Annotated in this window: 36 protein-coding genes and 1 rRNA gene (1 of these 37 cut by a window edge); 18 read left to right on the top strand and 19 right to left on the bottom strand. The window is 35.7% G+C overall.

The window, feature by feature from the left end:
* The first annotated feature begins 164 nt into the window (after positions 1-164).
* The 4 genes from rrf to EDF66_RS19340 all read left to right on the top strand — a co-directional run bounded on the left by rrf (position 165) and on the right by EDF66_RS19340 (position 5,942).
* Positions 165-276 (top strand): 5S ribosomal RNA (rrf, locus tag EDF66_RS19355).
* 214 nt (positions 277-490) lie between these two features.
* Positions 491-1,549 (top strand): efflux RND transporter periplasmic adaptor subunit, encoded by a 1,059-nt coding sequence (locus tag EDF66_RS19350; protein ID WP_132844416.1) that lies wholly within the window; start codon positions 491-493, stop codon positions 1,547-1,549.
* Between the two features lie 9 nt (positions 1,550-1,558).
* Positions 1,559-4,636 carry an efflux RND transporter permease subunit gene (locus EDF66_RS19345; RefSeq protein ID WP_132770033.1) on the top strand — a complete coding sequence of 1,026 codons (3,078 nt, stop codon included), beginning with the start codon at positions 1,559-1,561 and terminating at the stop codon, positions 4,634-4,636.
* A 1-nt stretch (position 4,637) separates the two neighbouring features.
* Entirely contained in the window at positions 4,638-5,942 is a 1,305-nt protein-coding gene (locus EDF66_RS19340; RefSeq protein WP_207898688.1) for a TolC family protein, read from the top strand.
* Between the two features lie 37 nt (positions 5,943-5,979).
* Here EDF66_RS19340 and EDF66_RS19335 read toward each other — a convergent pair whose 3' ends face one another.
* From EDF66_RS19335 to EDF66_RS19320, 4 genes are all read right to left on the bottom strand, one after another.
* Entirely contained in the window at positions 5,980-6,369 is a 390-nt protein-coding gene (locus EDF66_RS19335) for an SRPBCC domain-containing protein (protein WP_021190742.1), read from the bottom strand.
* A gap of 223 nt (positions 6,370-6,592) precedes the next feature.
* Positions 6,593-7,804 carry a bifunctional phosphopantothenoylcysteine decarboxylase/phosphopantothenate--cysteine ligase CoaBC gene (gene coaBC, locus EDF66_RS19330; RefSeq protein WP_132844414.1) on the bottom strand — a complete coding sequence of 404 codons (1,212 nt, stop codon included), beginning with the start codon at positions 7,802-7,804 and terminating at the stop codon, positions 6,593-6,595.
* A gap of 20 nt (positions 7,805-7,824) precedes the next feature.
* The gene (locus tag EDF66_RS19325; protein ID WP_132770029.1) at positions 7,825-8,154 is read right to left on the bottom strand and encodes a DNA-directed RNA polymerase subunit omega; all 330 of its coding nucleotides are present in this window, start codon (positions 8,152-8,154) and stop codon (positions 7,825-7,827) included.
* Entirely contained in the window at positions 8,138-9,079 is a 942-nt protein-coding gene (locus EDF66_RS19320) for an outer membrane protein assembly factor BamD (protein ID WP_132770027.1), read from the bottom strand. The genes EDF66_RS19325 and EDF66_RS19320 overlap by 17 nt, the downstream gene beginning before the upstream one ends.
* A 229-nt stretch (positions 9,080-9,308) precedes the next feature.
* On the opposite strand from EDF66_RS19320, the gene EDF66_RS19315 reads away from it, so the two are divergent.
* Both EDF66_RS19315 and EDF66_RS19310 read left to right on the top strand, forming a co-directional pair.
* On the top strand, positions 9,309-9,590 hold the full coding sequence (locus EDF66_RS19315; RefSeq protein ID WP_021190738.1) for a NifU family protein: 282 nt from the start codon (positions 9,309-9,311) through the stop codon (positions 9,588-9,590).
* A 62-nt stretch (positions 9,591-9,652) separates the two neighbouring features.
* Positions 9,653-10,285, top strand: coding sequence for a hypothetical protein (locus EDF66_RS19310; protein ID WP_132844412.1), 633 nt, complete (start codon positions 9,653-9,655; stop codon positions 10,283-10,285).
* A 7-nt stretch (positions 10,286-10,292) separates the two neighbouring features.
* Here EDF66_RS19310 and EDF66_RS19305 read toward each other — a convergent pair whose 3' ends face one another.
* The 11 genes from EDF66_RS19305 to polA form a co-directional block, all read right to left on the bottom strand.
* Positions 10,293-11,522 (bottom strand): FtsX-like permease family protein, encoded by a 1,230-nt coding sequence (locus EDF66_RS19305; protein WP_132844410.1) that lies wholly within the window; start codon positions 11,520-11,522, stop codon positions 10,293-10,295.
* 5 nt (positions 11,523-11,527) lie between these two features.
* A complete protein-coding gene (locus EDF66_RS19300) occupies positions 11,528-12,169 on the bottom strand; it encodes an MBL fold metallo-hydrolase (RefSeq protein ID WP_132844408.1) in 642 nt (213 codons plus the stop codon).
* Positions 12,170-12,251: 82 nt separating this feature from the next.
* On the bottom strand, positions 12,252-12,995 hold the full coding sequence (locus EDF66_RS19295; protein WP_132844406.1) for a shikimate dehydrogenase family protein: 744 nt from the start codon (positions 12,993-12,995) through the stop codon (positions 12,252-12,254).
* Positions 12,996-14,402 carry a tetratricopeptide repeat protein gene (locus EDF66_RS19290; protein ID WP_132844442.1) on the bottom strand — a complete coding sequence of 469 codons (1,407 nt, stop codon included), beginning with the start codon at positions 14,400-14,402 and terminating at the stop codon, positions 12,996-12,998.
* 178 nt (positions 14,403-14,580) lie between these two features.
* The gene (locus EDF66_RS19285; RefSeq protein WP_132844404.1) at positions 14,581-15,960 is read right to left on the bottom strand and encodes an OmpA family protein; all 1,380 of its coding nucleotides are present in this window, start codon (positions 15,958-15,960) and stop codon (positions 14,581-14,583) included.
* 248 nt (positions 15,961-16,208) lie between these two features.
* The gene (locus EDF66_RS19280; protein WP_132770020.1) at positions 16,209-17,219 is read right to left on the bottom strand and encodes an inorganic phosphate transporter; all 1,011 of its coding nucleotides are present in this window, start codon (positions 17,217-17,219) and stop codon (positions 16,209-16,211) included.
* Positions 17,220-17,251: 32 nt separating this feature from the next.
* Positions 17,252-17,899, bottom strand: a complete 648-nt coding sequence (locus EDF66_RS19275) for a DUF47 domain-containing protein (protein WP_021190730.1) — start codon at positions 17,897-17,899, stop codon at positions 17,252-17,254.
* Between the two features lie 89 nt (positions 17,900-17,988).
* A complete protein-coding gene (locus EDF66_RS19270; RefSeq protein ID WP_132844402.1) occupies positions 17,989-19,023 on the bottom strand; it encodes a sensor histidine kinase in 1,035 nt (344 codons plus the stop codon).
* 69 nt (positions 19,024-19,092) lie between these two features.
* Positions 19,093-19,746, bottom strand: coding sequence for a phosphatidylserine decarboxylase family protein (locus EDF66_RS19265; RefSeq protein ID WP_132844400.1), 654 nt, complete (start codon positions 19,744-19,746; stop codon positions 19,093-19,095).
* A gap of 35 nt (positions 19,747-19,781) precedes the next feature.
* Positions 19,782-20,885 carry a toxin-antitoxin system YwqK family antitoxin gene (locus tag EDF66_RS19260; protein WP_132844398.1) on the bottom strand — a complete coding sequence of 368 codons (1,104 nt, stop codon included), beginning with the start codon at positions 20,883-20,885 and terminating at the stop codon, positions 19,782-19,784.
* A gap of 22 nt (positions 20,886-20,907) precedes the next feature.
* Positions 20,908-23,694, bottom strand: a complete 2,787-nt coding sequence (polA, locus tag EDF66_RS19255; RefSeq protein ID WP_132844396.1) for a DNA polymerase I — start codon at positions 23,692-23,694, stop codon at positions 20,908-20,910.
* Positions 23,695-23,803: 109 nt separating this feature from the next.
* Here polA and rsgA point away from each other — a divergent pair, with 109 nt between their 5' ends.
* A complete protein-coding gene (rsgA, locus tag EDF66_RS19250) occupies positions 23,804-24,724 on the top strand; it encodes a ribosome small subunit-dependent GTPase A (RefSeq protein WP_132844394.1) in 921 nt (306 codons plus the stop codon).
* Between the two features lie 5 nt (positions 24,725-24,729).
* On the opposite strand, the gene EDF66_RS19245 is transcribed toward rsgA, so the two are convergent.
* Together EDF66_RS19245 and EDF66_RS19240 are read right to left on the bottom strand one after the other, a co-directional pair.
* Positions 24,730-27,141, bottom strand: a complete 2,412-nt coding sequence (locus EDF66_RS19245; RefSeq protein WP_132844392.1) for a hypothetical protein — start codon at positions 27,139-27,141, stop codon at positions 24,730-24,732.
* Positions 27,107-28,006, bottom strand: a complete 900-nt coding sequence (locus EDF66_RS19240; protein ID WP_243656093.1) for a hypothetical protein — start codon at positions 28,004-28,006, stop codon at positions 27,107-27,109. Before EDF66_RS19240 ends, EDF66_RS19245 begins: the two co-directional genes overlap by 35 nt.
* 268 nt (positions 28,007-28,274) lie before the next feature.
* On the opposite strand from EDF66_RS19240, the gene EDF66_RS19235 reads away from it, so the two are divergent.
* The 4 genes from EDF66_RS19235 (at position 28,275) to EDF66_RS19220 (ending at position 35,215) form a co-directional block, all read left to right on the top strand.
* Entirely contained in the window at positions 28,275-30,080 is a 1,806-nt protein-coding gene (locus EDF66_RS19235) for a hypothetical protein (RefSeq protein WP_132844389.1), read from the top strand.
* A gap of 79 nt (positions 30,081-30,159) precedes the next feature.
* Positions 30,160-31,947, top strand: coding sequence for a TrkH family potassium uptake protein (locus tag EDF66_RS19230; protein ID WP_243656092.1), 1,788 nt, complete (start codon positions 30,160-30,162; stop codon positions 31,945-31,947).
* Between the two features lie 10 nt (positions 31,948-31,957).
* Positions 31,958-32,644, top strand: coding sequence for a potassium channel family protein (locus tag EDF66_RS19225; protein ID WP_132770008.1), 687 nt, complete (start codon positions 31,958-31,960; stop codon positions 32,642-32,644).
* Between the two features lie 93 nt (positions 32,645-32,737).
* A complete protein-coding gene (locus tag EDF66_RS19220; RefSeq protein WP_132844387.1) occupies positions 32,738-35,215 on the top strand; it encodes a YfhO family protein in 2,478 nt (825 codons plus the stop codon).
* Positions 35,216-35,249: 34 nt separating this feature from the next.
* Here EDF66_RS19220 and EDF66_RS19215 read toward each other — a convergent pair whose 3' ends face one another.
* Entirely contained in the window at positions 35,250-35,846 is a 597-nt protein-coding gene (locus EDF66_RS19215) for a ribonuclease HII (RefSeq protein WP_132844385.1), read from the bottom strand.
* Between the two features lie 432 nt (positions 35,847-36,278).
* On the opposite strand from EDF66_RS19215, the gene EDF66_RS19210 reads away from it, so the two are divergent.
* The 4 genes from EDF66_RS19210 to fabD all read left to right on the top strand — a co-directional run bounded on the left by EDF66_RS19210 (position 36,279) and on the right by fabD (position 42,023).
* On the top strand, positions 36,279-39,083 hold the full coding sequence (locus EDF66_RS19210; RefSeq protein ID WP_243656091.1) for an outer membrane beta-barrel protein: 2,805 nt from the start codon (positions 36,279-36,281) through the stop codon (positions 39,081-39,083).
* Between the two features lie 161 nt (positions 39,084-39,244).
* Positions 39,245-39,697, top strand: a complete 453-nt coding sequence (locus EDF66_RS19205; RefSeq protein ID WP_132844382.1) for a GNAT family N-acetyltransferase — start codon at positions 39,245-39,247, stop codon at positions 39,695-39,697.
* 21 nt (positions 39,698-39,718) lie between these two features.
* Entirely contained in the window at positions 39,719-40,948 is a 1,230-nt protein-coding gene (locus EDF66_RS19200; protein ID WP_132844380.1) for a M16 family metallopeptidase, read from the top strand.
* 184 nt (positions 40,949-41,132) lie between these two features.
* Positions 41,133-42,023: an ACP S-malonyltransferase gene (gene fabD / locus EDF66_RS19195; protein ID WP_132770002.1), complete on the top strand. Its 891-nt coding sequence runs from the start codon at positions 41,133-41,135 to the stop codon at positions 42,021-42,023.
* A 45-nt stretch (positions 42,024-42,068) separates the two neighbouring features.
* On the opposite strand, the gene EDF66_RS19190 is transcribed toward fabD, so the two are convergent.
* Positions 42,069-42,794, bottom strand: coding sequence for an RDD family protein (locus EDF66_RS19190; RefSeq protein WP_132844378.1), 726 nt, complete (start codon positions 42,792-42,794; stop codon positions 42,069-42,071).
* Positions 42,795-42,827: 33 nt separating this feature from the next.
* Between EDF66_RS19190 and EDF66_RS19185 the strand changes: the two genes are divergently transcribed.
* The 3 genes in view from EDF66_RS19185 to EDF66_RS19175 are tightly spaced (each overlapping or abutting the next) and all read left to right on the top strand, a layout consistent with a single transcriptional unit that may run on beyond the window.
* The gene (locus EDF66_RS19185; protein WP_132844376.1) at positions 42,828-43,790 is read left to right on the top strand and encodes a stage II sporulation protein M; all 963 of its coding nucleotides are present in this window, start codon (positions 42,828-42,830) and stop codon (positions 43,788-43,790) included.
* Positions 43,781-44,695: an ABC transporter permease gene (locus EDF66_RS19180; RefSeq protein ID WP_132844375.1), complete on the top strand. Its 915-nt coding sequence runs from the start codon at positions 43,781-43,783 to the stop codon at positions 44,693-44,695. Before EDF66_RS19185 ends, EDF66_RS19180 begins: the two co-directional genes overlap by 10 nt.
* Positions 44,685-44,957, top strand: the 5' end (the start) of a protein-coding gene (locus EDF66_RS19175; RefSeq protein ID WP_132844373.1) for a DUF4129 domain-containing protein. The gene runs 522 nt beyond the window's last position; the window shows 273 of its 795 coding nt (coding positions 1-273); the start codon lies at positions 44,685-44,687; the stop codon falls past the right edge of the window. The genes EDF66_RS19180 and EDF66_RS19175 overlap by 11 nt, the downstream gene beginning before the upstream one ends.

Raw genomic sequence — 44,957 nt, 5'->3', positions numbered from 1 at the left:
TCTTCCCATTCCGAACAGAGAAGTCAAGCCCGCCAGAGCCGATGGTATTGCCGTAACAGGTGGGAGAGTAGGTCGGTGCCTTTTTTTATACAGAATAGCCTTTTAACAAGGCTATTTTGCTTTAATCTGATTTGTTTACATCAACATTGTTGATTCAAAATATTTTAGGTGTCTATATCGGCGGTGTCTACCTCTTCCCATTCCGAACAGAGAAGTCAAGCCCGCCAGAGCCGATGGTATTGCCGTAACAGGTGGGAGAGTAGGTCGATGCCTTTTTTTATACAAAGCCTCTAGAATTATATTCTAGAGGCTTTTTGCTGTATAATGCTTTTTTATAGATCTGTAATTGTACAATTGGAATTTATAATGGTATTATTTATTCTTTTATTATCATAACAATATTACGAAGTTCTACTTATTTAGTCGTTAAATTTTTATAAACTTGAATATTGAAATGTATTTTACGCATTTCTATATGTTATACTGGATTATGAAAATTAAATATATTGTCATTGCGCTACTAATTCTTGTATTTGGATACTTGATCTGGCAAAGAATAACGACAAATAAAGAGAAGAATGAAGTTCCGACAGCCGGAAAAGGAAAAGCGGCTACCATGTCTGTATATGGTGCTGTTATTTTTGCTGAATCGTTCGCTGATAACCTTAATCTGACAGGTACCATTGAACCAGATGAACAAGTGGAAATTCGTTCTGAGGTTTCTGGATTAATAGATCAATTAAATTTTTCTGAAGGAAGTCGCGTAAACAAAGGTGCTATACTTGTGAAAATCGTTGCCTCAGATTTATTAGCACAATTAGAGCAAGCTAAAACAAGAACGCAATTGACTTCGGAAAATGAACGAAGAGCAAAACTGCTACTGGAGAAAGAGGCGATTAGTCAAGAGGAGTATGATATTGCAAGTGCTGATTATAGAACGGCGAAATCGCAAATCGCATATATCGAAGCACAATTATCTAAAACATACATACGGGCACCATTTTCTGGAATAATTGGTTTGCGATCTGTATCTAAAGGCGCATATATCACTCCTACTACCCCTATTGCGAAACTTGTAAAGTCAGATCGTGTTAAATTATCATTTGCGATCCCAGAAAAGTATGTAAGCAGAGTGTCGGTGGGTAAAAAGATTTCATTTACAATTCCTGAATCTAAGGAGGTTTTTGCAGCAGAAATTTTTGCTATTGATCCTGCTGTTGATTTGACAACTCGAACTTTACTAATAAAAGCTCGTGCTGATAATTCAAATAATAAATTTGTTCCTGGTGTCTTTGTGAATGTGATCTTACCACTGGAGAGCATTGATGATGCTTTAATGGTTCCTTCCGAAGCACTAATTCCTATACAGAATGGAAAGAAAGTATTTGTTGTAAAAGACGGGAAAGCAAGAGAGGTGATTGTAGAAACAGGAGGAAGAACTAAGGATAAGGTGAATGTATTGTCTGGTTTAATGAACGGTGATACTGTTTTGACTACAGGAGTAATGTCGCTGAAGAATGATGTTAAAGTGAAGGTTACATTACGTTAATCGTGTTATATGAGTTTATCTACAACAAGTATTAAACGCCCAGTATTAACTATTGTACTGAATTTGATGTTGATCTTATTTGGTATCATTGGTTATTCCTACTTGGGTGTACGAGAATTCCCTTCTATTGACCCGGCTCAAATATCGGTTAGGACAAGTTACGCTGGTGCTAATGCCGATATTATCGAGTCTCAGATTACGGAACCTTTGGAGAAGGCTATTAATTCCATCGATGGGATCCGAAATATTTCCTCATCGAGTAATCAAGGTACTAGTAATATAACGGTGGAATTTAATCTAGGTAAAAACCTAGAGGAAGCGGCAAATGATGTGCGCGATAAGGTGTCACAGGCTGTTCGAAGTCTACCTCAGGATATTGATGCAGCACCTGTGGTATCAAAAGCTGATGCAGACTCTGAACCTATTATTACCATGACAGTGCAAAGTTCTGAAAAGAATATTTTGGAATTGTCTGATTATGCTGAAAATACGATTTCACAGCGTCTTCAAACAATTCCAGGGGTTAGTTCGGTACAAATCTGGGGGCAGAAGAAATATGCTATGCGACTTTGGCTAGATCCAGTCAAATTGAATTCTTATGGTGTTACTGTTCTGGATGTGCGATCTGCTTTAAACCTACAGAATGTTGAATTACCTTCTGGTAAATTAACGGGTTCTAACACGGAGCTGACAGTAAAAACCATCGGTAACTTGGCTTCGGAAGAAGAGTTTAATAATATTATTATTAAATCGACAGGAAATAGTATTATCCGTCTGAGTGATGTTGGGAAAGCTGCGCTAGAGGCTGAAAATTTCGAAACTAAAATGTCTGACTCAGGATTACCCATGTTGAGTATGGCTGTGATCCCACAGCCCGGCACGAATTATCTGGAAATTGCAAAAAGTTTCTACAAGGAATTTGATCAGTTGAAAAAGGACCTCCCTGATGATATTGTCATGAAAATAGCACTTGATAATACGCTTTTTGTTAAGCGTGCTGTTCTAGAAGTCGCGGAAACATTATTGATTTCTGTTGTACTGGTGGTCCTCATCATTTTCCTATTCTTTCGGGATTGGTCGATTGCATTTCGACCTTTAATTGATATACCTGTTTCATTAATTGCTACATTTTTTGTGATGTATCTCTGTGGGTTCTCGATTAATGTGTTAACGTTATTAGCGATCGTTCTTGCCACAGGACTTGTTGTTGATGATGGTATCGTCGTCACAGAAAATATATTTAAGAAAGTGGAAGAAGGTATGTCTCCTATTCAGGCGGCTATTAAAGGTTCTAATGAAATTTTCTTTGCTGTTATATCGATTTCTATTACACTTGCCGCTGTATTCTTACCTGTGGTTTTTTTAGAGGGATTCGTAGGTCGGCTTTTTAGGGAGTTCGGAATCGTTATTGGAGCTGCTGTACTTATCTCAGCATTTGTCTCCTTAACATTGACTCCGATGTTGAATGCTTATTTAATGAAGGGCGGAGAACAGAAGAAAACTAAATTTTATGATCGGACAGAACCTTATTTTGTGGCGCTAACAGATGGATATGCAAGTTCTCTGATAAAATTTTTGAAAAAGAAATGGATCAGTTATCCAATTGTTTTAGCTTGTTTTGGTCTTATTTATCTTTTCTTTAGCTTATTACCAAAGGAAACGGCTCCCTATGATGATAGAAGCTATCTGACAGTGCGAGTCACTGCTCCTGAGGGTGTATCTTATGATTATATGGATCGTTTTATGACTGAATTAACAACTCTTGTCAATGATTCAGTTCCTGAAAAAGATGTCAGTTTGGTGATTACTTCTCCCGGATTTGGGTCAGCCGCGGCTAATAGTGGTATGATTCGTCTTGGTCTTGTACAGCAGGAGGACCGAGAGCGTACGCAGGCGGAAATAGCACGTGATTTGTCTCGTTTAACGCGATCTTCTTCTGAAGCTAAGGTTTCAGTTATGGAACAACCGACTATCTCTGTGAATAGACGAGGGGGGCTACCTGTTCAATATATTATACAGGCTCCTAATTTTCAGAAGTTGGAAGAGAAAATACCTGAATTTATGGACGCGGTGAATGATGATCCAACTTTTTCAATCTCTGATGTTAATTTGAAATTCAATAAACCTGAGCTTTATGTCAATATTGACCGTGAAAAGGCCTTAAGTTTAGGTGTTTCTATATTAGATGTTGCTCAAACATTACAAATGTCTCTTTCTGGACAGCGATTTGGGTATTTTATGATGAATGGGCGTCAGTACCAAGTTATTGGTCAGTTTGATAAAAAAGATACGAGTACGCCACTCGACCTTGCCTCGATCTTTGTTAAGAACAAGGATGGACAATTGATTCAGCTGGATAATATTGTAAAGATTGAGGAACGGAGCAGCCCTCCTCAGCTCTATCATAATAATCGCTACATGTCTGCTACTGTTTCTGCTGGTTTAGCCCCAGGAAAGAGTTTAGGAGAAGGAATAGAAGCAATGGACCGGATTAAAGCCAAGGTACTGGATGAGACTTTTACGACAGATTTAGGTGGTGAGTCGAGAGATTTTAAAGAGAGTGGATCCAATACAATGTTTGCCTTTGGTTTGGCTTTACTTTTAATTTATTTGATTTTAGCAGCGCAATTCGAAAGTTTTATTGATCCTTTCGTCATTATTATTACAGTACCACTAGCCGTTGCGGGAGCATTATTTTCACTTTGGTTATTTGGTCAGTCTTGGAATATATTTAGTCAGATTGGAACGATTATGTTGATTGGACTGGTAACGAAAAATGGTATTCTAATTGTAGAATTTGCCAATCAGTTAAGAGAAGAGGGGAAATCTAAATATGATGCAATTGTTGAGGCTTCTGCTGGGAGATTACGCCCGATTTTAATGACGTCTTTAGCAATCGCGCTTGGAGCCTTGCCGATTGCCTTGTCATTGGGAGCAGCCTCTACAAGTCGTATAGGAATGGGCGTTGTTATCGTAGGAGGAACTATGTTTTCACTCGTATTGACTTTATTTGTGATTCCTGCAATCTATTTAATGTGGTCTAGAATAAAGAAACACAATCCTGAACTGACGAATATTGAAGATTAATATGAATAAGATTTTTTATCTACTAGCCTTGCTTTTTATTCCTGTAGGCAGTGCTTTCTCACAAAATGTACTTACTGCTCACGATGCAGTTGCTATAGCTATGGAAAATAACTTTGATGTATTGCTGACAAAGAAGGATGTGATCATCGCTAAGGAAAATGCAACATATGGGAATGCTGGAATCTTACCAAATATTACTGCAAATTTTAGCCAGAGCAACAGTAATCAGAATTCCAAGCAAACACAAAGTACAGGTGAGGTGAGAGAGTTGGAAAACGCAAAAAATAACAGCATGAATTATGGTGTTAGTTTAGGCTGGACCATTTTTGATGGCTTTGGTATGTTTGCGCGGTACGAGAAATTGAATCAACTGAAAGCAAGGGGTGACCTCGAGTTGAAATCGATCATTTTAACAACTGTTGGCGATGTGCTGAATATGTATTATACAATTGTTCTGGAAGAGAATCTTTTGCACACCATAGATTCTTCAATAGTTATTTCCACTGATCGTTTAAAAACGGCAGAAAATCGTTTTCAAATTGGAAAAGCTTCTAAATTGGAAGTTCTCAATGTACAGGTGAACTTAAATGCGGACCAATCCTTGCGATTAAAAAAATTGGAAACTATTGCCAATTTGAAAACGGAGTTAAATAGATTGATGGCTCGGGATTTAACGATAGATTTTGAGGTTCAATATGAGTTTCAATTCAATGAGAATTTGGAAATTAATGCTTTATTAGAACAGGCTACTAATCAAAACATCGAGCTTCAATTAATCAAATTGGATAAACGTTTGGCCGAGCTGGAGCAAAAGGATGTCCGCTCGAAACGCTTACCTGTTGTTCGTCTTAATTCTGGCTATAACTTTTCGTCATCAGAATCTAGTTTGGGATTTGTTTCTCAATCTAATGCAAGAGGTTTGACTTATGGTGTAACGGCATCGATGAATATTTTTGATGGTTTTAATCAACGGAGGAGTGAGCGAGTGGCTAAACAAATGGTGGAAAAAGCCTCGATTCAAATTGAGAGATCCAAAGAACTCATTAATGCCACTATTTTGAAAGCATATCAAAGCTATGTGACAAATATCAGCTTAGCTAAACTGGAAGAGCGAAATGAAAAAATCGCAAAGCAAAATTTAAATATAACTTTAGACAAGTATAAGATAGGTACGATAAGTGCAGTTGAATTTAGAGATGCTCAAGAAAACTATGTAAATGCTATGAGCAGGCTTAAAGAGGCTAGCTATCAGGCTAAGCTGTCTGAGATAGGTTTAAAAGAATTAGTCGGTAACTTAGACCTCTAACTCTTTTATAAATAAGCTAAGAGCCTTAAAAGGGCTCTTAACGTCCATCTTCTGTATAGAAGTCTAATAAAGAGCTCATGTATGGATCATCCCATCCATCAACAATATCATCATAAGCTTCATCAGGTATATTGACGTGGTTTATCTCGACTGAAGTTCCTTTTTTGTGTTCATGTAGTTTGATGGTAACAATGGAATCAGCCTCTTCTTCTCCAAAATACCATTGCTGAACAATCGTTTTATTGGGAACCAAATCGATAAATTTTCCTGTGATAGCACCATCCCACATCGAGAACTCACCACCGATAACAGGATCGATTTCTACTAAATCACCTGTCCAAAGACGTATGGTAATGTCCGTCGTCAGTGCTAGGTATATTTCTTCTGGCTCTGCAGGTATTATATAATATTTTTTGAAATCTTTCATAGCACAAAAATACGTTAATTATGAAAGAGTGCCTTCATCTATTTTAATCTTTTCTTGAATGAAAAAGGCTCTTGGAAAATATTTAGAAAACTGTTATTTGTTTTATGATGGGGTGATCTAACAGGGAACAGCTTGGTAAGAGATCGTGCAATATCTGATCAGTTTTAATTATGATGGAATAGTATCTTGTTCAGCTTTTGAGGAGAAGCTATAGTTAATAGTACTATTTTTGAGTTAAAATAGGGTGTTGTACGATCAGTTGACAAATATCTTTTGCAACATCTTCTTTTGATTTTAATGTAAATTCTTGAATATGCTGAAAACGGTCAATTACAGTTACTTTATTGGTATCTGTTGCAAAACCTGCTCCTTTATCCTGCATTGAATTTAAGACAATGAAATCCAGGTTTTTACGCATTAATTTATCTTTTGCATGCTCAACTTCGTTATTTGTTTCTAAAGCAAAGCCGATTAAGAGCTGTTTTTCTGTTTTCTTAGTTCCGATAGATGCTAGAATATCTGTCGTTTTCTTGAGTGCAATGGAGAATTGATCTTCTTTCTTTTTTATTTTCTGCGAAGCAACTTCGATCGGAGTATAATCCGCAACAGCAGCACTCATAACAATAATGTCTGATTGTGAAAAATGTTGTACGACAGCTTCAAGCATTTCATGTGCAGAAGTAACTTGAATACGATCTACGTTTTGCGGGGCATCTAAAGCGGTAGGTCCACTGATTAAGGTTACCTTAGCACCAAGAGCTACAAGCTGTTTTGCTAAAGCATAGCCCATTTTTCCACTAGAATGATTCCCAATAAATCGTACAGGGTCTATCGCTTCATATGTAGGTCCAGCAGTGACTAATGCATTCCTTCCGCTTAAAGGGAGTTGAGGAGAAAAGCTTTGCGTAATAAAATCTAAAATTTCTTCAGGTTCTGCAAGTCTTCCTTCTCCAATTAAGCCGCTAGCTAGTTCTCCATTACCGGGATGAATTATTCTGTTTCCATAGGATTGGACTAAGCGGATATTGTTTTGAGTCGAGGGATGTTTCCACATGTCTAGATCCATCGCAGGAGCTATAAACACAGGACATTTTGCAGATAGGTAGACCGCAGTTAACAAGCTATCACAGATTCCATTTGCGAGTTTTCCAATAGTATTGGCAGTTGCTGGTGCAACCAGTATCAGATCAGCTTGTAATCCGATATGGACATGATTATTCCATTCCCCTGTTTTAGGATCGAAATAATCGATTAAAACGGGGTTATTTGAAAGGGTTGACAACGTGAGTGGGGTAATAAATTCAGCCGCTTCTTTTGTCATAATGATCTGAACATTCGCTTTTTCTTTAACTAGCAGTCTAGTCAAATGTGCAATTTTGTATGCGGCAATACTACCGCATACAGCAATCACAATATTTTTTTTAGCTAAGCTCATATCAACTGAGATAAAGCAAATTATTCTTGCTCTTTAGCGGGATTTCTGAAATAAACCTTATCGTGTAAGAATTCATCAATCGCAATAAGTGTAGCTTTTGGCATACGCTCATAGTGTTTTGAGATTTCAATTTGCTCACGGTTTTCGAATACCTCTTCTAAGTTATCATTGTTAGTAGCAAATTCTGCAAGTTTGCTATTCAACTCCTCTTTGATGTCAACAGAAATTTGATTAGCACGTTTGCTGATCACTACGATTGACTCATAAATATTGTCGGTAACGGTGTCTAATTGTCTTAAATCACGAGTTACAGTTGAAGTTGCTACAGTGCTGTTATTTTTTTGACTCATTTTTTTGGGTATTATCTTTATTATCTTTATTTTCTTTAGCGGCTATTGCTGCTTTTCTTTCTTTTTCTTGTTCGGCTATAGCTTTATTAACAGTTGCCATGTAGGTCGCCGCAGTTTTCATTTTTTTCTCGGCGCTATCACGAAGAGATTCAACTTCCTTCATATATTTGCTATTCGGGAATGACATTGCAAAAGAGCGATAATAGTCAATAACTTCAGAAAAGCGATCTGCTTGCTTGACAGGACTACTCTGAGTTGCAAGTTTATACTGAGACTTTACCGTAAGGTACTCAATTTCTTCTGCATACTTGGTATCAGGATAGGCTTTCAATACATTTTGCAATGCAATCACAGCAGCTCTATAGTCATCGTTTAATCCCATGTCATAGAGCAACCTAGCATTTGAAAATGCTTTAAGCTCTAATTTATCACGCAGCTTTTGAATTAATTCACCAGCTTCTTTTGCCCTTTCAGATTCAGGATACAAATTGACAAATAACTGTAGTGCATCGATTGCTTTCCTTGTATTCTCTTGGTCAAGACTTGATTTTGGAGAATCTAGATAATAACAATATGCAGACATAAAACGACATTCTTCGGCTCTAGGACTATTGGGATAAACATCTGCGAAATCTTTAAAATGATAACGTGCAGAGGTGTAATCCTTTAGTCTGTAGCTTGCAAAAGCTGTGAAATAATATAAATTTTCTGCTTCGGCCTGTCCTCTAAATTTAGTTCTTAAATCTTCGAACAATATTAAAGCCTTGCTATATTTTTTGTTTTCGTATAGTTTTACCGCTTCTTCGTACTTCTGAGCGATATTATTGCTTGCTCGCAACTTCTCAAACTTACTCTTACAGCTACTGAACGATACCAATAACAAAATTCCGGCACATAAAGCCGCTATACGCCTATTTAAAAACATTTTACAAAGATAAGTGAATTTGTAATACTAATCAATTAAATTTTTATGTTGCAATATAGTGCAATATTGGAAGCTATACAATGAATTTAATCATATTAACTTTTTTTAACCATAAATTCTAGAATGTTTATACTATTGTCATTTGCTTGTTTAAAAACAGTATCAATCGGATAGTCTTCTTATCATTTTAGTAAATTTTGATTATATTTACATTCAAATTGTTTTTAGTATGACATTAAAAGAAAGAGTTGAACAAGCATTGGATACAATTAGACCGTATTTGGAAACTGATGGTGGTGATGTTAGTGTGGAAGAAATCACTGCAGATAATGTTGTTCGTTTGAAATTATTAGGGGCATGTGCTTCATGCTCTATGAGTATTATGACTTTTAAGGCTGGTCTTGAACAAGCTATTAGAAAGGCTGTACCTGAAATTACTGCTGTGGAAGCGATTAATATTACGGACATGAATGACCCTAATGCTAGTTTGCCGACACCTAAGGCATTATAATTGACCGCTTTAATTAACACAATTTAACAGCAGTGTAACTGTTAATGTCTTAGATTTGTGCTATGAAATTCAACTACCACTTTATTTTTGTTCTATTTTTCATTCTCTCGGGGTATGCTTCATATTCACAAGAGCGCAAAATCTTGCAGTTTAGTGGTATTGTAGAAACGATTAGCTCTGGTCTTCCTGTGGGCTATACAACTATAACGAATGAAAGCTTTCGCAATGAAGCCTATATGGCCAATAACGAGGGCTTTTTCTCTTTTGTAGCGCATGTCGGAGACACGCTTCGTTTTACATCTGTCGGTTATGAGACCTTAATGTATGTTATTCCAAATATTCAGGGTGATCGTTTGTCTACGGCGATCGTTATGAAAAATCTGATTACGGAGTTACCGATGGTGACACCTTATCCTTGGGCAAGTATTGAGGAATTTAACATTGCATTTATGAATCTGGAGGTTGATTCAGACAATATTATTCGTGCGAAGCGAAATTTGTCGAAGGAATCTTTAGATGCTTTGGCAGCTAGAGTACCTCGAACTGCCGATGAGATGCATAATTATAATGTAAATGATAATCATCGCAGTATGAATAATAAAGTTATTAATCAGCGGTATGCGAATCCTCTATTAAACCCTTTTGCTTGGGGCAGCTTAATTCAACAAATTTCCAAAGGGAAAAAAGGGAAGTAACTATCCTTTATTCTGTCGCTTCTAATTTATTTAATTCCAGTACACTTATTTTCGAAGTAAAATAGGCAATTAATCCGGCTATACTTGTTATGGTAAAGAAGACGATGACAAAGTCTGTCCAACGGATTGCAATGGGGTAGCTGTCAATTAACATATTAGCTCCCTCTTCCACTTTTATGATACCATAGTTTATTTGTAAATAACAAAAGATGTAACCAATTAGCAAGCCCGTTACACAACCCACTAAGGATATCATTAGTCCTTCATAGAAAAATATTCTTTGTATTAACGAGCTGTTAGCACCGAGATTCTTTAAGATGTTCATATCTTCTTTTTTATCTAGTACGAGCATGGTTAAGGATCCTACAATATTGAAAAGGGCAATTATACTGATCAATGTCAAAATAAAAAATACGGCCCATCTTTCAACGCGAACATTTTTATAAAGAGTCGGATTTTGTTCTTCTCTGTTTTTTACAATATATTTTTCTCCAAGATCCGTCTGTAGTTTCTTTTTGAAATGTTGAAGATTTGCTTTGTCTTTTACATAAAATTCAATTGCTGAAACGCGATCATATTCTCCAAGCACTTCTTGTGCAAATGAAATTGGGGTGATAATTAAATTGTCAAAATCTTGTTGACTTTTTAATATTCCTTTTGGCTGTATAGATCTGATATTAAATTCATCGGCAGGATTTGCTGCATTTTTAGCCCCCTTTCTAGGTGAATATACATCAATATTACGGAGGCCACTGTGAATAGATACGCCCAAGTTTGCTTGAACACCTGCTCCAATAACCGCAGATGGAATACTGTCAGTTTGCAAGGTATAACTTCCACTTATTAATAAACTATCTTTGCTTTTATGGTCTATTGAATTTGCCTGAATACCTTTAATAGTACCAATATACTGGCGGTTATCGTATTCCAATAGTACCTTTTCCTGCAGTACTTCGGTGTAATCGATTACATTGGAATCTTTCTTTAACGCAAGGATAGGAGGTTGATTAGCATCAAACAGCTTTCCTTGGGCAGGTTCTATCTTTATTTCTGGCACAAACTGGCTGTACATAGAAATTATCAGGTTTTCCATACCGTTAAAAGAAGAAAGTAAGATAATGAGTGCTGCACTGCTTACCATAACGCCAACGATGCTAATACCTGATATAATGTTGATCGCATTAACAGATTTTTTTGAAAATAAGTATCTTTTAGCAAAAAGGTATGGTAGGTTCATTGTGATTAGCCTCTAATAAATGGATTGGTCGCTTTTTCAAAACCGATGGTCGTAGTCGGTCCATGCCCAGGATAAATAGTAACTTCATCGGGAAGTATATATATTTTTTCCTTGATATTCTTTAATAACAAATCATGGTTACCTCCTGGAAGATCTGTTCTACCAATGCTGTTTTTAAATAAAACATCGCCGCCAATCAGAAATTTTTGCGGCTCACTATAAAAGCATAAATGAGCAGGGGAATGACCAGGAGCAAATATAATTTTCAATTCATGATCACCAATCTTTATCACATTTTCTTCAGTAAGAAATGTTTCTCCAATCGGGGAGATATCATACCTGAAACCCATTTGTGGAGCATAGTTCTGTACCTCGATCAATACCGGAAGTTCTCCCTCATGAAACTGGGGATAAAGACCGTAAGTGTCAAATATAAATCTATTACCTAGCACATGGTCAATGTGACAATGTGTATTTAATAAGATCTTTGGATTTAAACTATTTTGCTCAATGAAGTCTGTCAACGTTCTTTCATCAGCAGGTCCATACATGCCGGGATCAATGATGACACAGTTTTTTTGTTCATCATAAATGACGTACGTATTTTCTTGGTAAGGGTTAAAGGTAAAAGTCTTGATCTGCAACATAATTTGTAAAAATAAAGTTTTATTTCGAATGTAAAGTATTCAACTGATCTTCTATAAGGCCACTGTGAATGAATAATTGTAATTACAATTCATTCCAAATTTCCCAATTTTTTTCTGCCTGAAGCTCAAGCATTTCCAGCCCATTCTTAATTTTTGCACCATTGTTTTTCCCTTTTTTAAGAAATGCGGTTTCTGCTGGATTATAAACAAGATCGTATAATAAATGCTTATTGCCAATATATTCATAGGGAATATTGGGTGCATCTTCAATATTAGGGAAAGTCCCAACAGGCGAACAGTTAATAATAATATAATGTTCATTGAGGATGTCGGCATCAAGTTCGCTGTAGATCAGATTATTTTCACTTTTATTCCGGCTAACAAATTTATAAGTAATTCCAAGTTCATTTAATGCATACTCCACAGCTTTCGCCGCACCCCCATTGCCTAGAATCAATGCTTTTGTATGTTGCTCTTCCAGCAGTGGTTTCAGCGATTCTTTAAAGCCGTAAACATCCGTATTGAAGCCTTTTAAGTAAGGTCCTGACGGCATATGTTTAATCTGAATACAGTTGACCGCTTGAATAGCTTGGGCCTCAGGAGATAGCTCCTGAAGATAAGGTAGCACATTGATCTTATGTGGTATTGTTACATTAACACCATAAAAGTTTTGATCGTTAAAAATCCGTTCAAATTCCCGAATGTCTTCTATACTATATAAATCATAGTTAATATCTGTAATAATTTCTTTATCAAATTTATCCAGATAGTATTTTTTAGAAAATGAATGTTCTAATGGAAAACCGATGAGTCCTAATTTCTTCATTTATTTAGGAGTATATTTTTTTATGATTTCTGAAATAATATGATTTCCTTGCAATTGCGGAAGGTAATCAAAAAGAATATAATGTTTTTCAGGGTCGGTTGCCAATCCTAATTCAAGAAACACAATAGCATCATTATACTTGCCATTAGCAAATAAATAGGCTACCATTCTAAAATATAATTCGGCAGCTTCTGGATTATTCGTAATAGCCTCCGATACAATTTCTATTGCTTCATCTACTTTATCTTGTTCAAAGAAGATAGAAGAATAATCTAACCAGGCATCAACATCTAGTGGATTTAATGTGACAACCTTAGCATATGCTTCTTGTGCAAGATCAATCTGTTTTAATTTATAGCGCGCATCCGCGATTGCAAACCAGTAATCTGGATTAGCATCGTCAAGTTCAAGTGCTTTTTTATAAAAATGGAGTGATTCAAAGTGTCTTTCTTCAAAGTCTAGTGTAACGCCTATCCCAAACCAGGCATCTGCTAAATCACCGTCCATTTTGACTGCTTTTTTATAGAAGACTCGAGCTTCTTCCATTTGCTCTAATTTTTCTAGGCACTCCCCTATAGCACAATAGGTGTCGGCGCTAGGTTTTTCATATTCAAAAGTTTGTTTATAAACCTCTAGAGCCTCCTGGTAGCGATCAAGGTTTACTAAAGCATTGCCTTTATTGAAATATGCTGAAGAAAAATTTTCTTTAATTAAAATAGCATAATCGTAAGCATCAATAGCTTCCGGATATTGCGTAAGCTTGTGATAAGCGTTACCTAGATTATACCAGGCATAATAAGAGTAAGGCTCAGAATCGATGTATTTTTTATAAAACTCTACGCTCTCCTCTTGTTTGTCCAATATGTCATAGCAGTAAGCAAGTTCATAAAGTGCTTCTTGATTTTCCATATTGAGTTCAAGCGTTTTCTTTAAATAGTAAATCGCTTTTTCAAAATCACCTTCTCCCTGATAAACTACGCTAATGTGGAAATAGATTTCATCCTTATTGTCTGAAAGGCTCAATGCTTGGAATAATTGTTCTTTGGCTTCGTTAAATTGACCTCTAGAACCATAGACTCCGCCTCGGATAAAAAAAATATCTCCTTCAGAGGGTTCTAACAATTCCGCTTTTGCCAGTGCATGCAATGCTTTATCAAATTGCTGTGTTGAAGAATAGAGTTGTGCCTGTTTGAGTAAAAATGTAATATCAAAAGGATGCTGATTAATTGCATAATCGGCAACCTGCAATGCTTTTATAGGATCATTTTTTTCAATATAATAGTCTATAATCCCTTCAAATGCTTTGGAATCAAAGAAATATTGGTCTTCGTTCCTAATCATTTCTTCGTACCGATCCACCGAGATTTTTCTTTCCTCAGGGGATTCAAAATCAAATTCCTCTTCCATCATCCTTGTTTAATCTATCAATAAACCCAACTTAGTTGAAAATAGTGATTTTTAATAACTATGTCTAATTAATTTACTAACAAAATTAATTTCACTTTACAAAGATACGGATTAAAGTATGCAAAATAAAAAAGCCGATTCGCAAGAATCGGCTTTCTAAATTATATGTTAGCTATAATTATTTTTTGATCTCAACACGACGGTTTTGAACACGACCTTCTTCAGTTGCATTAGATGCTACTGGATTAGCCTCACCGTAACCGTTAGCTGTGATTTTAGAAGAAGCAACACCAGCGTTAACTAAGTATTGTTTTACTGCGTTAGCACGGTCTTTAGATAAAGAAACGTTGTAAGCTTCAGAACCTTCAGCAGATGCGTAACCATCTAAAGTAACAGATGAGTTGTTATCACGTACTTCTTTAGCAACTTTGTCTAATGTAGCGTAAGATTGAGTTTTCAATACAGAGCTATCAAATTCAAATTGAATAGGAGCAACGTAACCGTTTGATGAAGTGAATTCATTTGCAACTGGCTCAGGGAATTTGATTTGACGACCAGATCCATCAACTACTGCACCTGCAGGAGAGTTAGGCTCTTTATCGAATTTATCAGAAACACCGTCACCGTCAGAATCAGTATTTAAAGCATTAACTGTACCTTCTAAAGTAGATACGCGTTGTTTTAAAGCTTCAACTTCGTTACGTAATGAAGGATCTTTCAACTCATCATACATTGTAGCAACTGGGTTAGCAAAAGTCAAGTTTTGTTTGTCTCTTGAACCTAAAGTGAATTCTAAACCACCGTATACGTTAGAGAAACGTTGTTTGCTAGTTCCTTGTCTGCTTGGTCCGTATAATAAAGCCTCATCAGTGAAGTTCATTGTGTAACCTAAGTTTAAAGCAACAACTTCAGATAATTTGAATTTAGCACCAACTCCAACTGGAACGTACATACCTAAACGGTAATCTCTATCACCTTTGTATTCTCTATCGCCAAATACAGCCTCACCAACTTTACCTTTGTTGTCATAAACAACAGTTCCAGTGAAGTCATTGTTAGCATATTGAACAGGGTTATAAGCCATAACACCTAAACCAACTTTAGCGTAAAAGTTTACTGAATTTTCTCTTCTCAAGAAATCGATAGTACCTAATTGGAATACACCATTTAAGCTAGCAGCCCAGTTAACTTCAGTTTCAGCAGATTTAGCACCACCTTTGTTCTCTACAGCAGGTCCTGACTCAGCATGGTTAAAAGTTTTGATTTTACCACGGTTACCTTCAACTTCTAAACCAAATAAGTGAGAAAATTGTTTACGAACTGTTAATCCGTAGTACTCACCTACTTTATTTTGGAAGTAACCAACTTTCTGACCGAAAGCATTGTTACCACCGATCAAAGCGTTAGGTGTAGTGATACCACCTTGAACACCGATTGACCAAGTTCTGTATTGTGATCTTCCACCAAATACAGTTTGAGCTTGTGCTACATCAGCGAAGCCTAAAGCGGCAACTAAGGAAGCAGCAACAGCTGTTTTTTTAATTGTAGAATAGTTCATACTCTTGTTTTAAGGTTATTATTAAATTTTAATTGTTCTTGTTTTGTATGCAATTGTTTAAAGTGCAATCACGGTTTGAAATAATCAAACACCGTGCCGAAATTAAAAAAGGATCAATTGTTTTAATTCTTACTATAATAAAAACTCATTTTTCCCGCTTTTATTGCAAAGCAGTAAAACAAAAATCCGGACGAATGTACCAAATTTTTGTTTTACTTTATATTTTTTTGAGAAAATACTTTAAATTATTACAATATGTAGTGTATAATAAACAATGTGATCGCGCCAAGCAATGCAGAGACAGGAATAGTTAATACCCAGGCCCATAATAAACTAATGGTAACCCCCCATCTTACTGCCGAAACTCTTTTAACAATACCTACCCCGATAATTGAACCGGTGATGGTATGCGTAGTAGAAGCTGGAATACCGAAGTGTTCAGTAAGTCCTAAAGTCAAGGCACCTGCAGTTTCTGCTGCTACACCTTCCAGAGGAGTCACTTTCGTAATTTTAGTACCCATTGTTTTTACAATTTTCCAACCACCACTCATTGTTCCCAATGAAATTGCTAGATAACATGTTAATGGAATCCACTCAGGCATATGCTCTGTGTTTGGTAAATAACCTCCTGCAACCATAGCTACTAAGATGATACCCATTACTTTTTGCGCATCATTACCACCATGAGCAAAACTTAATGCCGCAGAAGAAACAAGTTGTAATACTTTAAACCATTTCTCTGCCACTGCAGGTCGTGAGTTTTTGGCAATGTTAATAATGACAAGGGTGATGATAATGGATATGATCATCCCAATAATGGGGGCGAGGACAATAAATGCAATGATTTTTAATGTTGCATCAATATTAATCGCATGGATTGGATCTCCACCTACAATGAAAGCATAAGCCATACCTGAACCTGCAAATCCACCAATAAGCGTGTGAGAAGAGCTGGATGGTACACCATAGTACCAAGTGAAAAGGTTCCAACCTATTGCGGCTAGTAAACCAGCAAAAATAACTTCTAATGTAATATATTCTTCTAATACAGTTTTTGCAACCGTATTGGCCACTTTATGGTCGGTAAAGTAAAAGTAAGCTGCGAAGTTGAAAATCGCGGCCCACAATACTGCCATAAAGGGGGTTAGTACTTTTGTTGAAACAACTGTAGCAATTGAGTTGGCCGCATCATGAAAACCATTAATGTAGTCAAAAGCAATCGCTAGTATAATTACAACAATTAATAATGTTGACATCATAATATGAATGTGTTAATATGCTAAATTCGCAATTATGCGTTTTTAACCAAGATGCTTTCTAATACATTTGCTACGTCTTCACATTTGTCTGTAGCGTCTTCCATTGCAGATAATACTTCTTTGTGTTTAATTAAAGTAATCGCATCTTTTTCGAATTCGAATAAGTCAGCTACCGCTTTGTCAAATATATAATCAGCTTTATTTTCAACACTGTTGATACGAACACAAGAATCTGTGATGTTACGAATATTTTTTAAATCTTTTAATTCAAAAATTGCTTTTGCAACATGGTCAGTAGCCTCAACGATCAGATCCGCCATTTCTATCATGGGTTCAGTTGCTTTTTGAACCTTGTATAGATCCATTTTATTAGAAGCACCATTAATGAAATCAGCAACGTCGTCTAGTGAGCTTGCTAATGCGTGGATATCCTCACGGTCAAAAGGAGTGATAAAATTTTTACCTAATTCTAAGTGTATTTGGTGTGTGATGTTGTCACCTTTATGTTCTAAATCTTCGATTTTGCGAACGATTTCTTTACGTTTTTCCGCGTCACTAGCGTTAACGGCTTCTTTAAGTAGCTTAGACATTTCTATCAAATTACTACCTGCTTGTTCAAATAAAGGGAAAAACTTTTTATCCTTAGGAACGAAATACTGAAAAATGCTATTTAAAGACATATCATTATTAATTATTTTTTGCGAAATTACTAAGTTAATGTTAAGTTAATGTTAAGTTTTGAGGAATGTTAAGTTGCGTTTTGTTAACATTAGATCTGCGAAACTTTTTCTAAAGTAAACCCAAATGTTGTACCTATACCTTCTGTACTTCTTACATTTACATTTTGCTGATGGGCTTCAATAATGTGTTTAACAATGGATAAACCAAGGCCAGAGCCACCTATTCCCCTAGATCTACTTTTATCGATTCTATAAAATCGTTCGAAAACACGGCTTAGATTTTTCTCTTCAATTCCATAGCCATCATCTGTTATCTCCACCAAAACTTGTTCAAATAGCGGGAATATCCTGATTTGGCTTTTGCCCCCGTTCTTACCATATTTAATGGAATTCTCAATTAAATTGACAAGTACTTGACTAATCTTATGCTTGTCGGCTTTCACCCAGTAGGGAGTACCAGGTTTAGTTTTTAGTTGAATCTCTATATTATGTGCTTTTGCTTTGTCATCCAGAGATTCTTTTGTCTCTTTAATAAGTTCTACGATATCAAATTTTTCGATATTTAAAACCATTTTACCAGATTCAAGTTTTGAGATTTCGTCTAAATCTTGAATGAGGTAATTCAAACGATCTACATTTTTAGATGCTTTGTTTAGAAATGTCTTAGCCATCTCGATATCCTCTTCCATCAGCCCATCCTGTAATGTTTCTATATATCCTTGTATGGAGAATAAGGGAGTTTTAAACTCGTGTGACACATTTGACAAAAATTCTCTTCGAAACTTCTCCTGTGATCTAAGTTGTTCTATTTCTATTTTCTTTGCTTTTGCCCATGCCTTGACCTCATTTTCAGCATCTCCTATAGGATCTGCTGTAACATGTTCACCCAATGCGTCCTTTAGATCCTTACCTAATTTTAGGTTATGAATCAGTTTGTACATGGTATTGATCCTTTTATAAATATAGCGTTCAAATACAAAGTTGAACATGAGAAAACTGATCAGCGTAGAAACGGCGAAAATAATGAGGAATGATTTCCAGTCCGAATGATAGTAAAAACTAACAGCAGAAATAGCTAATCCTACGGCTAATGAACAATTTAAAACAAGCTGTCTAAAATTCATGTATGTAATAAAAAAGGCTTTAGTAAAAATACCAAAGCCTAAGTTAGTGATTCCTTTATTAATAAATTGTTATAATTTTCCTATGATTGTTTTACCTCCCACTACTTTATCGCCAATATTGACATCGATCTGTGTTCCCAAAGGAAGGAATAAATCTACGCGAGATCCGAATTTAATAAAGCCAAATTCCGAACCTTGCGTTACATGATCATTTTCTTTTACATACCAAACAATACGACGGGCAAGTGCTCCTGCGATTTGTCTAAAAAGAACTTCTACGCCATTAGCGTTTTTAACAACTACAGTTGTTCTTTCATTGTCTGTTGAAGATTTTGGATGCCAAGCGACTAAAAACTTTCCTGGATGGTATTTGAAATAGCTGACCATGCCAGAAATCGGGTTACGATTCACGTGTACATTTATAGGTGACATGAAGATGGAAACCTGTAATCTTCTGTCATGAAAATATTCGTTCTCTTCTGTTTCCTCTATCACAACAACTTTCCCATCTGCAGGACATAAGATCGTTCCTTCCTGTACAACGATTTGTTTTGTTGGACTACGGAAAAATTGAACAATCGTAATAAAAAGAAATGCTGAAAGGATGTAAATAATCCATTTAATAACTTCAGGAGCATCATAATAGTCCGCGATTGCGTTAGCAATAAATATCACTAAAACAGTAATTGCCAGACTTGTATATCCTTCTTTGTGAAATTTCATGTCTATAAGTTTTTTGCAAATATAATCAAATAGTCCTATTGTCCTTTTTCTCGATGAATTATTATCGGTAGGACTATATTTTTTCCTTCCGAATTCTTGTACATTTTACCTGTCACTGTAAGGATATCAGCTATTGGTTTACCATTTTCTAATGAAGGATAATAGAAGCTGATATCCACAATTAATTGTTCTAGTATATGATTAAGATTTTCAGAGGATGTCTTTTTTATAAAATCTACTTTTGAAGGATTCCCTTCTTTATCTAATTTAGTTTTGTATTCAAAACTATCTTCTGTAAAGTTTTCTGCATTGATTCGGATCAATGAATTTGTTAATTCTTTACTAATGAACATATTGAAATTGGAAAAATCGTCAAAGTTACATGCTTTGAATGTAAGAAATTCTCCTCTAGCAAAAACATCATAAGGAATAATTCCAAATTTACTATGTCGGTAATTATTGTCCAAAAAGTAATCCTCTCCGATTAGTAGATTGCCGTTTTGATATTTTTCCAATGCAATTAATGTCTGCTTACCTCCCTTATCATGACCTAAAATTTGCCAATTTCCTTCTTGTTTACCATTTTTTATTTTTCCCTTTCCAAGATAATATTCGAAACCATATTGATTGTAGCCTTCAAATGGTATGGAAAAGGAGTAGTTTCCTTCCCCGTTTTTTACTTTCTGTGTTCCATCTGGAAGCCAAAAATCCTGAATTAAGATAACGCTATCGGTATACAAAAGTTTCATCGCCACTTTATCACTTGGGTAACGATGTATAACGTCACCCATCGGCATATCATTTTTAAATGTCGCATCCCATTTCACGATTCCATTTGGATGATATGCTTTAAAAATACCTTCTTTACTTCCGTTAATATAGGATCCCTCTAGAATTAAACGACCATTGTTATTAAAGTCTTTAAATGCACCGTCAAATTTTTGCGTCTTCGGATTTAATGTAGCAACACGTTCTATGGATTTAAACTCACAAGATTTGTCAGCTAAATAATAATTCTTATCAAAATAGAATCGGAACATATTGCTATCTAATTTTTCGTAATAGATAGCTTTATCTTGTCCAAAGGCAAAATTTAGCAACAAAATCAAGGATGATAATATGAACAGAAATTTTTTCATAATTCTTGTTTACAAAATGTTATTAATGCGCTTCCAGCCAGTTTTTACCTTGTCCAATCTCTACTACCAGTGGAATTTCTGTCTTAATCGCGGTCGTCATTTTTGTTTGAATGATTTCTTTGAAAATTTCTACCTCATTTTCTGGGACATCAAATACAAGCTCATCATGTACCTGCATAATCATCTTACCGGATAATCCCTGCTCGGCAATCTCTTTCTGGATTCCAAGCATGGCTATTTTAATTAAATCTGCTGCCGATCCCTGAATAGGAGCATTAATGGCATTTCGTTCAGCAAAGCCCCTAACAGTCATATTGGCCGAGTTGATATCTCTTAAATAACGTCTTCTTTTGAGGATTGTTTCGACATATCCATTTTCTTTTGCAAAGTCTAAAACTTCGCTCATGTATTTTTTTATACCGGCATATTGACTAAAGTACTGATCAATAATTTCTGCCGCTTCTTTACGGGGAATAGCAAGACTTTGGGATAGCCCAAATGCAGATTGACCATAGATAATACCAAAATTTACGGCTTTTGCATTTCTACGTTGATCTGATGTTACCTCCTCTAGCTCTAAACCATAAACTCTGGCTGCTGTGGCGCGGTGAATGTCATGACCGGAAGTAAATGCTTCCATCATATTTGGATCTTTACTCAACTCTGCAATGAGACGCAGTTCAATTTGAGAATAATCGGCAGAAAGTATAACATTATTTTCATGACGCGGAATAAATGCTTTTCTAACCTCACGGCCTCTTTCTGTGCGAATCGGAATATTTTGCAAGTTGGGGTTCGTTGAACTTAAACGGCCAGTCGCAGCGACAGCTTGATTGTATGAAGTATGAATTAAACCGGTGTCGGGGTTGATCAAACCAGGGAGTGCATCTACATAGGTCGATTTTAGTTTTTGTAACTGCCTGAAACTTAATATATCTTGTACGATATCTGATTTATAAGCTAAAGCCAATAAAACGTCTTCGCCTGTTTTATATTGACCTGTTTTGGTCTTTTTCGCTTTTGGATCTAATTTTAATTTATCAAAAAGTACTTCTCCAAGTTGTTTTGGTGAAGCGATATTGAAATTCACACCTGCTTTTTCATAGATAGTCTCTTCCAATTGTCGAATATCTATTTCAAGATTTTGTGAGAACTGTTGTAATGCATCGGTATCGATCCGAACACCGTTACGTTCTATTTCTGATAAAACATATACTAATGGAAATTCGACCTCATTTGCTAAATTTAGCGTATTTGTTTCCTCCAGTAGTGGTTTGAAAATTTCTTTGAGCTGTAAGGTGATATCCGCATCTTCAGCAGCGTATTCCTTGATGATCTCAAGCTCAACATCGCGCATATTGCCTTGTTTTTTTCCTTTACTTCCAATTAGTTCGGTAATAGAAAGGGGCTTGTAATTAAGATAATTTTCGGCAAGTACATCCATACCGTGTCTGGTGTCCGGATCGATTAAATAGTGAGCAAGCATCGTATCGAAAATAGGACCTTTTACTCCTACCTGATATCTCGCTAGTAGCAAGATGTCGTATTTGATGTTTTGACCTATTTTCTCTATTTGTTCATTTTCTAAAACAGGTTTAAAAATATTGATCACATCCTGCGCTTGGTCACGATCTGCAGGGGTTGGCACATAATATGCCTTTCCTTTTTCAAAAGCAAAAGAAAGACCTACAATAGCAGCTAAATTAGCATCTAAACCTGTTGATTCAGTATCAAAACAGAAGCTAGAAAGTGTTGCGAGTTGTTCTGCTAGTGCTTCTTGCTCCTCTTTGGTATTCACTAAAATATAATCATGTGGAGTGTTCTCAAGGCTATTGACTGGCCCTGAGTACGGTACTTCTTCTTCTATATCGGCCTGTTGTGGTAATGAAAATAAATCCATTTGACCATTTGTATTTTTTGAACTGTCGGTAACACTATTGTTCTCTCCAAAAACACGTTTACCAATTGTTCTAAACTCTAGTTCGTTGAATAAGGGTTCTAGTATTTCCTTATTAGGTTCTTCTATTAATAAATTTTCTTCTTCAAGTTCCACCGGAACATCCAGTAGGATAGTGGCTAATTTTTTTGAAATCAAACCTTGTTCAGCATAGTTTTCAACGTTTTCACGTTGTTTGCCTTTCAATTTATCTGCATTTGCAATGATATTTTCCATTGAGCCAAATTCTTGGATCAATTTTTTAGCTGTTTTTTCACCGATACCCGGTATTCCTGGTATATTGTCAACAGCATCACCCCAAAGACCTAATATATCGATCACCTGATTGACGTCAGCTATTTCCCATTTTTCAAGAATTTCTTTTACCCCCTGTATTTCAGCACCATTACCCATACGGGCAGGTTTGTAAATAAAGATATTTTCAGACACAAGCTGTCCAAAATCTTTATCTGGCGTCATACAGTAAACTGTGAAGCCTTTTTTTTCTGCTTTTTTTGCAAGTGTTCCGATGATATCATCGGCCTCGTAACCGTCCTTCGTAATAATAGGAATATTAAAACCGGTGATTAATTTGAAGATATAGGGGATTGATGCTGAAAGATCTTCTGGCATCTTTTCGCGGTGTGCCTTGTACGATTCAAATTCGATATGACGTGCTGTGGGTGCCTCAGTATCAAAGACTACTGCTAAATGAGATGGTTTCTGATTTTTTAATATTTCTAACAAAGTGTTAGTAAATCCCATTATCGCACCGGTATTTAAACCATTAGAGGTAATACGAGGTGTTTTGTTTAATGCAAAATAGGCTCTGTAAATCAGGGCCATTCCATCTAGAAGAAATAGTTTTTTCACGAATGCTAATTTTAAGGTAACTCTTACAAAGATAATAAAAACGATAAACCTTAAGTTTAATAAATTTTTACGATTTTTGTAAGATGATATATGCACAAAAGGAACTTATATGAGAGGATTAGTAACCAAATCTACGGGTAGTTGGTATCAGGTGCTGGGTGAGGATGGACAACGTTATGACTGTCGTATAAAAGGGAAATTTCGTACCAAAGGTATTAAAAGTACTAACCCTGTTGCTGTTGGAGATTGGGTGCATTTTGAAGTGGAACCGGATCTTGAAAGTGCTGTTATCAATGAATTGGAACCAAGACGTAACTATATTATCCGTAAATCTGTCAACCTTTCGAAGCAAACACAGATTATTGGTGCGAATCTGGATCAAGCCTTTTTAGTTGTAACATTGGCTTCTCCTCCTACTTCTCTTGGTTTTATCGATCGTTTCTTAGTTACTACAGAAGCATATGGTATTCCTGCTGTTTTGATTTTCAATAAGTTGGATTTGTTCAGTGATGAGGGACTAGCTATTTTACAGGACTATAAGAGTATCTATGAGCGTATCGGTTATCCATGCTACGAAGTTTCAGCGTTGAACGGCGTGAATATAGATCAATTAAAGGAATTGCTTAAAGATAAAACCACTTTAATTTCTGGACATTCGGGAGTAGGAAAATCTACATTACTGAATTCAATTGTTCCAGAGTACGCCGTTAAGACAGGTGATATTTCAGACTGGTCTGATAAAGGAAAGCATACCACAACTTTTGCAGAGATGTATGACCTTCCTTTTGGTGGAAAATTAATCGATACTCCTGGGATACGTGAGTTAGGAATTGTCGATATCGAAAAGCAGGAATTATCACATTTCTTTCCAGAAATGCGAGCGCTAATGAACCAATGTCGATTTGACAATTGTAGACATGTGAATGAACCTGGTTGTGTTGTTATAGAAGCTGTAGAAGAGGGAGAAATCGAATCCTCTCGTTATGATAGTTATTTAAGTATCTACCATAACGAGAACAATCGGATGTAAATGTATTATTTACTGGCTATAAAGTCTCTTAAATAAGTACATTCATGGACCGCAGTTTGGTAAAATGCAGTCTTACTGTATTGTGATTTTAATTGATGAAAGTATTTATTATGTAATGAGAACTGGTAAAATGGGTTTTCACTACTATTTTCATAGTATGTCCATCTCATGTCGTCTTTTAATTCGAAGTCTTTCTGTTCGCACTTTGCTAGCATAAAGGTACACTTGGCTTTAAAGTCCAGGCTTGTAGCCAAATCTCGAGCTTTTAGGTACCACTCTTTTGCAGTTTTTGCCTGTTTGTAGTTTCTTTCCCAATACCTGTCTGGTTTGGCATTGTTGTCATATGATGACCAGCTGTACGATACTAAGGACCAGGCATTACCATAGGTGCTTGTTTGATATATGCCATTAGCCATATGAAAATAGTAATCGGCTTTTTTACCATTGTTTTTTTCATCCTTTATTAATGTTTGGTACTTGAGCATACGAGCTGCATATTCAAGCTTTGTCATACTTGATTGTCCAATCTTTTTAGGATAATCATTGATCGTAACGATGAATGGATTTGGAGCAATTGTTTCTTCCGCATACCAATTGCTGTATTCTTTTGATTTATAGGTTCCTGGTAATTTCTTGAACGTTTTTACGGCATTTGTAAAGTCTAATTCTCTTAAATATGCTGTCCCGATCAATTCAGTTAAATAATTACTGTTTACTTTTTTGATATCTTCAAGTAGAAACTGGACCATTTTCGGCTGTTTTTCAGGAGACTGTATGTACCTTTGAACTTGTACTAAGGTCTTAGGAGTTAAATCTTCTTGCCAAAATCGAATGGTACTGTATTGCATGTTATTTTCAAGTGTGTCATTAACGTATCCGTTGTTATAAAAAATATCTCCCTTTACTGCAGCTAAACTTGCCAGTGCGGTATCTCCTTTAATAAGGTATTGGTTAACAACGATATTTTGTATGATGTTTTTTGAAATAAGACTGTAAGAACCATTCTCAAAAGAACTCCATGAATTATTGCTTTCCATGTTTTTTTCCTTCTTTGCTTTTTCCTGCAACCACTTCAGTGTTGCAATCAGCTGGTTTTCATCTAAGGATTTTTCTTTTTCCCAATCTGTCAATAAGGTTAACATTTCTGTAATGCGTAACTGATCTTTCAGATTTTCATTTAAAGATTTGGGCTCTACCATCTTCAAGTATTTTTTTGCGAGATCATTTTCGGCATTGAGCCAACTCAAGTAGGCCGCTGTAACTAAGCCTAATTGTGGTTGAATATATTTTTTATCCTTGTACATGGTTAGCGCAAACTCTCGAATGTTTTGGAGGTGCTTTTGAATTTCTCCTTTGTTTTCATCATGATACCACTGCGATATATTATGACCTAATGTATGGTCTTTAATGAAGAAATTTTCTATTTTGTTAACCTCCCGTGTGAGGAGTACGGCATTTATAGTATTAGCAGGATCCAGCTTATAACAGTTTTCGAGATATTCAATAGTACTATTTGGGTTATTGAAACCAATGATTGCATTGATATTGAATTTGTCTGCTTTAGTTTTGGTATAGGCAAAAATTTCAGCATCAGTTGCTTGTATATAATGAAAATTGTTGTACGCGAGTACTCTTCTTTCGGGCGATATTGTAAATACACTAGAAAATAAAAAGGCAGCTTTTGCAGGTTCACCATTTTTCCTTACAGCACCTGCATAATTGGATAATGCCCAACCTAATACGGGAGATTTCAGTTTTGACCGAGAGATGTATTTATCATAAACGGTGATGCTTTTTTCATATTCTTTAGCAAAAAGAAATAATCTTGCCGCTTGATATGCGTAACGTAACCACAAGAAACTATTGTTCTTATGAGCCGAAATTTTACTTTCTGCCTCAAGCGCAAATTGCTTTATTTCATCAAAATTACGCTCATCAGGACTCCAAGGGTCTTGCGCAATATTGGTGACAGGTTCTTGTTCTTTTGTAAAGTAAAAGTAAGCGAGTTCCTTTTTATTTTTAGGAAGAAATAGACTTTGAATAAATGTGTTATTTCGAAGTGAATCTGGAAGATTATCCAGGGTTGCTGTATTCTTTAAAACCTGTATTGTTTCCGGGTTTGATTGGTACATGACTGCGTATAGATCATTTGGTTTCACATTTTTTCCTAAATGATTTACCCAGTCTGTAACATTTACAGACGCTTCCAGTACAGGTTCCTGTTCTGTATAGAGAAATTGATAGGGAATAAACTGAAAAGCGGAATAGCTATTATCTTCCAGGTTTGGCAGGAAATAGGTCTGTTGATTGTCATAAGGGTCTATTTCGGGACCACATGCGATATTAATCGCAATTTCACTGAAATAGAGCATAAATGTAGCGCTAAAAAGCAGCAATAACTTCTTGTAAATCTGCATAATTATAGTTCGATAAAACTTCTGGAGCCAAATGGTAGAAGATGATTCTTTTCTCTTTTCCTTGAAGTTCTTTATTTAAAAATTTGGCGGTTGCTATTAACTGTTCCTTCGTTATAAATTCATGACGGATCACATCTCCCTTTTTTAGATTCGCTTTTTGTAAGTCCTGGTTCAGAATAAATAATTCCGTCTTTGGATTTCTTGTAAAGAGTGATTTATCATCCAAATCGCTCTTGTCGATATACTTAGAAATACCAATATATTGATGATCGCGAAAGGCTACATACCAATCGAATAGGGGTAAAGCAATATCTAATTCTAAAGGATATTCTTTAAGAGTTCCACTCAGGTAAGTTGTTAAATCTTGCTGATTTAAAATAGAATTATGATCTCCAAATTGTCTTAAATTTCCCATATTATAGCACATCAGTGTTGCTCTTTTTACAGGAGGTATACCACTGGACTGAATATTTTTAACTTGATGAAGCCTTAATGTCGTGGTTATCGTCACTTCATTTAATTCAGGTATCTTTTGTAGGTATTCTAACAGATAGAAAAATTTATCACGGGAGCTTTTGGTCCAGTCGCAATCAATCTGTAATTCTTTAAAGTCTTCTTTTCCAGATTGTTTAACCTTTTCAGATACAAAAGGTATCATTTTATGAGCAATTCCTCTAATCTGGAGACTATCTAATTCTGTAAATATTCTTTGGTTGATAAATACAACAGGCACAAGTGCTTGGTTTGATGGAAGAGTTTGTTCAAAAGAAATTGGAGAGATGGGAACGGGCTCAATACCCCCTTCATTAAAATCAATATCCATTATACGAACAAATAATGTATTTGATTTTAGATCTTGTATCATCTTTTGTGATAAGGTGTCGGACTTATAGTTTGTCTTCCAATAATAAAAGCCTACTGAGGGTTCTTTTTTTTGACAGGAAATGTGTAATATTATACTAAGCGAGATACAGAAGAACAGTTTTATTTTATATGGTGTCATGAATTTGGGACCAAGTGAAAGAATCGTTACTAATCTACTTTTATTGAAAATCAAACAAAAGTATTAATAAGTTGTTTTGTATAAGATAAAAATAACCAAATAAATTTACTAAAAGAGGAGCGCGTTTTACATGAAGGCTGTTTGGAAATGGATAATCGGTATTTTCGTAATACTGTTGATTGTGCTTGGTGGGGTTGTTTGGTACTTTAGTGTGCATTGGAAGCCAATTGTTGACCAAAAATTCAGAGAAATAGTGCTCGCATCGACCGATAGTTTGTACACGGTTGATTATGATGACTTGGATATTAATCTTGCTTTAGGAAATGTAACGATAAGCAATCTGGTTTTACGCTCGGACAGCAATGTTTATGCGCGACTAGAAGGAATAAATAAAGCTCCTGATAATCGTTTTCAAATCGAAGTCGCCAAATTAAAATTTCGTAATTTCTCTATACGGGATATGCTGCTGAATAAAGAGCTTTATCTAAAGAATGTCGTTTTAGATACCCCAAGTGTCCATATGATCAATAAGTATCATTCTTATAATGATACAGCATCTACAGAAAAGAGTAAACCCTTATACGATAAAATAAAGAATACCCTTAAAAGAATCCGCATAACCGGAATCGATTTGAATAAGGTCAATTTTAAATATTCGCAGATTCAAAAAAGCATCTACCAAGATTTTGAGATCAAGAAAGTCAATATACAGATTCAGGATGTTTTGGTCGACTCAACATCAATTTCCGATGCGACACGTTTCTATCATACCAAAATGGTTGATATAGAGGTTCCTGCATTTACTTATAAAACTCCTGATGGATTTTATAAGGTTGATTTTGATCAACTAAAAATCAATACCAGGGATCGTAATATCATGTTGACGAAGGTGGCTTACCAACCTATTTTGGGTAAGTCGGCCTATTATAAGGCAAAGGGTAAAGGAGGTAGCTATGTTGTCATGAAATTCGACACGGTCCGTTTTGAATCTTTTGATTTTAATAGTTTGTTGCGTAATAAGAAGATCTATGCCGCAAAAGCGCAACTGAAAAATGGGCTCCTGGATATTTATTCGGACAAGCATTATAAATCAACACCTGTAAATAAAGTTGGAAGATCTCCGCATCAAGCATTAATGCATATGAAAACGCAATTAGCAATAGATACGGTATTGGTGCAAAATGCTGATATAAGCTATTCGGAGTTAAGCGATAAATACAACCAGGTCGGGAAGATTACCTTTGATAAGAGTTATGCGACCATTAGTAACATGACCAATGATGTTTCAAGTCTGGCCAAAAATAAGTGGATGCGTGTTGATGTTCTGACAAAAGTGATGAATAGCGGGCGTTTACATGTTTTATTCGGATTTGATATGACATCGAAAACAGGTTTTCATACGTATAAAGGAACAGTAGGAGCAATGCAGGCACCTGCCTTTAATAAAATTTTAAAACCGCTTTTAAATGTAGAATTAGCCTCTGGAAATATCAAAAAAATAGCTTTTGATATGGAAGCAACCGATCACAGAAATTGGGGAAAGTTTAATTTTGATTATGATGATCTAAAAATCACCATTTTAGAAAAGAAAGAAGATGGAACTGTTAAAAGAAAAGGTTTTATCTCTTTACTGGTGAATGAACTTTTGGTTAACGGTAGTAATCCAAACCTTTCTGGAGAATATATTATTGGAAAGGTTAATTGGCATAGGCATGCTGACCATACTTTTTTTAAGACCCTTTGGCAAAGTCTATTGGATGGAATAAAGCAATGTGTGGGGCTTAGCAAGGAGCGGGAAGCTAAATTAATGCGTACTGCTGACCGCGCACAACATACGGTAGAGAAAGCCAATACCGTTGTTGGTAAAACGAAAAGCTTCGTATCGAAGCTTTTTAAGAAGAAAAAAGGTGACGAAGAAAGCAAAGTCGCCGAATAAAAAAGAGGGTTTCACGTGAAATATGATCATCGGGTCAGGAACTTCTGTTTTTCCTAAGTTATCAGTATGTTTGTGACAGATGGGGTCAATATTGAGTTTTTTAAAATTCGTTTTTAAGTATAAGAATGGCATTGTAGATCAAATCATGTTTTATGTCAGCATGATCTGTGCTTTTGCTGTTATTTTCAATGTAGGCTATGTAAGGGATCCAGATCTTGCAAACCTACTCGATCATATCATCAATGCGATGTTCTATGTTTTGTTCATCATGACGGGACTTCGTACAGCTTCTTCTATTTTTGCGTTGAAAAGAGTTGAAGTAGAACATTATTCGGGGCTGGTGATCCTAAGCTATTTTGCTTTAATTATAATAGCGCGATTTGCAAGTGTCCCCGCGGTTGATCTTTTCGGTAAAGATCAGTGGATCTATCTGGGTATTTATCTGGTGTTTATTGCAGAGCTTTCCAAGAGTACCTTGTTTTTTGATAACTTCTATTTTAATCCTACGATTTTATTTGTTATCAGTTTTTTTGCATTGATTCTTATCGGTACTGTTTTGTTGATGTTGCCCCGAACAACAATAGAAGCCCCTTTGAGTTTTATTGATGCATTATTTATGGCGACAAGTGCTGTATGTATTACGGGACTATCGGTGACAGATATTTCAACTAACTTTTCGCTCTTTGGACAAACAATTATTCTGGTGTTGATCCAGATTGGTGGATTGGGAATTATGACTTTTACCGGTTTTTTCGGATACTTCTTTTCAGGTGGTTTTTCGTTCAAGAATCAATTGATGTTTGGCGAAATTCTTGGTGAAAATAAAGTGGGATCGGTGGTTAAAACACTTCTCACGATAATTTTTATTACATTATTATTTGAACTTCTCGGTGCTTTATTAATCTTTAGCACGCTAGATGCAGCTCTTTTTCCTTCTCTGGGAAATCAGGTGTTTTTCGCTATTTTTCATTCTGTATCTTCTTTTTGTAATGCTGGTTTTTCGATCCTAACGGATGGAATCACCAATGATGGCTATAAATTTAATTACAACTTCCAATTGGCTCTGTCTGTATTATTTATACTAGGTGGATTGGGTTTTGGGATCGTACTGAATATTTATTCCTATGTAAAAGATTCTTGTATTTACTGGTATCATCGGTTGGTGACGAAGAAGAATTATAAGCATAAAGCTTGGAACTTCAGTTTTAATTCAAAATTAGTGCTCGCGTGTAATGCGGTTGTCGTTGTGTTGGCAACAGTATTCTTTTTTCTGTTAGAGCGAAACACGACTCTTTCTTTGGAACAGGGGCAGATGGGCGAATGGATCACCTCATTTTTTATGGCTAATGCTTCGCGTTCGGCTGGATTTAATAGTGTTGATCTCTCATTTGTATCCATGCCCACAGTCCTGTTAATTATTCTACTCATGTGGGTAGGAGCATCTCCTGGTTCCACAGGTGGTGGTGTTAAAGTTACGACCATTGCGGTGTCTATAATGAATATCATTGCTTTGGCAAGAGGAAAGGAGCATATTGAACTTTTTAAAAGACGGATCGCAGGCGAATCTGTACATAAAGCATTTGCCATTATTTTATTGTCGCTATTTACGATCGGTGTGAGTTTTATGCTGCTGGTTTTTTCAGATCCTGATAAGAGTTTTAAAGCATTGTTATTTGAGGCAGTATCTGCTTATACAACCTGTGGGCTGAGCTTGGGAATTACACCATCTTTGAGTGTTGCAGGTAAATTTATTGTAATGATGACGATGTTTGTCGGTCGTGTCGGTACGTTGACATTATTGGTGGCTTTTATTAAAAATATAACACGAAGAAATTACACTTTTCCAGAGGAAAAGATACTCTATTAATCGAATTTGTATGAAATATATCGTTTTAGGACTAGGGCATTTTGGACGATCACTTGCAGTTCATTTGACAGAATTGGGGCATGAGGTGATCGGGGCGGATAAAAGTCTGATTATTGTTGAGCAATTAAAAGATAAAGTAACACATACGGTTTGTCTGGATACTACAGACCGGGAGGCAGTATCATCTTTACCGCTTAAGGACTGCCATGCAGTTATTATTGCTATTGGAGAGGATGAAGGAGCTTCATTGCTAACAGTAGCTTTAATGAAACAATTAAAAGTAAAGCGAATCATAGGAAGAATTGTTTCGGACCTTCAGAAAACAGTGCTTGAAGCAATGGAAATCGCCGAATACATTATGCCAGAGGAAGAGGCTGCAGAAAGGCTAGCGATGCGTTTGGACAATATTGATATTGTAGATTCATTCAAAGTATCTGAAAAATACAGTATTATTGAGACAAAAGTTCCATCAAAATATGTTGGAATGACCCTTCGTGAAGCTAACCTAACTAATCTTTTTAAAGTGATTGTCATGACAACACTCAAGATAACCGAGGTAAAAGATAGCATCAAAAAGAAAGAAATTAAGGAGGCTTCGGGTATAGCGACTTCGGAAACATTATTGGAAGAAGGGGATATATTGGTTCTTTTTGGTGAATTGTCCAATATTAATAAGCTTATCCAAAAAGGGGAATAGGAGAAATAAGTCTTGGGTTTGGAAAATAATATAAATTGTAAAATCAAATGTATATTTTTGGTTTTCGTAAGTTTTAATAACCTAATAATATAAATGAAAAATTGGTTTAAGGAAAATTCAGCACATCTTATCGTGATAGCGATTTTTGTAGCGCTTGTATTCTTTTATTTTACTCCAGTGTGGCAAGGGCAGACTTTGGCACAAAGTGATGTTGTGCAGGCTCAAGCTGCACAGAAGGAAATGTTCGATTATAAAGCTCAAGATGGAAAAGCTCCGTTGTGGACAAATTCAATGTTTGGTGGCATGCCCACTTATCAAATCTGGTCTGCAAGTGAAAATAATATTGGAACCTATATCTTAGCGGCGGTCAAAACCGTTTTTCCACAACCCATTGATATCGTTTTATTTTATTTATTGGGGGGGTATTTCTTATTGAGTGTATTACGTGTTCGACCATGGCTAGCCGCTTTAGGTGCTATTGCTATTGCGTTTACATCTTATAATTTTATTTATATCGAAGCTGGACACGTCACAAAAGCGTATGCTATTGCTTTTATTCCTGCTGTCATAGGAGCGGTGATCATGTGCTTTAGAGGGAGCAGAGTTTGGGGCCCTGTTCTGTTGGCCTTATTTATGGCTCTTGAGATCCGTGTCAACCATTTGCAAATGACCTATTATATGCTTATCGCATTGATGGTTTATGTAATCTTTGCCTTGGTATACGCCATTCGTGATAAAAAGATCAAGGAGTTTTTTATTGCTTCGGGTTTACAGTTGGCTGCAGTAATTGTCGCTATTTTAGTGAATGCTTCTATTTTAATTCCGACTTATGAGTACAGTAAATTAAGTACACGTGGTCACGCCAATATTACTAAAGTGGATGCCTCGAAAGAAAAGGGATTAGATAAACAATATGCTTACGAATGGAGCCAAGGTGTAGGAGAAACATTGACATTTTTGATTCCGAATGCGTATGGAGGTGGTCAGAGAGGTATTTTGGATGAAAAGTCTAATGTCGCAAAGTTTTTGCAGTCTACTTTTGGGGCACAAATGAGTAGTGCTCAAGCTGCAGAATTTGCAGGTGGAATGCCTGTTTATTGGGGAGACAAACCTTTTACATCTGGCCCCTGGTATTTTGGAGCAGGTGTATTGTTTCTTTTCATTTTAGGTCTATTTATTGTTAACAATAGACTAAAATGGTGGATTCTTACAACAACTGTCCTTATTTTATTGCTGTCGTTTGGAAAGAATTTTACATTGGTTTCAGACTTATTCTTTGACTACTTCCCGATGTACAATAAGTTCAGAGCGGTCGAGTCGATATTGGTTATCGCGGCAATCTTGATTCCATTGATGGCGGTGTTAACGTTAAACGAGTTGATCACAAAGGCTGATAAAATCGAAAAATTGGATAAAAAAGTACTGTATACTTTTATTGGATTAGGGGGTATTTGTTTGCTTGTTGCTTTTGTTCCCGATCTATTTTTAAATTTTAAAAATAAAGAACACGCACAGCTTGTTGAGACTTTCACCCAGAAAGTTGTTGGTGATCCAACAATAGCAAATCAGTTGGCAAATAGTTTAATAAAAGATCGTTCAGCAGTGGCCAGTGCAGATGCTTATCGTTCTTTTGCCATCGTTTTGATTACCTTTTTAGCGGTATGGTTTTTTATTAAGAAGAAGCTTTCTGCAAATGTTTTGATTATTGGATTGGCGGTTGTTTTTCTGTTTGATCTCTGGAGTGTCGATAAGCGCTTTTTAAACGACAAATCTTTTGTAGAGAAACGCATGGTAACAGGTCAGGCTTTTCAAGAGCGAGAGGTAGATCAATTGATTCGTATGGACAAGGATTTGAGTTACCGTGTCATTGATTTAACCACAAATCCATTTTCAGATGCCCGTGCGTCATATTATCATAAATCTTTAGGTGGTTACCATGCTGCGAAATTGATGCGGTTTCAGGAGATTTTGGAAAACCAATTTAATGGAGCTATAAACGAAGACGTGTTGGATATGTTTAATGTCCGTTATGTCATTACAGGAGATGAACAAAAGGGGCAACGGATACAACGTAGAAGTTCTGCTGCTGGAAATGCCTGGTTTGTTGATCAAGTAACATTTGTTAAAGACAATGCGCAAGAGATGCAGGCGATCGGTAGTTTCAGTCCTTCAAAAGAGGCTTTTGTTAGTGAAGAATTTAAAGATAAATTTGACGGTAAACGTTTAGGTTTGCCCGTTAATGCATCTATAAAGCTGACTTCTTACCATCCTGATAAAATGGTTTATGAATATTCTACTCCTACAGATGCATTTGCTGTATTCTCTGAGGTGTATTATGAAAAAGGCTGGAAGGCTTTTGTTGACGGTAAAGAGGTGCCAATTATACGTGCTGACTATATTCTGAGAGCATTACAATTACCAGGTGGGAATCATAAGGTCGAGTTTATTTTCGATCCGGCATCTCATAAGCTCGGTAATATATTGACATTAATTGCGTCTATAATTTTAGGATTAGGGATTGCTGTCGCAATTTATTTTTCAATCAAAAAGAATAAAAAAGCAACAATCTAAAAAGATTGTTGCTAAAAATATTTTTTAAAAACCTTTAGAATAATTTGAGCTGTGGATCAGTTATTCTAAAGGTTTTTCTATGATGTGGTGTTATTCCTCTGGCAAGTACCGCACTTCTGTGCTTGACGGTAGGGTAACCCTTATTGTTTAACCAATCATACTCAGGATAATCTTTTGCAATATTGTCCATATAGTCATCACGGTACGTTTTAGCTAAAATGGATGCTGCCGCAATAGATAAATATTTACCGTCACCTTTAACAATGCAATTATGGGGGATTTCCTGATAGGGAATAAATTTATTACCATCGACTAAAATGTACTCGGCTTTTAATTTTAATTGATCCAGAGCTCGATGCATGGCTACATAAGAGGCATTATGAATATTTATCCGATCAATCTCTTCTGCGGAAACGCTAGCTACTGCATATGCTAAAGCCTCCTCCTCTATAATACTGCGCAACTGCATTCTTTTTTTTGCACTAAGTTGCTTAGAGTCATTTAATACTTCATGATGGTAGTCTTTGGGAAAAATTACTGCAGCAGCAAAAACTGGTCCCGCCAAACAACCTCTACCAGCCTCATCACAACCCGCCTCTATAAACTCATCTTGAAAATATGATAATAGCATTTTATTTATTTTTAAGTAGCAAAAATACAATATATTATTAATAGCAAAAGGATGTGTTTATAGTAGCTTTATATATGAATTGTGGTATTTGATTTTTTGAACAAAATGAACACGATTTTTTATACTTTGATTCATTTTTTTAAAGTTTTTATTAGCCCGCCAACTGTTGTGAAATTAGATTTTATTGTAACTATTATGTTAAAATTTAGGTTTTACGTTTATTAACACTACTATTTTCTTCTTTTGTATAAGTATCAAGTGAATATAACTCTGTGCTGTATACGATCGTTGTTTACCTGTTGGCTCTATTCTTTATGTTAGAAAGATGCAGTACTGCGTATCATGAGATGAATGGGAAGATTGGGTTGATCTATTTGAACTTGGTGGGATTATCCACACAGAATAAGAACCGATAATTACAAAAAGATGTATATGATGAGGATTACTTTCCTTTTATTTTGCAGTATGTTATTGAGCTGGGTTGCTCAAGGACAGACGAAATCCGTTCAAGGGATGTTGAAAGATGACAAGATTCGTGTTGTCGCTGGAGCTTCAGTAAAATTGATTTCAGATCAAGATTCCCTAGTAACCAGTTCTTCGATTGCCGGTATATTTATTTTTAATAATGTAAAGGCGAGTAAGTTTAAAATTTCTGTTTCAAACTTAGGTTTTGAAAGATTTGAGCAAGAGTTTACCTATCCGGAAGGAGAAAGTAAATATATTATTCCAAGCTTTACATTAAAGCCGGCCTCAGAATTATTGGAAGAAGTGGTTATTGATGGTGTGCCGACTATTGTTGTTAAAGGTGATACATTAGAATATACCATGAAGGATCTAAAATTACGAGATGGATCTGTGGCCGAAGATGCGTTGAAGAAATTACAGGGAGTTGAGGTGGATAAAGACGGTAACGTAACTGCTCAAGGTGAATCCGTGAAACGTGTACGTATTAACGGTAAAGATTTCTTTGGTGGGGACGTTAAAACTGCAACACAGAATCTTCCTGCCAATATCATTGAGAAGATGCAGATCGTTGATGACTATGGAGATATGGCCAATATAACAGGTAACAAAAATGGTGATTCGGAGAAAGTTTTGAATATCCAGATTGATCCCAAATATAATAAAGGGCAAATGGCAACTTTACGTGCTGGCTATGGGACAGAAGACCGTTATCAAGCTACCGGTATGTGGACAGGCATGAAAGAAGGCGCCATGTTATCCATATTAGGAAATATGAATAATATTAATGCTCCTTTGTTTGATTTCAGTGCAACCGGAGGAGGAGCTCGCCGTCAGCAAGGCGGTGGTGGACGAAGGGGTAGTTTTGGAGGTAATACTACTGGATTAACCAATACAGGTTCTATAGGAGCCAATTTCCGACGTGACTTTAATGATAAGCTTACCGTATATGGAAGTTATAGTTTTGGACGCGATGACAATAACACGACTTCGCAAACGGTTAATGAATATATTCTAAAAAGTGGAAATCAAATTGATAAAATTAATTCAAATTCAAATACCGTAACAGGTAGTCATCGATTTGAATCTAATATCGAATGGAAGCCCTCAGTAAATGATTTTATTAAGATAACGCCTCAAATCGGTTATGATAAAAGAGATGTTACTAGTTCCTCCCAATCATCAACTTATTTTGGAGATGTTTTTAATTATTCTGAAGATGAGCGAATTAATTCAACTTCTACAGCCCCTAGATTTGCTATTAGTGGATTATACAATCGTAAACTGAATGAAAAAGGCAGAAATATTTTCTTCAATATGAACTTAAATAGCTCTGCTACGAAAAAAGATCAAGAAAATATTTTGGAACGTTTAACTGCTAATGAAACAGACCCAACAGCATCTATGGATTCATTATACCAACAAGCAATACAGGAAGCTAACAATAAAAGTTGGAATGGTGGAGCATCCGTTAATTATACTGAACCTGTAAGTGAGTATGGTAAAATCGAATTAACGTATGATTTTAATAGAAATACGTATGATAATAAGAATAGCCAGTCAGCTTTTGATGAATTTGGAGAACTAATATTAAATAAACCGAAATTAAATTTTGACTACGATTACGATTATTCTTTTACTACTCATCGTGTGGGAGCTAATTACTCTTTTAATAATGATAAAGTAAAATATTCGATTGGAGCAGCTGTGCAACCTTCTCAATTAAGGGGCGATGCTTACAGTTCTGCTATACATGAGCCAATACATCGTAATGCGTTTAATATTATGCCTATTGCTCGATTTGAATATAAATTTTCGCGTCAAAGTAATCTGAGCATAAATTATTCAGGTTCTAGTACAGAGCCTACGGTTTCCCAAATTTTGCCTTTTGACATTAGTACATATGAGACAAGTTCAATCATTGGTAATGCGGATCTAGTACCACAATTTACACATCAAATGAACATGCGATTTAGAAATGGAGACTTTCAGAAAGGGAAATCTTTTTTTGCAATGCTAAATGCAAATCTAACAAATGATAAAATTGTAACTTTTAGAAAGCGATTCCTAAGACAAGGAATCGGTATGATTCAAGAAACATATTATTTAAATGCAACAGAAGATCCGACATATGGATTTAATTCCTTTTACCATTATGGTAAATCCCTAAAGGAAAAAACTTATAATTTGATGTTAATGGGCGGGATTAGCTATAATAAGAATATTAGTTATATTTCGGAAGATTCGTTAGCACTATTTGGAGATAAAAATGTGTCGAGTAATTGGGTTTTTAATCAAGGGTTGATGTTTCGCTACAATCCTTCTGAAAAGCTTGAAATAAATCCAGGCATAAGATATAGATATGATTATACACATAACTCCTTAACAAATATTAAAACAAGTGTAAGTTCATGGACGCCGACATTAATTGGTTCTGTAAATATTACTCCTTCTTTAATATATGGCGTTGATATCTCTAAAACCTTTAATAATGGTTTTGCAGTAAATTCAAATCCATTTATTATCAATACTTATGTTGAGCAAAAATTCCTAAAGGATAACCGGGCTACTCTGCGTTTACAGGCATTTGATTTATTAAATCAGCAGACAAATATCACAAGAACTTTAAATGAGTCTCTTATTGCGGATAGCCGTACTAATCGTTTAGCTCGTTATTTTATGCTGACTTTGACATATAAATTTGAAAAATTTGCATTAGGCTCTCCGACAGGAGATGGTGGCGGTCATGGAGGCATGCGCCCGCCTCGCATGTAAGCTTACCACCTACCTATCGAAAAACAAGTGGATAAAATGGTTCTGATCGTAAGATCAGGACCATTTTTTGTTTGGTGATCTATCCCATCCACGTCATTTTTCGGCTGTTATAGAATTCGACTGTTTTTATTTAGTTATTTTTGCCACTAAACGAATGCATTATGATCACATTTGAAAAATTAACGTCTGAAAATATTGATATCATTGTTGCTATGATGCAAGATTTTTATGCAATTGATGGATATGATATCGATCCTATTGTAAGCCGAGAAAATTTTAAAATTTTTCTTGACGATGAAAAGTTAGGGCAGTCTTGGCTAATTAAAGAAAATGATTTAGTCCTGGGGTATATTATTGTTGTTTATTTCTTTAGCTTTGAATTTAAGGGAACGGTAGCTTTGCTGGACGAATTATATTTAAATGCTGATGCAAGAGGCAAAGGTTTAGGTAAAAAGGCTGTTGAGTTTGTCAAAGAATATGTTCAGGACAAGGGGTGTAAATTGGTTCTGCTAGAGGTTGAACCGCATAACTTACCGGCACAAAAATTATATGAAAGTCAAGGTTTTGGTTTTCATCCTAGAAATATAATGCGATATGGCATTAAAAATAATTAAATAGAATCTCCAAATTAATATATGGAATACGAAATAATACGCTTATCCAATGGTATCCGTGTGGTTTTTCAACCGCAAAACCTACCGATTACACATGCTTGTATGTTAATCAATGCAGGATCAAGAGATGAAAAAGAAGGTAAATTTGGCGTTGCACATTTTATTGAGCACCTACTTTTTAAAAGAACTGAACGTAGAAGTACGAATCAGATTTTAAACCATTTGGAAGCTGTTGGTGGAGATCTTAATGCCTATACGACAAAAGAATATACGTGTGTTCATGCATCATTTTTGACTCCCTATTTGGATAAAGCTTTAGATCTATTTGAGGACATCTTTTTTCATTCGACTTTTCCTGAGGAGGAATTAGATAAAGAGAAATCAGTTATTGTCGATGAAATGGCTTCTTATCTGGACAGTCCTGAAGAATCTATTGTAGATGATTTTGAAGATCTATTATTCAAAGGAGCTGGTTTGGGGCATAATATACTCGGTCTTGAGGATCAATTGTTGGCACTTACAAAAAGCGATATTCATGATTTTATTCAGTCAAATTACGATACAAATGAAATCGTGATTTCGATTACAGGAAATTATACGGTTAAACAGGTCGAAAGACTTGCCAATAAAATTTTCGCATCCGTTGCTGAAAATAAAATTCAACGGGAGAGGAATGATGTTGTTGCGGTTCCCGTATCGCATGTCGAGATTCCTAAACCAATTAATCAGGTCCATTATATGGTCGGTGCTCATGCATATAGTTTTAGAGACGACCGAAAAACAGGTTTATTGTTATTAAACAATATGCTGGGAGGAATGGGGATGAGTTCGATATTGAACCTTTCTATTCGTGAAAAATATGGAATAGCGTATACCATCGAATCAAATTATACCATGTTTTCAGATTCGGGCTTATTTAGTATTTATTTGGGAACAGATGAAGAAAAGATAGAGAAAGCAAAAAAACTTGTTTTTAGGGAGCTTAATAAATTTTGTGAAAAGGAGATGAGTGCTGTACAGCTTCAGAAAGCAAAACGCAAATTTATCGGTCAAATTGCACTTTCAGAGGAAAATAGAATGAGCATGATCATTGCTGCGGCAAAGAATGTGATGGACTACAACCAGATCATTGAACTGGATGTTATTATTGATAAAATAAAAGCGATTTCAACGACAGAATTATTGGAAACATCACGGGAGATTTTAGATCCCGCTCGCATGACATCGTTGAGTTTTGTTCCTGAATCTTAGTGTTTAATTTTTTTTTATTCCATACAGGAATTTAAAAGATGCATAGACGGATTGACTGTAGACGATTTCATGAATTAAATATTAAAGTAGAGGTAAAGCGTACAGCTTCTGATATTGACTTTATGATATTGTATATAAAAGACAATTTATCTAAGTTTGTGCATTAGAACAGATAATTTTAAATATGAAAACAGCATATGTATTTCCTGGTCAAGGCGCTCAATTCGTAGGAATGGGGCAGGACCTGTATAATCTGAATGAAGAAACAAAAGCTTTATTTGAAAAAGCAAACGATATATTAGGGTTTCGTATAACCGATATTATGTTTGCAGGAACTGATGAGCAGCTGAAACAGACCAATGTTACTCAACCAGCGATTTTCTTACATTCAGTGATTTTAGCGAAAGCTTTGGGAGATCAATTTCAACCCGATATGGTTGCAGGTCATTCTTTAGGTGAGTTTTCTGCTTTAGTATCAGCGGGAGCTTTGTCTTTTGAGGATGGATTGAAATTAGTGTCACAACGTGCTAACGCGATGCAAAAAGCTTGTGAATTGGAGCCTTCCACTATGGCTGCGATTTTAGGTCTTGAAGATGCTGTTGTGGAGGATATTTGTGCAAAAGTAGATGATGTAGTGGTTGCCGCTAATTATAATTGTCCAGGTCAATTAGTAATTTCTGGCTCTATCGCCGGAGTGGATAAAGCTTGTGCGCTTTTGACAGAGGCTGGAGCTAAACGTGCTTTGAAATTAAATGTTGGCGGTGCTTTTCACTCGCCATTGATGGAGCCGGCTAAAGTTGAGTTACAGGCAGCAATCGAAGCGGTTGAAATTAACACGCCGATTTGTCCTGTTTATCAAAATGTGGATGCAAAGCCATATACAGATGCAGCAACAATAAAAGAGAATTTGATCGCACAGTTAACTGGCGCCGTACGTTGGACTCAAACAGTTCAAAATATGTTAGCGGACGGAGCAGAAGCTTTTGTCGAAGTAGGTCCGGGCAATGTGTTACAAGGTTTGGTGAAAAAGGTAAACCGTCAGGTACAGACTTCTGCAGCAAGTATTGCGGAGTAATTACTTGGATAATAAATAGAAAAAGTCGCCCATAGGCGACTTTTTCTATTTATTACGGAATAAGATATAATGATCTTTCATGACTTGATTAACAAAATCATTAGGATGCATAGTGGATTTAACATCCAGAATGTTTTCTAGTTTCTGAGTAAGGGCTAAAAGAATATTGTAGTCTTTCCTTCTGACAGCGCCATCGTAAATCTCCTTTACCTTATTTGCATCTTGATCGCTCAACTTAATTACTTGCGGAAAGATAATGTCTTTTTCTGATGGGACATCCTCAAAGATTGTCTGTTGTAGGTTTAATTTTGCTTTTAAACTGATGACAGATGTCTCAGCGGATAAATCGCCAATACGTTGTCCATATTTGGATAGGGCAATTGAAGTAATTGCAATCCCGCCCATACACATCCAGATATCAACCAGAGAAAATGTCCAACGGGCAAAATATTGATAAAAGTTGGCACGGGTTCCGTCGATCTTAACCACTTTAATTTTCATGATTTTCTTTCCTATGCTTTGTCCTGCCATTGCGGTTTCCATAACAAGAGGATAGAAGAGAGCGGGAAGTGACAATAATGATAGAATACCAAAGAATAACCAGGAATCCTTCATATTAATATGGAAAGAGTCAAGAATGACAATTATTAAGATATAATAAACAAGAATAATAAAGTAATCAATAGCAAAAGCAATAATTCTAGAACCTAATGACGCTAAATTGTATTCTATTTTTACGTTCTGTGGAGTACTTATTAATAGTTTATTCATATATTTGAAATAGCCGGTTTAAAATTTATATTCATGAGAGAAGCATCATTCATCGAGCGAAATAAGGAAAAATGGTTGTCAATTGAAAATAATTTATCCATTCATGTTGATGTTAATCCCGATGAACTGGCGTCAAATTATATTGAACTCACCAATGACTTAGCCTATGCACAAACTTTCTATCCAGAAAGTAGGACAAAAGATTATTTAAATGAGTTGGCCATTTTAGCACATCAAAAAATATATAAAGATCAGAAAGCTTCTGAAAATAAACTTAAGCATTTTTTTTCATATGAAATACCTTATGCTGTTTGGCAAATGCGGCGACCGTTGTTGTTTTCTTTTTTGATTTTTCTTTTGGCGAGCATTATTGGGTTTTTGTCTGCTCACTATGATGAAAATTTTGTGCGGTTAATTTTAGGAGATGCCTATGTCGATCAGTCCATTGATAATATCCGAAAAGGGGATCCTGCTGCCATTTATGCATCAGGGAATAATTTTGGATCTGCACTAGCGATCACCATTAATAATGTAAGGGTAGCTTTTTTAGCTTTTACGTTTGGTGTTTTTTTTAGTGTGGGAACGGGTTATATTCTTTTCTCTAACGGTATCATGTTAGGTGCATTTCATTATATGTTTTATGAATACGGGGTTTTACAAAAGGCGATGTCTGCCATTTGGATACACGGAACTATAGAAATTTCTGTTATTATCATAGCAGGAGGTTGTGGTTTAATGTTAGGTAATAGTTTCTTGTTCCCAAAATCATATAGTAGAATGGAAGCCTTTATTCGAGCGGCAAAATTATCAATGAAGGTTTTAGCGAGTACAATTCCATTTTTTATACTTGCTGGTACATTAGAGGGGTTTGTTACCCGTTACTATCATATTTCTATGACCATGTGCTTGCTGATCATAATAATTACATTGGTGATGATTTTATATTATTATATTCTACGTCCTTTTCAATTAGCTAAAATCAATCAATGGAAATAAATTTCGAATTTCAGAAGGAACGTAAAATTGGCGATTTTTTACAGAGTTTTATCGATTTGTTAAAAATTGTTTTGGGTCATTTTGTCGGAACAGTTTTTAGTGTTTCTATTATACCCTTGAGTATCACGACAATCCTCTATTACTATTTATCTACAAAAATTACATTTTCATCCGAAAGTGATTCCTTTGAAGATCTTAACGTGTACTTATGGGTAAGTCTTCTGTGTGTTACTATCCTATTATTAGGATTATACATTTACGGTATCTGCATCGAATATTTTATTTTATTGAAGAATCAAAAAAATACGGACTTTACAGGTCGAGATTTATTGAACGCATTTCGAAACCACATCGGTATGTACGTGAAGTTTTTCTTCGCGTCTTTGTTGGTCGTCGTAATAATTGGTATTCCCGCGGGAATAGCTATGATTATTCTCATGTTTATTCCTTTGTTTGGCAGCTTTGCGATTGGAATCTTATTTTCAATAATTGGATTGTGGTTTTTCTGCTCGTTCTTGTTTTATCGGGAAGGATATTTTTCTTTGACGACGACTTTTTTAGAGACATTTAATGTCATTCGAAAGAATATTGTTCAATATGGTATTGCCACTTATATTGTTAGTTTCATTTTTCAAGTAGTCATGATGATGTTAACTTTCATTCCAGGATTAATCATCGGACTAATTTCCTATAATTTCTTAGAATTTGATAGCTCTTTTTTCGATGGATCTTTTGGGAAAATGTTAATGACCATAGGAGCGCTCCTTGTAACTCTTCTGACAATTTTTTTATATATGGGAGGTGTTCTGGCAAATGGGATCATCTACGAAACGGCGAAAGATTTTAAATATGGCGATCGTATCTATGCGATGATTGCAAATTTGGGAGGGAAAAATGATGAATAGATATTTTTTTGTTATTCTTTTATTTTTCACGACAGCTAGCTATGCAAATAAAGACTCTATGCGTATGGCTATGCCGAGTATAGATACATTAAAGCAAAGTCGCGTCGATATTTGGAACAAGAATTTGTTTCAGGAAATTCCGAAAGATAATCGTGCTGCTACAGTAACGATTACAGATTATAAAAGTGTCTTGGATCGCTATCAATCCGAAGAGTTTATCTATTCTGAGAATATTAAAGATAAAATTGGTTTTTTTGATCGT

The sequence above is a fragment of the Sphingobacterium sp. JUb20 genome, from assembly GCF_004342035.1.
Classification (GTDB): Bacteria; Bacteroidota; Bacteroidia; order Sphingobacteriales; family Sphingobacteriaceae; genus Sphingobacterium; species Sphingobacterium anhuiense.
Note: the sequence above shows the minus strand (reverse complement) of the source record. Positions and strands in the feature narration are given on the sequence as shown.

Coding starts and splice junctions, on each gene's coding strand:
- EDF66_RS19350 (WP_132844416.1), top strand. CDS start 491: ATGAAAATTAAATATATTGTCATTGCGCTACTAATTCTTGTATTTGGA.
- EDF66_RS19260 (WP_132844398.1), bottom strand. CDS start 20,885: ATGAAAAAATTTCTGTTCATATTATCATCCTTGATTTTGTTGCTAAAT.
- EDF66_RS19205 (WP_132844382.1), top strand. CDS start 39,245: ATGATCACATTTGAAAAATTAACGTCTGAAAATATTGATATCATTGTT.
- EDF66_RS19215 (WP_132844385.1), bottom strand. CDS start 35,846: ATGCTATTATCATATTTTCAAGATGAGTTTATAGAGGCGGGTTGTGAT.
- EDF66_RS19200 (WP_132844380.1), top strand. CDS start 39,719: ATGGAATACGAAATAATACGCTTATCCAATGGTATCCGTGTGGTTTTT.
- coaBC (WP_132844414.1), bottom strand. CDS start 7,804: ATGAGCTTAGCTAAAAAAAATATTGTGATTGCTGTATGCGGTAGTATT.
- EDF66_RS19345 (WP_132770033.1), top strand. CDS start 1,559: ATGAGTTTATCTACAACAAGTATTAAACGCCCAGTATTAACTATTGTA.
- EDF66_RS19180 (WP_132844375.1), top strand. CDS start 43,781: ATGGAAATAAATTTCGAATTTCAGAAGGAACGTAAAATTGGCGATTTT.
- EDF66_RS19275 (WP_021190730.1), bottom strand. CDS start 17,899: ATGTCTTTAAATAGCATTTTTCAGTATTTCGTTCCTAAGGATAAAAAG.
- EDF66_RS19270 (WP_132844402.1), bottom strand. CDS start 19,023: ATGAATTTTAGACAGCTTGTTTTAAATTGTTCATTAGCCGTAGGATTA.
- EDF66_RS19315 (WP_021190738.1), top strand. CDS start 9,309: ATGACATTAAAAGAAAGAGTTGAACAAGCATTGGATACAATTAGACCG.
- EDF66_RS19240 (WP_243656093.1), bottom strand. CDS start 28,006: ATGATACAAGATCTAAAATCAAATACATTATTTGTTCGTATAATGGAT.
- EDF66_RS19320 (WP_132770027.1), bottom strand. CDS start 9,079: ATGTTTTTAAATAGGCGTATAGCGGCTTTATGTGCCGGAATTTTGTTA.
- EDF66_RS19310 (WP_132844412.1), top strand. CDS start 9,653: ATGAAATTCAACTACCACTTTATTTTTGTTCTATTTTTCATTCTCTCG.
- EDF66_RS19290 (WP_132844442.1), bottom strand. CDS start 14,402: ATGGAAGAGGAATTTGATTTTGAATCCCCTGAGGAAAGAAAAATCTCG.
- EDF66_RS19285 (WP_132844404.1), bottom strand. CDS start 15,960: ATGAACTATTCTACAATTAAAAAAACAGCTGTTGCTGCTTCCTTAGTT.
- EDF66_RS19265 (WP_132844400.1), bottom strand. CDS start 19,746: ATGAAATTTCACAAAGAAGGATATACAAGTCTGGCAATTACTGTTTTA.
- EDF66_RS19335 (WP_021190742.1), bottom strand. CDS start 6,369: ATGAAAGATTTCAAAAAATATTATATAATACCTGCAGAGCCAGAAGAA.
- EDF66_RS19300 (WP_132844408.1), bottom strand. CDS start 12,169: ATGTTGCAGATCAAGACTTTTACCTTTAACCCTTACCAAGAAAATACG.
- rsgA (WP_132844394.1), top strand. CDS start 23,804: ATGAGAGGATTAGTAACCAAATCTACGGGTAGTTGGTATCAGGTGCTG.
- EDF66_RS19230 (WP_243656092.1), top strand. CDS start 30,160: ATGGGGTCAATATTGAGTTTTTTAAAATTCGTTTTTAAGTATAAGAAT.
- EDF66_RS19340 (WP_207898688.1), top strand. CDS start 4,638: ATGAATAAGATTTTTTATCTACTAGCCTTGCTTTTTATTCCTGTAGGC.
- EDF66_RS19325 (WP_132770029.1), bottom strand. CDS start 8,154: ATGAGTCAAAAAAATAACAGCACTGTAGCAACTTCAACTGTAACTCGT.
- EDF66_RS19220 (WP_132844387.1), top strand. CDS start 32,738: ATGAAAAATTGGTTTAAGGAAAATTCAGCACATCTTATCGTGATAGCG.
- EDF66_RS19280 (WP_132770020.1), bottom strand. CDS start 17,219: ATGATGTCAACATTATTAATTGTTGTAATTATACTAGCGATTGCTTTT.
- fabD (WP_132770002.1), top strand. CDS start 41,133: ATGAAAACAGCATATGTATTTCCTGGTCAAGGCGCTCAATTCGTAGGA.
- EDF66_RS19210 (WP_243656091.1), top strand. CDS start 36,279: ATGATGAGGATTACTTTCCTTTTATTTTGCAGTATGTTATTGAGCTGG.
- EDF66_RS19190 (WP_132844378.1), bottom strand. CDS start 42,794: ATGAATAAACTATTAATAAGTACTCCACAGAACGTAAAAATAGAATAC.
- EDF66_RS19245 (WP_132844392.1), bottom strand. CDS start 27,141: ATGCAGATTTACAAGAAGTTATTGCTGCTTTTTAGCGCTACATTTATG.
- EDF66_RS19295 (WP_132844406.1), bottom strand. CDS start 12,995: ATGAAGAAATTAGGACTCATCGGTTTTCCATTAGAACATTCATTTTCT.
- EDF66_RS19185 (WP_132844376.1), top strand. CDS start 42,828: ATGAGAGAAGCATCATTCATCGAGCGAAATAAGGAAAAATGGTTGTCA.
- EDF66_RS19235 (WP_132844389.1), top strand. CDS start 28,275: ATGAAGGCTGTTTGGAAATGGATAATCGGTATTTTCGTAATACTGTTG.
- EDF66_RS19305 (WP_132844410.1), bottom strand. CDS start 11,522: ATGAACCTACCATACCTTTTTGCTAAAAGATACTTATTTTCAAAAAAA.
- EDF66_RS19225 (WP_132770008.1), top strand. CDS start 31,958: ATGAAATATATCGTTTTAGGACTAGGGCATTTTGGACGATCACTTGCA.